Raw genomic sequence first — 56,205 nt, 5'->3', positions numbered from 1 at the left:
CATCAAAATAGGAAATGACAGTGCATAAACACACATTATTAAATACCGCGCTCAGTGCCATTTTTGCCATTAGCAGTTTTTCTGCTATTGCACACGGCTCACACAGTCACGCACACCCACAATCAGAAAAAGCCCTTCAAGCTTCAAAAGGCATTTTTGAAGATTCTGATGTCAAAGACCGTTCGTTAAGTGATTGGCAAGGTGTATGGGAGTCAGTTAATCCTTTATTATTAAATGGAAAGTTGGATGCTGTTTTAGAAAGTAAAGCGCAGAAAAATAAAGATAAAACAGTTGAAGAATACCGCGCTTACTATAAAAAAGGTTACGCCACAGATGTTGACAGTATTGGCATCGAAAATAACGTGATTGAATTTACTCAAAACGGTGTCGTCAATAGCTGCCAATATGCGTATTCAGGCTATAAAATTTTACATTACACTTCGGGTAAAAAAGGCGTTCGCTACCTGTTTGAATGCCAAGATGCTAAGTCCAAAGCGCCAAAATACATTCAATTTAGCGACCATATTATTGAGCCGCAAACGTCAGGGCATTTCCACTTATATATGGGCAATGAGTCACAAGAGAAACTATTGGGGCAATTAGACAACTGGCCAACCTATTACCCGTATTCATTAACTGACGAGCAAATTGTCCACGAAATGCTGTACCATTAATCAACTGTAATTAATAAAAAATATGCCCCAGCTATCACTTATGGGGCATATGTTCGTTACTCTCGAGGCAAATCAATTAGTCGTTATAGGCCAATAACGCTTTATGGCACAATTGCGATCTCACACAATCATCAATGGTAAAGTTCACCATCGAGACCATTTCATCACTACTGAAACGTTGTAACGCATCTGCAAGACCCGATTGAACCCCATTAGGTAAGTCGCACTGGGTCACATCCCCATTCACAATCACCGTGACGTTTTCCCCCAAACGCGTTAAAAACATCTTCATTTGGGTGACCGTAACATTTTGCGCCTCATCTAAAATGACAATGGCATTTTCAAACGTTCGGCCTCGCATATAGGCAAATGGCGCGATCTCTACCTTCGCAATTTCAGGGCGCAAGCAATATTGCAGGAACGAACTCCCTAACCGTTTTGCTAGAACGTCATACACAGGTCGAAAGTACGGCGCAAACTTTTCCGACATATCCCCCGGTAAAAACCCGAGGTCTTCTTCTGCCTGAAGAACTGGCCTTGTCACAATGATCTTGCTGATATCTTTATTAAACAATGCATCGGCGGCTAATGCAGTGCTGATAAAGGTTTTACCACAGCCCGCTTCACCATTGGCAAAAATTAACTGCTTGTGTTTAATCGAATTAATATAGAGCTTTTGAGCTTCATTTCGTGGCAGGATTGGTGAGCCATCACGACGCTCTTTTGCCATACCGATAGGCTCAATGCCTGTCAGTTCAGCGAAGGACGCAACGTTATTCATGTCAAACCGACCAGAACGTTCTTTACGTGATGAGCGTTTCATTTCACGACGTGCTTTTGTTGCAGCTTTCTGTCTACTCATAGTATTAACCCTTCCAGGTATCAGTGATGTCAATTTCAGATGACTAACTATTCAGAACAGAGAGGAGCTCCCTTCAAGCTCTTGGTTAACGATAAAACAGTGTAATGTGGTTCAATCCTCTTGCTTTTTAACAGGCCATAAAAAAAACCGGTTAGTCATCTCACCATGACAATTTCATGATGGAGGCTAACCGGTCTTGTTCTCGTGTTAACAAATACTTACTTCCCATTAGTTTCTCCTGTGACAGCGATACCGTTAAACTAATGAATCTGTATGACACTAATATGACAAACTGCAATATTTTTTGTGACTCAGTGAGGCGCTGTTTTCATTGCAATTTTTACTTACCTTAAATATAGCGCTAATTTTTTTCAGAAAGCAACATTTTTTTAACACATTTTTGTGTTTTATATGTCATATCAAATTTCCCCCTAAAAAAGCGTCAACAATCAATCGATTGTTGACGCTTACGTTGTTATTAACGCGGTTTACAGTTCCCCGCTAGGTGATAACCCGCTTCTTGGGCAGCATTTTCATTAGTAAACATAACTGCATTTTTATCTGATAATGTCTTAAAACCCGAACAATGGGAGAAATGATACTTTTTAGAATTTTTATTACCTTTAACTTCAGCTGAATCGACTAAGTTAGTTTGTTTTTCAGGCTGCTTAGGTGATGATACCGTTGAAACTGGGGAAAATCTCACTCCCTCGCCACCATTCTTGTGGTTTAAGCTCCACTGTTTTTGCCCTGTCACAAAGGGATTATGGTGCCCCATAACGTTGGCAATACGTTCATCACGAGTACGTTCCCACTGGTTTGGCGGGAATTTTTTATCCCATGCCATAAAGAGTTGCTGCTGCTGACGTGACATAGACAAATTATAACGGTCATGCATATAGAAATAGACACGAGCAACCTGCCCTTTTACCTCATCGCGGGGCTCAAATACCTTTTGTTTAAAATCAACACGACTACGACACATTCCATAAGGATAAGGTGTATTTGTCGATAATTGGCCAAAGCTAAAATTGCTTCGATCACCATTCACTTCACCAATGGAAGGTGCCAGATTATGCAAGTCCGCCTCCATGCGACCAAAAACGGGATCTGTCGAAACGCAGTTTTTACGCCCGCCATTTTGCCAACATTGGCGCTGATGACCAAATACCCACGCAGGCACAATATGTTCCCACTCAATACGTTCCGCACGGCTTTGCTGTTTACGTACTTGATAACCACAAGAGGCTAAATCAACTTGCCCACCACTTTTGCCTGCCCATTCCCACTGGCAGCCGCAGTAAATCGTTCCTTCCCCTTGCTTGCTTTGATCGGAATAGACTTGCGTTTTGCTGAGCACTTTCGCTTGCGTAAATGAGCTAGGCACCGCAAAAGAGAAAGAAAGTGGTAAAAAGAGAAAGAAAGGCAGAATAAAACGGAAGAAATACAAAAAACTGGACTGTTTCAAAATAACACCACTAATCAGAATATAAGCGAAAAATTAATATAGATACGTTAGTGTTATTTCTAACACCCTAATGTATATAGAAAATATCGCATATTCTAATCAAATTAAAACATTAATGGTATCAGCGATTGCCTATTTTTATTAAATAATTACGCCATCAGAATTTCTGCAAATTTAATAGTTTATGTTAGTTTTTATCGTTAATAACACCAAGTGGCAATCTGCTTAATAAAGCAAAAATACCACTTAAGTTTTATTGAATATCAAACACTTGGGCGTTTTCGGTACAGCCACAATCCGGGTAATGAAATACCGATAGACAATGCGCCTACAATGAAAGAGGCTTTTAAGAAATTTGTCACTAAAACTTCAATTAACTCAGGGCTATAACCAAACTGGGATAGTTTCACCACTGAAATCATCGCCACATAAGCACTAATCCCGGGGAACATGGGGATCACCGCCGCGACCGTAAACACTTTTGGGTGAGCTAACCACCAGCGCGACCATTGGATGCCAATGATGCCAATAAGAATTGCGGCGAGGAAACTGGCCCATTCAATTTGCAGCCCTAACGCCATCAAAATCATTCTAGAGCCATAGCCAATCGCACCGAGCAAAGCACAATATTTAAGTGCCCGCACAGGGACATTAAACACCATGGCAAAGCCAATCGCAGGAATAGCGGCTAACACCATTTTTTCAATCAACGTTAACAGAAATTCTATGCCCATTCTTTTAAGTTCCAGATAGTCATCGCCAGCACCACACCGATACAGGTTGCTAGCGTGAGTAAACTCGCCATCGTCCAGCGTGCAAGGCCTGTGTTCACGTGCCCTTTAAACATGTCCGCAACAGCATTAATCAACGGAAATCCCGGCACAAGTAACAAAACACTCGCCGCCATCGAAATCGTTTCTGTTACTGCCAGATAAGGAATTTTGAGTAATAACCCCGAGACAGAGGTTGCCACAAATGCAGTAATACAAAAGTTAATCAATGGGTTCATTTGATGAGAGGTTAAAACTTGTCTGATATACATCGCACAACCACTGGCTAAGAACGTGATTAAAGCACTTTCCCAACCACCACCATTGAGTTTACTAAAGCACGCGCAGGATAATGCAACCATTAGCACCATCAACCAACGTGGGTAACGCAAGGGTTTTATGGAAGACAATTTCTTTTGTAACTGTTTTCTGTCTAATAAATGATGTTCAACTAGTATCACGGCATGTTGCACTTCTGTCACCACATGCATATTAATGCCACGGTCGATAATGCGTCGTGTTGAAGTTAAGCAGCGGCCATCGATAATGGTTGTTAAAACTAAAGAGTTTGATGAAATCGCACTGTCGACTTGGCTTGCACCGAGTGCGATACCTAACCGGGTCGTTAATTGTTCCACTAACATGCTCTCTGCACCATGCTGTAGCAATAACAAGCCACATTCAATGCATAACCGAGTGATCTCCCGTTGCATCTCAACAGAATCTCCCTCTATAAAACGTTGTTTATCTAACGTACATCCCGCCATTGCGCCCCCAAAATGATGACAAGCATTCAGAAATTCACTTAAACATGTTAGTCTTTACAATTATCATAGAGCCAATCATTAGCTTAAATCATGATCTCTTTCAGGTAAATCTGCGATTCAGACCACCTGATTTAAACTTTTTTGGTAAAATTACCACTTTATTTCATAATTCAAACGAAATGATAGGATCAATCATTTATGAATAGCTCACTCGCCGCCAAAACACCAAAAGGCCGACGCCGCCATCAAGCCATTATTGCTGCGGCAGCGGATGTATTTCTTCAGTATGGTTTCGAGGGAGCAACATTGGACATGGTGATTGAGCGTGCGGGCGGGTCTCGTTCTACGCTCTATAAAAACTTTGGAGATAAAGAAGGGTTATTTGCCGCCGTTATTGCCGATATGATTGAGGATATTTTTTCAGAGTCAGATGAAAAAGATCCTCCTTTCAATTCGATTGAGTCAGTACTGGCCTATTATGGTTCGCGCTTCTTACTTAGTGTGCTTAAACCACAATCCATCAGTTTATACCGATTGATCCTCGGGGAGTACAACCGCTTCCCTGAAATCAGCCAAGCCTTTTTCGAACAAGGCCCTGTAAAAAGCTACCGCTTATTAACCCAAAAACTCCTTGCATTACCGGATGTTAACGTCGATGAAAAAACATTGTTAAGTATTTCATCACGATTTTTGGAAATGCTCAAAGCGGATGTGTTCATCACTACGTTTTGTGTCGAAAACTTCCAGCCCAGCGATGAATTTATCAACCAGCAAATTGCACTTTCTGTTGATATCATCGCCAGTTATATTCGAAAAATAAGCGCTTAACCTGCCCTTTAAGCTAGCATGGCTTGAGCTTGTGCTTTCGCGGTATGGATATCTTTAGCCAATAACACCTCTGGGCCATATAACGCAGATAACATCGGCGCTAAACGCTCTTTTTCTTCCTTATCACTTCCATCTGGCAATAATGTCACAATCATCGCACGGCAATGTTGTTCCATCGGTTCTTTGGCATGCTTTAACCAACGACGCACATATTTCATGCCTTCAATATCCTCTGCGGATGGTTTTTCTTTCGGGGCAATCGGTGGATATACCAAGCTAAATTGTTCCCTTCTCGCAAGGAGTAAATCCATTTCCTCTAACCATAAACGTGTTTCATCCATTGAAGATGGGAATGCGTTCATAACACAAACAGGCCAACTGTTAGTATCCACCATAATTTTATTTTGCATAACAATCTCACTGTGCTTCATTAAAGTGTACCAGAGTGTACACTTTTAATTTAAACTCAGCCAAGAATGATTATCATTTGTCTTTTGCAATACATGCTATTCTATCGTTTGGTGTACAGGAATAATCTCAATATGGCTAAAATTATTCTCGCTTAAAACATTAATAAAGGTTGAGTGGTGCGTTTTTTAATATGGAATGTTATCCTGATTATATTGTGACTTTTGAAAGCGAAAATACGATGAAAAAAACTCTTCCGATTGCATGTGGGTTATTTATGGCTGTTGTTGCCTTTAATGCAAATGCAGGTGCAACCTGTGACACCTACTTTAAAGAAATGAACGAACTTGTTAAACAAGCTGAAGAACAATATAAAGATGAAGCCAATGCGGGAGAGCAGATTGCGCTGATGAAGTCTCAGTTAGAAGAGGCGAAAAAAGCCTTAGCTAGCTACCCGGATGATGCCCAAGAGCAAGCGTGCAGCCAAGCGCTAAAAGCGATTGAACAAGCCAAAGAAGCGGTTAAAACCAAATAAACCTATCCTCCATGTCTTCAAAAAAACAGCCTGAAAATCAGGCTGTTTTTTATTTTAACGGACGACAAGTACTGATATTTTCGCATAAGAAACAATACCAGATGCATTCGAACCTAATAAATGCGTTGATATACTCGGATTTCGAGAACCAATAACAATTAAGTCAGCGTTAATAGTTTCCGCTTCGGCTAAAACCTTGTCTCTTGGAGAACCAAATTCCACCTTATAAGTGATTTTATCTGAAGGATAATCAATTTTTTCAATAATTTCTTTGAGTTGTTCTTCAGAACGCTCGACGGCTTTTTTCGCAAATGAAGACAGTAAATCATAGTGATAACTGTAACTCATCGAAAATCTTGAAACATCGGGAACAGAGTGAAATAAGTGAATTGTTGCATTCGAAATTTTTGCCAAATAGACCGCATGTTTTAATGCATTATCTGTTAAAACATCTTCAGATATGTCCACGGGAACCAAAATTGTTTTATACATACGATGCCCCTTATTAATTGTGTTTATCCATCTTCCAAACCGTATTATTGTTCATTTTCACGATTTGCGTATTAGGTATTGCGGGTGAATAATTATCATTAAGCGGTTAAAAGTATAGTATTGCTACACTTAAAAAGCTGTGAAGCTCCCTGCTTTTACTGCAAAAAAGTTTATTCCTCTAAATGCCATTTATGCAAAATACGATGAATAAATGGGGTTACAAGCAACCCAATACTGATAATAAATACGCTTTGCAAAAATAATCCATAAATCGCAATAAAAAAACGACCGCCCTGCGTTATCGGTGCAGGTTCAATAGCTTGCCCACTCAACATTGAAAGTGCATTTAGCATTGATTCCACAATGGAGTGCCCTTCAATAAAATAAAAACCGATAATACCAGGCAATAATCCAAGGAAAAAAACCAAAAGAGCGAGTAAATAAAAACGTATCACTCTGAGAATAAAATGCTCAATACGCAGTAATTCTTTCGAAAATTTTTCCATATAAACCTAGCGAGATCTTATTATTGGCTAAATTGAGTCAATATAAAATTAAACACCGTTAATCCTATAACTTAATCAACGTAAATAAAAAAGAGCCTACAGCATCTGTAGGCTCCTTTTCTATTTATTAACGAACAACAAGTACTGATGTTTCTGCGTAACGGACAATACCTGCCGCAGTTGAACCTAAGAGATGAGTGGTGATATTAGGACGGCGAGAACCAACTACAATGATATCGGCATTAATATCTTTAGCCGTATTTATAACTTCATCGCGTGGTGAACCAAATGTAATGGTATAACTGACATCCTCATGCGGTAAGTCAATCGTATCCATCAACATTTTCATGTCTTCTTCCGCTTTTACCGTCGCACGATCTTTTATTTCCATATAGCCTAATGCGTATGCATTAATAATTGCTGATGAAATAGGCAACACATGGATTAAGTGAATTTTTGCGCCAGATTGTTTTGCAAGATTAACGGCATGACGAACTGCTTTACTGGTTAATTCGTCTTCAGTTAAATCAATAGGGACCAGAATCGTTTTATACATAACCCCTCCTAAATAAATGTTAAAATTAAGTTCTACAACAAAATTATAAACAATTACGCATAAATGTCTCTTATTCTAAAAGATAAATGAGATCTCTAGCGACAATTTCAAACACTATTCCCTTAACCATGGTGTGACCGTTAAACCCACTAGCATTCCTTCTGGGCTTAATAAACGTGTCACGGTTTGCCCCCATGGCTCCATCTGGTTATTTACTAGCAATTCATAACCCTGTTCTTGACAAGTTTGGGTCACTTTTTCAATATCTGAGACTTCAAACTCCATCCAACTTTGTGGAATAGGAATATCTGCAGGCCATTGCTCTTTGTTAAAACACGATTGCGCGGCTTGAGTTAAAGGCCAAAGTGCAAAATGTTTAACTCCATCAAGATGTTCAGGCTCGCAAATTAAATATTGGCTACCGTTTTCTATCGGTTTAAGTGGCAGCCCTAAAACATCTAAATAAAAATGCTGACTTTTTTCGAAGTCAGCCACTATTGGGCCAAATCCGGCAATAAACAATATATCCGCACTATCTTGTAAATCTAACATGATGTGACCTCAATATATATTTTCTGAGTCTATTAAATATAGCGAGTAGAATAGCCGCCTTTGCACTCACCACTTTGCTTGATTCAGCCATTTTGTAACTGTAAAAGCATAGATTCAACCATTCGTTGAGCAATTATGCCCTGCTCTGCACTAATCACAGGTGGCGTCTGGTTTGCTACTGAGTCGATGAAATGGCGTACTGCGCCATCAAAACCACGTTGTACTAAAATAGAATCCCAATTGCCAGGCTGTTTCTCACTGACTCCTGCGGCGGTTTCACGACGCCAATGATTCATATTGGTGATTTGGTGCAGCTCATCCTCCGCGACAGCAATAATTTGCTCTTGTTGACTCCCCCCTTTACGGTGCATCGAGGTTGTTAGCCAGCAATTACCTGCCTGTAAATGATGTTCCGCATAAAATAACTCACCAAGACTGGTTTGTTGTATATTTCCACTTTTCAAAACTGCCTCAAAGCCCCCAAGCCAAAGTACGGTATCAACCACATGCAAATAATCATCATACAATGTGTACGCGGTATCTTTAGGCCCAACACTGTGGGTGCGGTGTTTATCCATACGAATAGAAGCAAAGCGTTGTGTATTTTGTTTTAACGCTACATAGAAAGGGGAAAATCGTCGATTAAAGCCAACCATTAAGGTTCTTTGCTGTTGATGCGCTAATTCAATCAATTGTTCAGATTGCGCAATCTGTTCAGTCAGCGGTTTATCCACATATACATGAACATTGGCCTGTAATAAGCGTTTTATCACCTCAAAATGGCTTGCAGTCGCACTGTGAACAAAGACAGCATCACATTGAGCGGCAAGTGCATCAATGTTGCTAAATAAGGGAAGCCGGTAACTATCGCAAATAATTTTAGCTTTTGTTTGATTTGGCGAGAATGCGCCAACTAATTGCCAATTTTCTTCTTTTGCCAAAATAGGCAAATAGGCTTTCTGGGCGATCCCCCCTAAACCTACTACCCCAACCTTTAATTTATCCATCTTAGTTTGACTCTTTCGTGACTAACCTAGACGGGAATAATCTCATTATTATGATTTTTTTTAAAAAATTTTTTGTCGAAAAACTCAATAATGTGGCAGATAAAAACACAATACATTGTTTTATTTGAAATAAAAGGCAATTCAGTCGCTAAAAAACCATCAGTAGCAATACAAAAAAAGGGGTTGATTTATTAAATGAGAATGGTTATCTTTTACCTCGTGAATACTTGAGTAAATCACTCAGGTTTGTCACAAACGACATTGCTCACATTGCTTCCAGTTTAGCAGGCCAACTTAGTTGTTGGCCTTTTTTTTATTTATTTTTCAATATGTTGTTATTGCTTACGTATTGCACTACTGAAACTCCATGACTTTAAGTGACCAACATAAACTAAGCGCTGGGTTGGCATAAATGTTGGCACATCACCTGTACGCATATGCAATATATCCGCAGGAGTGATCCATGATGAGTTCCCTTCAAATAAAGGTATACCTGCATATTTATAAGCATCTAAGACAAACTGAGAACAAAAGAAACCATTCGCTTGGTCTACATCATCACCTAATTGGACTGTTGCAAGGGTTCTAAGACAGAAATTACGTATTGTTTCACCGATTAATGGCAGTTCACACACCCTTTTAGTGATCATCCAAGGCGCTATCATAACAATGCCTTTATAATTATATTTATTGCCATTGTTACGCACAGAAAATTCACGCAGTTTATCCGCATGTAATGAAGTTAACCCTGATTGCCTTAAGACCACCATATTATTTGAGTCTTTAACCGCTTGTTGCAATGTAATAATTCGAACACCGCTACCAACAGATTCAGCCACCTCTCCTAGTCCTAAATAAATAGAAGCATGACTCACGCCACTAACGCTAAACAAGCGGATTCCCCAAGAATTTAGTCCTGTTGCAGAAGATAATAGAATATCCCCTGGTAACATATCAGTCACAGCTAATGGCTCTACAGTATCTTTTATAGGGATCGTATTCGCATGTTGAATACTGAAATTTAAGCGGTTACTTTCTTCATCAGACTTAAATTGAGTAGAACACCCTGCAAGAAAAAAACAAAACAAAAAACAAAGTAAAAAATGAGATTTCATCCTAAAACGCCCAGTATTCTGTTTTACATTATAAATTAATGTACACATATTATACTTTAATGATATTTATGACTATTACTAATTATTTTAGGGTGCTTCAGTTTTTTATCGCGTTTAGATAATTTAGGTGAGATATTTTCAAACAGAATAGAAAATAAAATATCGTAGATCCGCATTTTTTAACCCTCTAGGAGTCTAGAGGGTTCCATATACTCTGTTAGTTAATCACATATTCTGGATAAAAAACTGTGACTGAGTGATATGTTTTCTTTTCTGTCGCTTTATTTTTTTGAACCGCGACAGTTTTATTATCTTGTGAACCTATTGATACACGAATATTTTTTTTAGAGCGGCTTTGCTTGTAAGGCATTCCTAATAAGCGACGTGCGCTATTATTACTAACCATTATCGACTCCTTATACTAGTCAATTTAAATTCATTAGCATCATGAATATCAAAAATATAGTCTTCGTTGACCACAAGGGTATTTTTTTGTTTTACTTCAAATATAAAACAAAATGTAACCTAACCAGTATAGCACCAAATCGACGTTATTTAATGTAATTAAACTTATTAGTTTCACACAGAAACAAAAATTTGTTAGTACCTTTTTGGTACCCCATTCACCTTAGCAATTATTATTCTTAGTTTATCTTATTGACGTTGGTTATTAACTCCCCTTAAATACCTCCTGCTCGCTTTTTATGAGGCTATTGTCATAGGGGCCGTTAATCTCTTCACTACCCTGCCAAAATATTGTAAAAAGAGTGCGTGTTAATCAACATTAACACGCCGTTAATTACTCTAGCGGAGATGCCGGGCTAGAGCACTTTTCATTCCATATCTGGTTAACTTGTTCAGGCAATAAAATCTCATGCCCTCCTTCAACGAAAGGAATTGAGATATCCATTCGCGTTTCATCATCGTGCGTGTAAGCTTTAACAATAAAACGTTTATACCCATCTGGCTTATCATTTTTATAACGAAACACCTCACCACAAACATAACCGACCTTGCCATTATCTGCGGTATAACGGGAAAAATGGTATTCAATGTTTTTGAATTTTGCTGCCTGCGGATAAGCAAGAACATCATTTACATTTTTTTTGACTTGCTCGACTAAACTCAATTGAGTTGGTTTCATGTATAAGGCACCGAGTAGAAACGCAGCACCAAAAATAAGTATCGCAATGATTATTTTAAAAAAATTCATTTCATTGTCGCCATCAATTATCAATATTGAGAGAGTTATTCCTGATAATAACTTTATATTATTTAAAATCCACTATAAAAATGTAAAATCCCTTAACTTATTGAGAAAAACATTCTCTTTTTTCTTACATTCAAAATAACCACACATTAAGTACTGTCTATATCGCAGATTAAATCAACCTAAGTCATATTTAAATGTAATTAACTTAAGAATTACATTTTATTCATCTTAATTACACCTTATTTTTTAATCATATATAGACTGTGTTTATAAAAAAATATCAGTATAGTGAATAGCTCAACAAAATAATGAATTCGGAGTCTTTAAATGAAAACAATCGGCCTAATCGGTGGTATGAGTTGGGAGTCAACATTACTTTATTACCAACACATTAATGAGTCTGTCAAACAAAAGCTAGGAGGCTTGCACTCTGCAAAAATTGCATTATACAGTGTGGACTTTGCTGAAATAGAGCATTATCAAGCAAATGGTCAATGGGATCTTGCGGCTCAATGCTTAGCTGATGCTGGCAATCGATTAAAACTTGCGGGTGCAGATTTTATTGTTCTATGCACAAATACAATGCACAAAGTTGCTGACAAAATTGAACAAAGTACGCAAATCCCCTTATTACATATCGCCGATGCCACTGGTGAGCGCATTGCTAAATCTGGAATCAAAAAGATTGGTTTATTAGGAACCGCATTTACAATGGAGCAATCTTTCTATAAGGATAGATTAATTAATAAATTTGGATTAGACGTACTAACACCAAATAGTGAAGATAGAAAAATTATTCACAATATTATCTATAATGAGCTCTGCCTAGGTAACATTAATATCTCCTCAAAAAAAGAATACCAACGAATTATGGCGTCGCTCGTCGAACAAGGTGCTGAAGGGATCATTTTAGGATGTACTGAGATTACACTATTAGTGGGTATGGATGATACCACAGTAGACATTTTTGATACGACAGCAATCCACGCAGAAAAATCAGTCGAAATTGCACTATCAATTTAGTATTAGCGAATAATGATACTACCGTTTAAATAAAGATACTTAGGTAGTATCTATACTAACATTCATTTATTTGCAAAGATGGCATCACATCATAACAGTTTAGAATAAAAATCTATATTTCCAATTTATATCTTCATTAAATGATAAAAATCAACTTCATTATCTTACTAAAACATCTATTTTTATATAGCAGAAAAATTTCCACTCTTATTATCGATTTTCAACAGCAAATTTAATTTACGGAATTTTCCCCATTGAATATTCATTTTTATCAATGATAATCGAATAAATTTTAATTTAAGAAAAAGTATTATTATGAATAAAAAATCAGGCAATGCTGCATTGGGTAATTTCATTAAGAAAAAGCGATTAGAAAGCCAAGTGACAACACAGGAAATGTCAGCAAAACTCTCTATAACAGAAATAACTTACCTGAAGTATGAAGATGGTTCATTATCAATCTTCATTGACCATCTTGTTGTATTATCTAAGATATTAAATGTTGAACTGAATTCATTATTTAATATCTACCTTAACCCTGAAGTACAATATTAAATAACATGAGATTACGCTTCAGATTAGCGTCAATCGTGCTCTTTTTTTGATAAGCTAAATATTACACTCGACAAAATTTTATCATAACCGTAACATATCAGTTCAAATAATGACTATCGAGAAACTAAAATGTTATTTTCCAAATCAGAGAAATTCCCCTTCTAATAAAATTAATTTATCTTATTAGAAGGGGAAAAAATGAATTACACTCGATTTAACGTTGAAATATGGCAACGTAAAGAACATTATCATGTATACAGTGAGGTTGTTAACTGTGGATTCAGTCTAACAACTAAGATAGACATTACTTTATTAACTCGTTTTGTAAAATCTAGAGGGTACCGTTTTTATCCTACTATCATTTATCTGCTATCGTCGTTGGTAAATGCACGAAATGAATTTAGGTTTTCTAAAAAACATAATGACCTTATTTTATGGGATAAAGTGCATCCTAATTTCACTATATTCCATAACGAAACAGAAACATTCTCATCTTTATGGTGCGAATATTCTGATAACATTCAGATTTTTATGGAAAATTATAATCATCAGCTAGCGCTATATAAAAATGATTATAATTTAACACCACAGCCAGTTCAGAAAGAAAATGTTTTTTATGTATCTTCATTACCATGGGTTTCATTTGATAGTTTTAACTTGAATATTGCCAATATCACCAACAGTTTCATGCCAATATTTACCATGGGAAAATTCTATGAGGAAGACAATAAAATATTGTTACCGCTAGCTATTCAAGTGCATCACGCAGTTTGCGATGGCTTCCATGTAGGCCGATTTGTGAATGAATTACAGATATTATGCAATGAATTAACCTGTTAATCCTCTAGTTTGGATGAGGTTGCTTAATGATAAAGGGAAGCTAAAAGCCTCCCTTTCAAAAAGTTATGATGGCTGACTATTTTCAATTAGTTCATAAGTAGCCAACCCATGTAAAATAAGTCCCCCAAAGTCCCACTTTGGAATGCATAATCGACAGGGGTAACGACCATTTTTATGGTATTTGCAAGAGTTAAAGCAATGAGTTCAATAGGATCACTAGCAGGCATAATTCCTCCCTTTTCTCCTAGACTAAATGGTAAGGCCTGATTATTCAATCAGATAAAGGCTAGATGTTACGTTTCAAAATCACCATTGCATGTAATGAAAGATGCTCTTTTTACTAACGTGTATCACACTCCCCCTTGCTTCTGCTATTATGTGCGTCTTTCACAAATTTTGCTGATAGCGATTTATAGATAAAATAATAAGAACATTAATAAATTTTCATAAAGCCTTTATCTATCAGTAATGTAAATAATAACCAGCAACAGAACCGTATAGAATGACAACCAATAAAGAACAGTACAACTTAAATAAATTGCAAAAACGAATTCGCCGTGATGTTGGGCAAGCAATTGCTGACTTCAACATGATTGAAGACGGTGACCGCATTATGGTGTGTTTGTCCGGTGGGAAAGACAGCTATACTTTACTTTCCATCTTACAGAGCTTACAAAAAAGCGCACCAATCCAATTTTCATTAGTTGCGGTCAATCTTGACCAAAAACAACCTGGTTTTCCTGAGCATATTCTGCCTGCTTATCTCGATAATTTAGGTGTTGAGTATAAAATTGTCGAAGAAAATACTTATGGTATTGTGAAAGAAAAAATACCTGAAGGAAAGACAACCTGTTCTTTATGCTCACGTTTACGTCGAGGCATTCTCTATCGCACGGCAACGGAATTAGGGGCAACAAAAATTGCGTTAGGGCATCACCGTGATGATATTTTGCAAACCATGTTCTTAAACATGTTCTATGGCGGTAAATTAAAAGGTATGCCACCAAAACTGATGAGTGATGATGGAAAGCACATTGTGATTCGCCCACTCGCTTATTGCCGCGAAAAAGATATTGAGCGTTTTGCGCAAGCGAAAGAATTTCCAATTATTCCTTGTAACCTGTGCGGTTCACAGCCAAATCTACAGCGCCAAGTGATTAAAGAAATGCTACGTGATTGGGATAAACGTTATCCAGGCAGGATTGAAACCATGTTCCGTGCAACACAAAATGTTGTCCCTTCACACTTGTGCGATACAGAACTGTTTGATTTTAAAAACATTTCTCATGGTGATGAGGTCATTGATGGTGGGGATTTGGCCTTTGATAGAGAAGATATGCCAACGCAATCCTTCATTGATGAAGATGATGCTCCAGACTTTACTGCCCAGCGCTTAGATATTATTGAAGTAAAATAAACCATTAATAACCTCCAAACTGGGGGTTATTTTTTGCTATCAGATTTTGAGCAAAAAAAAGCCGATGTAAATTACATCGGCATTACAGTGGTCAATTATTCTGTATAAGAACTCAATATGAGAAAAACTACAATTATGGAGCACAACGTTCATCGCTCAACGTTGCATTCACCTGCGGGATTAATAGTGCCCTAAAACTCCATTAGTTTTATTGATTTATCTCAAACTAGCTCGGGTTATACAAAATAAGTCATCGAATTTAGAGCCAGCGGCTTTTTCTTAGCCACCACAGTACCGTTCCAATTAATGCGGCAAGTAATACGCAAAATACGCTAAAGGCAAAACGAAATTCATTTCCAGGGATCCCCCCTAGATTAACGCCAAACAGCCCTGTCAAAAAAGTCGTTGGCAGAAAAATCATCGCCATCAGTGACATCGTATAGATACGGCGATTCATCATTTCTGTCATCATATTGGTGATCTCATCAGAAATAATTGCAGTGCGCGCAATAAAACCATCCAAATCTTCAATACAACGGCCTAATCTGTCTGAAATTTCTTGAATTCTACGACGGTCAGTATCATCCAACCAAAGTAGTTTTTCTGTTGTTAAGCGGGATAACATATCTCTTTGTGGCGCCATGTAACGACGAACAACAATAATCTGTTTACGCAATAAAGCTAATTCACCGCGCTCAGGAATTTCACCATTTAATATCACATCTTCAAGTTCAATTAATCGCTCATGCAAAGAGTCTGTAAAATCACTTATTTCATCAGTGATAGAATCAGCCACTTCAACAAGCCAGTCGCCTGTACTTTGCGCTCCGACACCTTCTTTCAGATCATCAATAACCGTGTCTAATGAATTCACTTTCCGATGACGACTTGAAATAATAAGGCGGTTGTTAATAAATACCCGAAACGCGACTAACTGTTCAGGTCGCTGTCCTGCATTGGTATTTAATGTTTGGAGTGTTAATAAAACCCCGTCACCCACACGAATTAAACGCCAGCGCCCTGATTGCCCTGATAGAGCTGATTTAACTTGGTCATTAAATAACTCAGACTGTTGGATCCAATTAAAACTTTGCGGGTTTTTATAATCAAAATGAAGCCAAAACGGAGATTGTTGTGTTGCGCTCGCATTAACATCAATAGGGAGTAGTCCCCCATCTCCATTTAATTGAAATGCATGTACCGGATTTGAGTTTTCAAATAACGAACCGTAAACCAACGCCATGCAATATCTCCCTTTTATAAACAATATGTTATTTTTAATAGAATAGATGAAATATTGCAATAATTTCAATGAAATGTTTAATAATTCTATTTACGTAGACATTTATAAGTAACGTATAAGATCAAGAAGATACAAATATCTGTAAATAAACAGTAATAATGAGCGCCGCCATTTTTGTTAAAGGTATATCACGAATTTGACACAATCGAGCAATACAATGACTTATAAATTTTTTATGATTAAGAGGTAGTGTTTATTCCTTTTTGGTCCTCCTTCCCATTCTCCAGAGGAAGGAGTTTTTTTAAACTCCCACAAATAAAAAACGGCCTGAACATAATACAGACCGTAAGTCATATCGGATATTTTCGCTTAATGTTTAATAATGTAGAAACTGTGGCTATATGCTACATCTTCAGGATTTTCAATAGGATACCCTTTAAGCCAAGGCTTGATTAACCGCGCATTGGTGTATTGGTAAATAGGTGCAATTGGCGCTTCTTTAGCCAAAAGGGCCTCTGCACTATTGTAGTAACGGTTACGCAATTGTGCGTTGGTTTCAATACTTGCAGATGCCATAACTTGGTCATATTGCTGACTATTGAACTTTGGAATATTACCGCTATGTTGTGATGTCAGAAGTGATAAAAATGTTGAAGGTTCATTGAAATCACCAATCCAAGAGGCTCGAATGACATCAAAGTCCCCTGTATTACGGCTATCAATATACGTTTTCCACTCTTGATTAACTAACTTAACATCCGCCCCTAATTTTTTCTTCCACATCGAAGCGATGGCAATCGCTATTTTTTGGTGATTTTCCGAACTGTTATACAATAATGTAAGCTCAAGCGGGTGATTTGGTCCAAAACCTGCTTCTTGCAGCAATGCTTTTGCTTGTTGATCTAATTCTTTTTGTGAATAGCTATTATAAAGCCCTTTCTCAGGTTTAAAGCCATCTGTCACATCTGGGGTGAAATAATACGCAGGCTTTTCTCCTGTACCTAATACTTTGCTGGCAATTAATTGACGATCGATTGCCATTGATAATGCTTTTCTCACCCTCACGTCATTTGTTGGAGCACGCTGTGTGTTAAAGGCATAATAGTAGGTTCCTAACTGATCAGGCGTAAAAACTTCATTAGGAATATCTTGTAGTAATTTTTGATAACGTTGCTTAGGGAACGATTCAGTAATATCTAAATCACCCGCTAAATAACGATTAGTCGCATGAGATTCTTGGTTTATAGGAACAAATGTAACTTGTGTAATTACTGTATTTTTATGATCCCAATAATACGGATTCGGGGTTAAAACAATTTTTTCATTTACAACACGGTCAGCGAGTGTAAAAGCACCATTACCGACTAAATTACCTACTTTGATCCAATCCGCCCCGAGTTTTTCTATCGTTTCGCGATGAACCGGATACAAGCTAAAGTTTGCAGCTAAAGATGGAAAATACGGAACGGGTTTATTAAGAGTAACTTTAAGCTTATGTTTATCGACCGCTTCGACACCGAGTTGCTCAACAGGTAGCTTACCATCAATAATATCTTGCGCATTGTTAATCCCAGCTAAAGCAGCAAACCACGCAAAAGGCGATGTATTTGCAGGAGCAACCAAGCGCTGCCAACTATAAACAAAATCATCCGCAGTCACGGGGTCACCATTTGACCAACGCGCATCAGGCCGAAGTGTAAAAGTCCAAATTCGGTTATCCGTTGTTTCCCAATTTAATGCTACACCAGAAGTGGGTTTACCCTGACTATCTTGATTAACCAAGCCTTCGAATAAATCACGCATCACTTGCGCTTCAGTTAGCCCAACTGATTTAATCGGATCTAATGATGCAGGCTCATCTTTCAAATGACGAGTCACTGTTTGGTTATCCGCTAATATTGTCCCCGCGGGGACAACAGCACTGATAGCCGGTGTAGCTAGAAAAAAAGAAGCAAATAATACAGCTAAAGGTGAGAATGAAGGTTTATGCATGTTATTTTCTATCTTGTTTATATAAATAAAATCAGCTAAACATTTAGCGACACTGTATTGAAAAGAGACTAACACATTAACAGCACTACCGTATTTACCGCGGGTACACCTGTACAAGGTGAAATTTTTCCCTTTTTGCATCATATGCTTTCATGTTTTAAAAATCCATACATCCTGTTTAGTTTATGATGTATCCGCTTAAATATAGCGTTATCCTTCGTGAAATTTTCAATAAACAACTTTCATTATTTGTTATCGCGCTATAACGTTTTTTATACCCATAACATTTTTGCTGATAACTAAATGATAGATAAAGAAATCGATACATATTGTCTTGCTTTTGTTACACTCAATAAGATATTTTAAAAGACTCTATAATAAAAAACGTAAACTCCAATCTCGCTTACCAGTTATATAATCGCTGACTGTGAGAAACTAATTAACCTTAACATTAACCGCCTTGCTCCACTTATGCGTTAGGGTATACAGTGTTGTTTTAGGTATGCAGTAGGTTTTGGTCATTAATAGAATGTAAAACTCAAAACGTGTAGCTTAGCGCAATTGAAAACCTTTAATCGCAAAGATTTTCTCTAAAAAATGGGCTAAGTTGGCACTGATTTAATTTATAAACGGGAGAAAAATTCATGTCGCAAACAGTTAAGCTAAAAGGCAATGACATCGCAGTTAATGGCGTTTTCTTGCAGGCAGGTACAAAAGCAAAACCTTTCACCTTAGTCGCAAAAGATCTCAGTGAAGCTACACTGGAAACCTATGTCGGTAAACGTAAAGTATTAAATATTTTCCCAAGTGTTGATACTGGCGTTTGTGCAGCCTCTGTTCGTAAATTTAACCAACTCGCGAACGACCTTGATAACACCGTTGTTCTATGCGTATCTGCTGACTTACCTTTTGCTCAGGCTCGTTTTTGTGGTGCAGAAGGTTTGGACAATGTCGTCACATTATCGACTTTCCGTAGTGCCTCTTTTGCTGATGATTATGGCGTGGCAATCGCAAGCGGCCCACTCAAAGGCCTTACAGCGCGTTCAGTCGTTGTATTAGATGAAAACGACAAAGTTATTTACAGCCAGTTAGTTCCTGAAATCACAGAAGAACCTGACTACGATAGCGCATTAAATAGCTTGAAATAAGCTTATTGTGTTATCGGAACCCTAATAAAAAAGCGGGATGCTCTCCCGCTTTTTGCTCTTTTATCTCTCAAGATTATCTTTCAATCATTATCATATTAATCAACATACGCCCAATAAAGAGGGTGATGGTTTTTAGCATTAACAACATTAATAAACAATTGATTACCCTTCATATAGCTAATCAATGTATGAGATAAGGTACTTAAAATTTTTAGCGCTTGATCCTGCGTAACAGGGCAACAAGACGTTAAAATATCAATGATTAAATCACGGGGCTTGTGCCCATTTTTGACTAACACTTCCCACGTAAAACGATTTTTCTTCGTGAGGTATTTAACCGCCGCTTTATTCATTAAATAAAGCTCCGCAGCTGACGCCGCTGACTCAAACATATCATTCTTATAATGGCATTGGTCCATATATTCGCGTAGCTTGAGATTGACAACAAAATTAATCGTGAATTGATCCATGGCAACTCCTTGTAGGCATAACCCCATTAAAAAAGATGAGTACCCAATACAGCAGCTGTCTATGTTATATAGCAGGAAAAATAGCCAACAAGCAAGCAAATTGCTCAACATTCGCTCAGATTGAATGGTATCAGTACGGATAAAATGTAAAAATAAACCTAAAGGGCTGAAATAGAGACCTAGCCCTTTTCTGCTTGCCTATCTTTATATCATTGAAGAATATAATTAATCCATATGTTGAGTTATTTCTAACGCAGTACCTTTATTCTCTTGCGTGAATTGTAAGTGTGTTTCACCACCCTCAAATTCCTGAATAATGTTTAATTTTTTATCCCCATCCCAACGGTAGTTAATTGCAATGCACCCTTCGACTGGACATGGCATGCTCATATTTTTTTTAATGGCTAATTTTTCAGCCAAGAAAAGTGGAGCATCTTCAATTAATCCACTACGGTATTGCTTATACGCCTCAGATAAAGTGCTGCCCATAAAATAACATTTAGTCAGAGCACCATTTTCATAGATTTCATCCATGGTTTGATTTTCATCTTGGCAATATTTATTCAATCCATCGTTTGGGATGGCTGTCTCTGCCTGACTAAAAGCACTCGCACCAAACAGAACAGTCACTAATGTAAAAACTAAACGTTTATTCATTTTATTTAATCTTGCTCTTTTTTTGCATTAAGGCCATATTCTCGGAGTTTATTCGCTATTGCCGTATGCGAAATATCCAAACGTTTGGCTAATTTACGCGTACTCGGATAATCACGATACAAGCGTGATAACACCGAAGCTTCGTAGCGTTTGGTAATTTCATCCAGAGAACCATTTAATGAGTCTAGTGCAAGCGTAGGTGTATTTACCAGATCTGGCAATTGGATATTATCTGCATCTAATGTATTTCCCTCAAGCTGTGTTAGCCCTTGGTATAATGCATTTCTTAATTGACGAACATTACCTGGCCAATAATAACTGCTTAAATATTCAATTAATGACGGTGCTAATTTGGGTTCAGCAATATTGAGTTCCCGTGAGAAACTTGCAACAAACGTTTTAGTCAGTGGTAAGAGATCTTCTTTACGTTCACGCAGTGGTGGGATAGTCAGCGTTAATACGTTTAAACGATAATAAAGATCTTCCCTAAATTTTTTCTCTGCGACTAATGCAGGTAAGTTTTTCTGCGTTGCACAAATTACCCGTACATTAACTTTCACTTCACGTTCTTCGCCAACTCGCCTAAAAGTTCCATCATTTAAAAAACGTAGCAATTTAATTTGCATTTGAGGGGACATTTCGGCAATTTCATCGAGTAAAACCGTCCCACCATTAGCTTGCTCAAAGAAGCCTTTTTTTCCTTCAACGGCATTTGGGTAGGCCCCAGCCGCATAGCCAAAGAGTTCACTTTCTACAACATCATCGGGCATCGAAGCGCAGTTTAAACCTAAGAACGGCTCTTTGCCTCTCGCGCTGTGTAGGTGACAGGCTTTGGCTAAAATATCTTTCCCTGTGCCTGTTTCCCCCACCAGCAACAAGGGTTCATCTAGCATTGCGATACGTTTTGCGCGTTCAACAACATTCGACATGACAGGGCTAACAGCGATTATTTGCTCAAAGCCACTACTGTCAACCTCAGTAACTTGTTTGCGTTGTTTATCTAACACCGCAACAGACTTAAGGAGTAAAACAGCCCCCGTGCAATGGGACTTACCGTTTTCATCAGCCAAAATAATCGGGGTTACCTGCATCAAATAGTCTTGGCCCTTTATCATGACTTTTTCGCTATAAGGCTCTGGAGATTCACGCTCAAACCAGCGTATTAACCCATGACTTCCGACTAATTGAGAAAAGGTTTTTTCACGAATGCGTGTTTCATCATAACCAAATAGGTGTAATGTCATTGGATTAACCAACTCAATATTTAGTTTATTATCAATCGACAAAACCGCTTCTGGAAATGAATTTAGCAATGCCCATACCGCTTTATGTTCCCGCTCAGATGGCATGAAAAAAATACGGCGGACATCAATCACGCCATTAATTCGACGTATTTCGGCCATCAAAGAGCTAAATACTTGGAAATCAACCGGGGTAAAGTTAAGGTATATGCGACGCTGCGGTGAAATTTCAATTCCTTTTAGATCAATATTTTGCAGAACTAATAGATCGAGTAATTCACGCGTTAAACCAATCCTATCTTGGCAAGTCACTTCGAGGCGCATGGAGGGAAACCTTATTAAAGAAGTCGATTTGATGGGCACATTTTAACGTTAATCTTAATGAGAAGACAGTGTTTGTGTCACATATTGTTGACACACTGTAATCCAATCAAGTTTAGCCGAATAAAATGACAATTTTTGACTATTTTCCGCTCATTTAGGGAGGTATTAATAATAATATTAAGAAATAATACTGCAAGGTGAGCAAAAACTGTCAACTCACCCTGCCATTAAAAATGCTTTAACTGTTTGCCTTTTTACTGGGAATAACGTTCTTTAACTGACCAATTAATTGATGACGAAAATCTGCTAGCCGTGGCTTATTGTCAATCCAAGGTAATGGGCGACACAGTTCCATAGCCTTAATACCTAAACGTGCCGTTAATAACCCAGCCCCGATCCCTTGCGCCGCACGAGTCGATAACCTCGCGGTAATATCCTGCGATAGCCAATCCATACCAACTTCCCGAATAAGCTCAGAAGCTCCAGCAAAAGCAATATTAATCAATACCATACGAAAAAGTCGAATACGGCTATAATAACCTAACTCAATCCCATAAATCGCTGCAATTCGATTAATCAAACGAATATTGCGCCAAGCAATAAATGCCATATCAACAATTGCTAAAGGACTCACCGCAATCATTATGGCCGACTCAGCACTACAGCGGCTAATTTCTTTTCGCGCTTGCTCATCAAGGATTGGCTGAACCATTTGGCTATATAATTCAACAACCTCACGGTCATTATGAGAGTCATGTAACATGCTTTGCCAACGTTGAACCGCAGGGTGTTGCGCTGGTAATGCCGATTGCTTAGTCAATTTTTCACAGAAATCTTTCCCTTTCCCCATTCCATGACTATGCAGTAATTCACGAGCGAAATCCCGTTCTTCAGCACGTTCACGTAGTCTATATAAACGACGCCATTCACCCACAATAGACCCGACGCCTGCAATGACAATCAAGCCACCCGCTGATGCCGTACCTAGTGCAGTCCAATCTTGGGTTACCCACGATTGGTGGATCCAAATCCCTAACTGAGCAACAACACTGACCGAAAAAATGCCCACAGCCGTACCAATAAGCTTGCGCCAAAAAGTGCGTTTTGGTCTTAAAGCGTCATTTATGAGGCTTTCGACCTCCCCATCTTGGGCTTCTAACTCAGCTTCAACGGCTACAGGGGTAAAATTTTCAAATTCATGCTCGTCAAATACACGGGCTTGCCTCAGTTTTTCCGCTTTTTCATCGGAAATATCATCTACGAAATCAAGTCGTTGTTTTATTGGTTCCTTCATTTTAATTTATCTCCCAATAAAAATTCTAACGCGCTATCCATCCGAATATGCGGCAGTGGTTGGTCAATAGGGGTCGGCTGAGGCCTAAAATTTTCAAACTGAAAGCCTTGCTGCTGCCAAAATTGTTCAGTAGGCAAACGTTTTGGCACTTCCCCAGGGTAAAATGTCAATGGCTGCCCATCACTTAAGCGCTCACCTTTCAATGCGGGTAACTTTTCCCCTTTATAATCCACCATGCCGCTCTTTGTTGCTTGAATAGAAGCGAGCCCCATACAGTCCATACTAATACCTTCAAACGCCGCATGCTGCCACGCTTCTTGCACCAATTGTTGCAGTAAAGAAACTAAGTTAGCGTGTTGATCAGGGGTAACATGGTCAGATTTACTGGCAGCAAATAATAGCTTATCAATACATGGAGAAAATAAGCGCCTCAGTAACGTACGTTTTCCATAATGAAAGCTACGCATCAATTGTGTTAGCGCCATGCGCATATCATTAAACGCTTCAGGCCCACTGTTTAGCGGTTGCAAGCAATCAACCAGCACAATTTGCCTATCAAACCGCTGAAAATAATCGCGATAAAACCCTTTCACCACATGTTCGCAGTAATATTGATAACGCTGTTGCAATGCGCCAAAGTTAGTGTTCTTCCCTGCTTGTGCTAAAGCTTTTGCCCCATATTTTGCAACATTTGGCCAAGGGAAAAACTGTAAAGCAGGGGCTCCATCCAGCTCCGCGGGTAAAACAAAACGCCCCGGCTGAATAAAATGTTGCCCTTGTGCTTTGCATTCAATTAAATACTGCGTATAGGCTTTCGAAATTTCAGCCAATAAATTTTCATCAACGGGTGCTAATGGGTCGCACTTTTCACATAAAGCTAACCAAGACTGAGCTAAATGAGCCCGCTCCCCCTTAATTAGCGTATTCATTTGCTCTGACCAATCGATAAAACTGAGATCGAGCATCGGTAAATCCAGTAGCCATTCCCCAGGATAATCAACAATTTCTAAATATAAGGATGAGTTATCAACAAAATGGCGCAAGAAAGAGTCATCAGAGCGATAATGTAGCTTTAAGCGAATTTCACTTACACCACGGGTCGGTGTTGGCCATTCAGGTGGCTGCCCATATAATGATGCGATCCCCTCATCGTAAGCAAAACGTGGAACAGATAAATCACGATGTGGAATGCGTTTTACACCCAGTAACCGCTTGTCTCTCGCGGCGGAAAATAAAGGTAAACGGGCACCTGTATTCACATTTAATAATTGATTGACCAATGAAGTAATGAATGCCGTTTTACCACTGCGGCTTAGCCCCGTTACTGCTAATCTGACATGACGATCAACACTTCGATTCATCAAATCTGTCAATTCATTTTGCAGGCGTTTCATGCTCCTCCCCAGACTTTCCATTGAAATTCATCATTCATCTTACTCAATATTTTGCGCAATAATTTGGCATAATACAAACTGTATTAGCTTAAACGTTTGATGAGCAAATTAATTATCCATTTGCTGCTCAATAATTTAATGATCTTCCCTAGGATACCCGCAGGGCCATAAGTAAGTAAGAATACAAAAACAATCTTAAAAGCTTTTGCTAGGATACGTTGTTTTGCGTATTTTTTGATTCGCTGTTGAGAAATTTTTGTCATATCGCGTATCTCCACTCCCTATACACAAAAACAATAAGCAAAAGGGATTCGGTAAAAACCTAACCCCTTTTCTGTGATGGCTATGAAATTAGTTTATAAATCGCGGAATTTACTGTTAACGGTATAAGTATCTGAAGTGACGTAACGCTCAATTTGGCGTAGCTTCATTTCACCTGATTTTAGCTGCATATCAATTTGATTGATCAAGCTGCTAACTTCAGGGCCAATATCTTGTTCACTTCGATACCCACTTGGGGCGGTTTCCACCACAAAACACATAACAATATACAAAATGAGTGTGATACCAAAGCTCATAAATAAAGCCAAAACGGCTAATGCCCTGACCAAAGCGACGGGTAATTCTAAATATTCCGCAATACCAGAACATACACCACCAAACACACGTCTGTCTGACAAACGGTAAAGTTTACGGTTGCGAAATTGAGTCATTATTTTTGCCTCCAATTCGGGTGTTCTGCATCCAAAATATCTTCAAGCGTCTTAATACGTTGCTGCATGCGTGAAGCTTGCTCCGCTAATTGCATTAAGCGCTGCACTTCATTTTCAGTTAGCTGGCTCCCCTGTCCGTTATTTTTTTTGCTGTAGTGCAACCACAACCAAACAGGCAGAACAAAAATAACAAAAATGATTAATACGAGAGACAGTAAAACGTAGCCCATCACATTTCCTTATCAATATGGTTATATCTATTTGCCACTCTGACACAAACCATCAGAGTGGCAAAATACAATTACTGGTCTTTATTAATTTTAGCTTTAAGTGCCGCTAACTGCGCGCTAATTTCATCATCAGCTTTAAGTTCAGCAAATTGCTGATCTAACGATTTTTGCTTACCGATACCGTAGCTTTGAGCCTCACCTTCCATGTGGTCAATACGGCGTTCAAATTGCTCAAAACGCGCCATCGCTTCATCCATCTTACCGCTATCTAATTGACGACGAACATTGCGGCTAGATTGTGCGGCTTCCATACGAACCACCATCGACTGCTGTTTCGCACGTGTTTCTTGCAATTTGTTTTCTAATTCTGAAATTTCACTTTTTAAGCGAGCCAATGTTTCATCAACAATGATCAGCTCATGTTTTAAAGTATCAACCATCGCGCTGACTTTTTGTTTTTCAATTAAAGCCGCACGCGCTAAATCTTCTTTATCTTTAACTAGCGCTAACTCCGCTTTTTCTTGCCAGTCAGCAACTTGTTTTTCACCCATTTCAATACGACGCTCTAAACCTTTTTTCTCGGCTAAAGTACGCGCAGATGTTGAGCGAATTTCAACTAACATGTCTTCCATTTCCTGAATCATCAGGCGGATCATTTTTTGCGGGTCTTCAGCTTTATCTAAAAGCGAAGCGATATTTGCATTAATGATGTCGGCAAAACGTGAAAAAATACCCATTATTTATTTCCTCTTGATGGATTTATCATTTCTGTAGCGCCTGACCTGATTTGGCTTCCAGCCAATCTGACGCTCCGTAAGTTAAACAATTTATTTTATTGCATTCAATCTTTGGTACATCTTTCTTAGAAAAAACATTGCAACCTGCGTGCCAACTTTTTTAATTTTTAATAATTGGTTGATTTTATTGAAATTAGTAAATCACCTTTACATCATTCACATTTCGTTTATAGTTAATGAATAGGTAATTAAAACCAACTTTTGGTAAATTTGACCATGAAAAATACTAACGATACGATCCTTGGCGTCTCCAGTAATTTTTTAGATGTGCTCGAACAAGCATCCGAACTTGCCCAACTAAATAAACCCGTATTAGTCATTGGAGAACGCGGTACGGGTAAAGAACTAATTGCAGACCGTTTACATTACCTTTCTCCTCGTTGGCAAGAAGCCTTTATCTCTCTCAATTGCAGTGGACTCAATGAGAATTTGCTGGATTCTGAACTATTTGGCCATGAAGCGGGGTCATTTACAGGTGCACAAAAACGCCACCAAGGCCGCTTTGAGCGTGCAGATAAAGGTTCTTTGTTTCTTGATGAGCTCGCAACGGCACCAATGTCTGTACAAGAAAAGCTATTAAGAGTCATCGAATATGGTGAATTAGAACGTGTAGGCGGTAGCCAATCTCTACGTGTGGATGTGCGTTTAATTTGTGCAACGAATGCAAATTTACCTGAACTTGCCAAGCAAGGTCGGTTTCGTGCAGATTTACTGGATAGACTCGCATTTGACGTGATCCGTATCCCGCCTTTACGTGAACGCCAACCTGATATCCTATTACTTGCTGAGCATTTCGCTATTTTAATGTGTGGGGAGCTAAAGCGTTCGCACTTTACGGGGTTTACTACTGAAGCTGAGCAAGCTTTATTGCAATACCCTTGGCCGGGAAATGTGAGAGAGCTAAAAAATGTCATTGAGCGTTCTGTCTACCGCCATGGCGATCAAGCGAATCCTGTTAATACCATTGTGTTTGACCCATTTGGTGAAAGACTTGCTGAGTTACATGAGGTTACGACAAAAAAAACGGAAGTTCCTTATTCATCAAGTGTTTTACCCACGCTACCTTGTAATTTGCGATTATGGCAACAAGATATTGAAAAACAGCTACTTGAACAAGCGCTTGCGCAGAACCATTACAATCAGCGAAAGGCAGCCCAGTCCCTATCTCTAAGTTACGATCAATTGCGCGGGTTAATGAAAAAGTATCAAATCAAAATAGAAAATTGATAAACCTAATCTAATTTAAGCAATGTTAATCGATATTACTTAGGCTATTAATTCATTGCTTGTCCACTGTTTGTTTTTTAAAGGTCTTTTTTCTTACTAAATATTTCAATGTCATTATTGTATAAATTAAAATAATTAAGTATTTCCTCATAATAACAATTTATTAGCCAAACACTCCCCCTAATAATGACTATTTCCAATAACATAAAGCTTAAATAAAAATATTATATTCATATCAATTAACAGAAAAAATAATTTGACCAAAGTTAAATTCCCGATGAATATCAATAAAAAGAAAAAATACCACATCGACTATGCTGGTAATGGAAAATCATTTCATTCAAATTATTTATCATTTTTTCTTTTTCAGTTTAATTAAAATTGAAATTAAAATTTCAATACAGTTAAGAACGTAATTTGCATCTTTTAGTTTTATCTACTTTTTTTACAGATTGTCATAATTCACCACAATGATAAATATATTTATATGATATTTATATTCATATCATTTCTATAGCACAAGGAGCTTATTATGAAAAAAATAAATAAATTTGCTATCCCTTTGTTGCTTTTAGGGATATCGAATGTGAGCTATGCCGAATCATTAATGCGAACTTTTAGTTACTGTGATGCCTCCTTTTTCAAAAAAATGAATGAATACCCTGTTCTACAGGATGTTTCAGAAACGTTAAAGCAAGCTAACCTTAACAATAGTATACCTTTTTCAGTCGATCTTAACTTTTCCCCAACAGGTGTTGTCACTTTTAACCGTTTTTTTGTCAGCCATTCAAACTTTGATAAGTATGATAATTTTACCTACATGGGTATGCGGGGGCAGTATTATTTTTGGGGCTTTGAAACAACGCAAAGTCTTGATGAAGTTATCCGGCACACATCGACAAAAATTAGCATTCTTAAGATTGGTAAGAGCTATATTTACGCCCCGATGATCCGGCATAATTTAAAAGATAAATGGATATTTAATGAATACGCGGCTCAAAATTATGGCTTAGAGCCCTATGCTGCTGAAAAAATGATGATTATTGAAAAGGATGAACAACGTGGTGTCGTCCGTTTTTTATGTACACTGCAAGGTAATGTTACTGAAGAAGACCTAAAATTTGTTGGTTTAGAATAACAAGTACACTTTGTGTATTAAAAAATAGATAAAAAAAAGCCAGCACCCAAGCTGGCTATCAAATAAAACACTGGAAGCAATGTGAGCAATGTCATGCCTGTCGACATAAGTATATACTTAAGTGACAAAGCGAATGATAATAGTTATCAGTGTCATTTGTAAAGCTTTTTAATGAGATTTTTTCTCATTAAGACATACTTCAATGATAAACTTAATAATTTAACTTTCATAAATTATATTCTTACTTTTCTTGCCTGTTTTTTGAGCAATTACTAACTCGAATTTTGCTTATACCCAGAACGCCCTTTTTTGCGCTACAATAGGTCAATTCAGGTTAACGATATCAGTGTTATGCGCCGACTAACTCTTTGGTTTTTATTTCTTATATTTGCCTCTGCCAATGCGCTCAGTAGCCAAGAGCGTTATACTGACATTGTAGCGAATGAGGTCCCTGCGGATATCCGCCAAAAGGGATTCATTTACTGCGTGAATGGTATTGTAACAACATTTAACCCACAACTAGTGAGTAGTGGCCTTATCGTTGATCCCCTTGGCGCACAAATATATGACCGCTTACTGGATGTCGACCCATTTACCTACCGCCTTATTCCAGAGTTAGCCGAGCGTTGGGAAATCCTCGATAACGGGGCAACTTATCGGTTATACCTAAGAAAAGATGTTAAATTTCAAGAGACGCCTTGGTTCACTCCATCACGCAATATGAATGCGGACGATGTGGTTTTTAGTTTTGCGCGAATGTTTGAAGTGAACCACCCCTATCATTATATTAATGGTGGTCGTTATCCCTACTTCGATAGTCTGCAATTTGCAAGTAGCGTGCAGAGCATTCGCAAAATTAATAATTACACAGTGGAATTTCGTTTGAACTCCCCTGATGCCTCGTTTCTATGGCATTTAGCGACCCACTACGCTCCAATTCTTTCTGCCCAATATGCAGACTCACTTTCAAGTGTTAACCGCCAAGAATTGATTGACTGGCGCCCTGTCGGTACTGGACCATTTAAGTTAGATGATTATCAAGCTGGTCAATTTGTACGCCTGCTAAGAAATGACCACTATTGGAAAGGCCAACCTCGTATGGAAGAAGTCGTGGTTGATATGGGGGCAGGCGGCACGGGGCGTATTTCTAAACTCCTCACTGGGGAATGTGACGTGTTGGCGTATCCTGCCGCTAGCCAGCTAAAAGTCCTACGTGATGACCCTCGTTTACGCATTTCCATGCGTTCTGGGATGAATATTGCCTATTTAGCGTTTAATACCAGTAAGCCACCACTGGATCAGCTCAAGGTGCGCCAAGCAATTGCTTACGCTATAAATAATGAACGATTAATGCAATCGATATATTATGGCACTGCGGAAACAGCAGCATCTATTTTACCACGAGCTTCATGGGCTTATGATAATCAAGCAAAAATTACCGATTACAACCCTGAGCTTTCCAAACAAATGTTACAGGATATGGGGTTAGAAAATTTAAAATTAGATTTGTGGGTACCTATTGCATCACAATCTTATAACCCGAGTCCATTAAAAATGGCGGAGCTTATTCAGGCGGACTTAGCCCAAGTCGGGATCACCATGAATATCCGTTCTGTTGAAGGTCGTTTCCAAGAAAATCAGCTAATGGATAGAACCCACGATATGACGTTAGCGGGCTGGACGACAGACAGCAACGACCCAGATAGCTTTTTCCGACCTTTACTCAGCTGTGCGGCAATTGGTTCACAAACCAACTTAAGCCACTGGTGTAACCCCTCATTTGATGACGTTTTACATAAGGCATTACTGACACAGCAATTAGCCTCACGGATTGACTACTACCATCAAGCTCAGCAAATTTTAGGTGAAGAACTCCCTATTCTCCCTCTAGCTTATTCTTTGCGCTTACAAGCTTATCGTTTTGATATGAAAGGGTTAGTGATCAGTGCCTTTGGAAACACATCTTTTGCAGGGGTGTACCGTGAAATGGAGCAAAAACCACAAGCTGCACCGAAAAAACAAGAGGCGCAACCATGATCATTTACTCATTACGCCGCTTTTTGCTGTTATTGGTCACCGTCTTCTTTTTGTCGCTGGTGAGTTTTAGTCTAAGCTATTTCACCCCTAATGCCCCGCTCAGTGGTGCCTCTCTCATTGATGCGTATATTTTTTACTTTGACGGTTTATTGCATTTTGATTTTGGCGTATCCAGCATTAATGGCGAGCCAATCACTGAGCAGCTCAAAGACACCTTCCCCGCCACCATGGAACTGTGTATTTTGGCGTTTATTTTTGCCTTAACAACGGGTATCCCCCTTGGCATTATTGCCGCGTTTTGGCGTAATAAACCCGCAGATATTGCTATTAGTGTGTTTGCCTTACTGGGCTTTTCCGTTCCCGTATTTGTTCTCGCTTTAGTGCTGACTCTGTTTTTCTCATTACACCTTGGCTGGCTCCCTGTTTCAGGCCGTATTGACCTCCTCTATAACCTGAAACCCGTTACAGGATTTGCGCTAGTTGATGCATGGCTTTCCGACTCACCTTATCGTAAAGATATGATAATCAACGTATTAGAGCATATGATTTTGCCTGTCCTCACCCTTGCGTTAGCACCAACGACTGAAGTCATTCGCTTAGTGAGAAACAGTACTGAAGAAATCGCGAGTGAAAACTACATCAAAGCGGCTGCAATTCGTGGCCTTTCACGCCTTAAAATTATTCGTCGCCATATTTTTCATAATGCTATTCCCCCAATTATTCCCAAGCTTGGCCTACAATTTTCGACAATGCTAACACTCACTATGGTGACTGAATTGGTGTTTAACTGGCCGGGACTTGGGCGTTGGCTGGTAACTGCAATCCGCCAAGAAGACTATTCCGCGATTTCTGCTGGTGTTATGCTAATTGGTGCATTAGTGATTACTGTCAACGTGCTTTCTGATATTTTAGGCGCGATGATGGACCCGTTAAAACATAAGGATTGGTATGTCCTCAGATAATTTTTATCGTGAACAGAAAATGCCATCCCCAACACGGGTGGTATGGAATTTATTCTCATCGGACATCGTTTCAATGGTTGGCTTTTTTGGCGTGTTATTTTTGCTTATTTTGTGTTTTATTGGTCCTTATCTCGCACCGTATGCCTTAGATCAGCAGTTTTTGGGATACCAATTAACCCCACCTTCTTGGTCTCATTATGGTGATGTTGCTTTCTTCTTCGGTACTGATGATCTTGGGCGTGACATTTTAAGCCGTTTATTAATTGGGACTAAATCCACGTTTGGCTCTGCAATCTTTGTCACCTTTATTGCTACCGTTATTGGCTTAGTTCTAGGTTGCCTTGCTGGGATGACAAAAGGGTTAAAATCTGCCGTCTTTAACCATATTCTCGACACACTGTTATCCATCCCCTCATTACTTTTAGCGATTATTGTTGTCGCATTTATGGGGGCGAGCCTTGAAAATGCCATGTTGGCCATTTGTCTTGCATTGATACCGCGAATGGTCAGAACAATTTACGTTGCCGTACATGATGAGTTAGATAAAGAATACATTGTTGCCGCCCGCCTTGATGGCGCCTCAAACATCTTTATTTTGTGGTATACCGTCTTACCCAATATTACCCCTATTTTAGTCACAGAACTGACTCGTGCTCTGTCTATTGCTATTCTTGATATTGCCGCTTTAGGCTTTTTAGATTTAGGGGCGCAGCTTCCTTCTTCTGAATGGGGCGCTATGTTAGGTGATACCTTAGAACTGATTTATGTGGCACCTTGGACGGTGATCTTACCCGGCGTTGCAATTATGGTCAGCGTCTTATTTGTCAACCTACTAGGTGATGGGTTACACCGCGCCATCAATGCGGGGGTTGAATAATGCCACTCTTAGACATCCGTAATTTAACCATTGAATTTATGACTGCCAATGGCCCTGTCAAAGCCGTTGACCGTGTCTCGATGACGCTTTCTGAGGGTGAAATTCGTGGCTTAGTCGGCGAATCTGGTTCAGGGAAAAGTTTGATAGCCAAGGCCATTTGTGGCGTAACCAAAGATAATATCCGTGTTACTGCTGACCGCTTTCGTTTTCAAGACATCGACTTACTAAAACTTAGCCCACGCAAACGCCGCAAGTTAATCGGTCATAATATCTCAATGATTTTCCAAGAACCACAATCGTGCCTCGACCCAGCGGCTGATATTGGTAAGCAGTTGATCCAATCCATTCCAGGTTGGACATACAAAGGCCGTTGGTGGCAACGCTTCAACTGGCGAAAACGTCGTGCGATTGAACTTTTACATCGAGTTGGTATTAAAGATCATAAAGATATCATGCGCAGCTATCCTTATGAGCTCACCGATGGCGAATGCCAAAAAGTGATGATAGCCATCGCTATCGCTAATCAACCTCGCTTATTAATTGCGGATGAACCCACAAATGCCATGGAATCCACTACGCAAGCGCAAATTTTCCGTTTACTCGATAAATTAAATCAAAACAATAATATGGGGATTTTGTTAATCAGCCACGATATGGAGATGATGTCAAAATTAGTCGACCGAATTAATGTTTTGTATTGCGGGCAAACAGTGGAAAGTGCGACGCCTGAGGATATCTTACAGCGCCCGCGTCATCCTTATACACAAGCCTTAATCCGCTCCATCCCTGACTTTGAAAGCCCTATTCCCCATAAAGGTCGATTAAACACGTTGCCCGGTGCAATCCCTTCTTTAGAGCACTTACCGATTGGCTGCCGGCTTGGGCCGCGTTGCCCTTATGCGCAACGCACCTGCATTGAAGCCCCACAACTGCGTAATATCAAAAACCATTTAGTGGCTTGCCATTACCCACTCAATACTGAGGAGCAACCCTAATGGAAACGTTATTAGAAGTCCGTAACCTAACGAAAACGTTCCGCTTTCGTGAAGGCTTGTTCCATCGCCACGAACTGCAAGCTGTGAAGCCCGTTAGCTTTAATTTGCAAGCAGGCCAGACCCTTGCAATCATTGGGGCGAATGGTTCGGGAAAATCAACGTTAGCACGCATGCTTTCTGGGGTTGTAGAGCCCACCGGCGGGGACATTATGATAGGTGGAGAGCGTCTCAACTTTGGCGATTATAGTTACCGTAGTCAACGCATCCGGATGATTTTCCAAGACCCTAGCACCTCTCTAAACCCTCGGCAGCGTATCGGACAAACCCTTGAATTGCCGTTAAAACTTAATACTGATTTAACGGGTATTGAACGAGAAAGGCGGATCATTCAAACCTTGCGCCAAGTTGGCTTGCTGGCTGATCACGCCGAATATTACCCTCATATGTTAGCGTCAGGGCAAAAACAGCGCATTGCCCTTGCCCGTGCCCTTATATTACAACCAGAGATTATCGTTGCAGATGAGGCATTAGCATCTTTAGATATGTCCATGCGTTCGCAAATTATTAACTTAATGTTAGATTTACAAGCCAAACATGACATCGCTTATATCTATGTCACTCAACACCTTGGGATGATGAAGCATATTAGCGATAAAATGTTAGTGATGGATAAAGGCGAAGTTGTGGAGCGTGGCAATACAGCTGAAGTACTTGCCGCACCACTCCATGATGTAACCCGCCGTTTAATAGAAAGTCATTTCGGCGAGCCACTGTCTATTGATGCATGGCGGCAAGACTTGTAATCATAGATTAACGAGCAACGGTAACGTTCGCCTTAATATGTTTAAGGTGAACGACAATCGTAAATGTCACTATCACCAACAGAGACCACGCTCCCCATTTCCCAGCATGAACCATTGACCAAGCCCCGATTTGGTTGGGATACTGCCAAACCCCGAAAAAAGTTCCAAAATTTTCGGCTAGCCAGATAAAAAAACCGATTAACATGAAGGCGAGCAACAGTGGCATTTTGCGCTCTTTATCAAGTGGCGTATAAAACACCACACTTCGTGCATACAAACCAAAAATAAATGCGGTTAAGTACCAGCGATAATCATCAATGTAATGGTGGCTAAAGAAATTAATATAAATCGCCAGCGCAACACAGGTTGCCAGCCAATATGGTGGGTAATGTTCGATTCTAACCTTAAAAAAGCGCCATGACTGAATGATATAACTCCCTACCGCTGCGTACATAAACCCCGTAAAAAGTGGTACACCCCAAAGCTTGGTAAAAGCCTCGTCTGGGTATTGCCATGAACCAATAGTGGCTGACGTTTTAAATAACTCCATCATAAAACCAACCAAATGAAACACACAAATCGCTTTTAACTCATCCCATGTTTCTAATTTTGACCACACTAATAAGGCTTGAAATGTAACGGCAAAAATCAGCAAAGCATCATAACGGGGTAATCCTAAAATACCTTTAGCCGGCACTAAAAATAGCGCTAAAAAGAAAAAACCAGCAAATAAACAAGAACGTGCATTGATAAGCCCAAAAAACCAAAATTCTAAAATAAAACGCTTAATGCCGTGACTCTTATTTGGCGTATGTGCCATGAGTTTTTGATCTAATTGACCTAAAAAATTGAGCTTATGACTCATACTCCCCATTTATTCACTCACTTATTATTTAAATTTATTATTCATTTTTATGCATCAGTCAGTGGGGGATTTTATCAAATACGTTTTTAATATGGTAAGGTAACTATCTTAAAACGCTTTAGTTTCTTCATCTTTAGCTGAAATATCTAAGTTTACACCACAAGGCATTATTCACTCGCACTTTCATTTAAATTCACGTTTTATAGTGACGCTCGCACCCGATGGCAATTTGCTAACAGAAAGTAGTGATATACTTAACAAGAGAGATGTTTATTTGCGAGTTATCACCTATTTTATAACTTAGGAGTTCTATGATGAAATTGTATTACGCTCCCGGTGCTTGTTCCCTTTCCCCCCATATTATTTTGCGTGAAACTGGATTAGATTTCACGATTGAACGTGTAAATATCAAAGAGAAAAAGACAGAGAAAGGCGCAGATTTCTTAGCAATAAACCCAAAAGGCCAAGTACCTACTTTAGTGTTAGATAATGGTGAGCAACTCACTGAAGGTGCAGTTATTGTTCAGTATCTCGCTGACCAAAAACCGGATAGAAACCTAATAGCACTTGCTGGTTCAATGAAACGCTATCACCAAATGGAAGCTTTAAATTTTATTTCTACTGAGCTTCATAAAAATTTCTCACCTTTATTTACGCCAGGAACGCCGGAAGACTATAAAGAAACAGTTCGTAAGACATTATTAAATAAATTCAAATATGTCGATTCCGTGTTAGCAAAACAGCCGTTCTTTGCAGGTGACAGTTTTAGTGTTGCGGATGCCTATTTATTTACGGTAAGTGGATGGGCAAAACACGTTGGCCTAGATTTATCAAGCTTAACGCACCTGCAAGATTACATGGCTAAAATTGCAAAACGCCCGAATGTCCAAGAGGCTTTAAAAGCGGAAGGTTTAATCTAAGATTTCAATCATAGCGCCCTAAATCTAAAGGGCGCTATCTCTATTCAATAAGCAATAAACCAGAAATCAGTCTACTTGAGTTGCACAAAACTTATGCTCTGGGTTAACCATTTGGTCTTGAGCCGCGACAAGTTGTAACTCATATTCGCCCATCTCTTTTGTTTTAATCATCACTTCATAGACTGCGGCAGCAACATGCTCAAGGCCTTTATCTAAAGGTTCACCTTTTAATAAATTCACTAGCATCAAACCACTCGTTAAATCACCAACACCCACAGGTTGTTTTTCGCCGAAATCAACTAATGGACGACTAATGTGCCAGCTATGCTCTGCGGTAACTAAAATCATTTCGAAGCGATCAGCTCGATAAGCTGCACGGCTCAAATGTTTCACAAGAACAATCTTTGGCCCTTTGTCACAAAGCGCTCTGGCAGCACCAATGGCCTCCTCCACCGTTTTGATTGTTCTTCCAGCCAAAGTTTCTAATTCAAGCAGATTTGGCGCAATCACATCACTCGCAGCTAAAGCTCTTTCACACAAAAACTCAGAGACACCAGGCGCAACAATACACCCTTTTTCAGGGTGCCCCATCACAGGATCGCAAAAATATAAGGCTTGTGGATTGGCGGCTTTCACTTTTTTCACAATCGCAAGAATATCGTCACCTTGCTCTGCAGAACCAATATAACCACTTAACACAGCATCACATATCTCAAGTTTATGTATCTTAGCTAAGCCTTCAACAATATCGGTTAAATGCTGCGCAGGAAATACACTTCCCGTCCATTGAGGATACTGCGTGTGATTAGAAAATTGTACGGTATTGAGTGGCCACACATCTACGCCCATACGGCACATAGGGAATGCAGCAGCACTGTTTCCTGCATGGCCGAAAACAACATGGGATTGAATTGATAATACGCTTTTCATTGAGGACCCAGAGAATTGTTATATCGAATGAAGAGAAATCAGTGATTAGCCATTGCTGATATAAATATACTCAACTAATTCAAATTACATGTTAGTGACAAGAGAAACTAGCCCAATCAACACCCATCCAACTTGAATTATCGCGAGTATAGCCCGGAAAATTCCGGGCTGATATTACAAAGGTTAGTCAGAGCTATTTCCAATTGATTAAGCAATCGTTTTTCTTACCGCGACGGATAAGGGTATAACGACCAAATAAGCGGTCTGCATCAGTAAAGACATACATTGGTTCTGTTTGTTTTTGACCATTGATGGAGACTGCGTTCGAGCTAATTGCAGTTCTTGCCTGTCCACGAGATGGCGTTAACTCTGAATCAACAAGTGCTTGTTGCAAGTCTGCGCCCTCTTCTAAAGTGATGCATGGCATGCCATCTTGCGCTAATTGTTCAAGATCTGCTTCAGTTAAATCAGAAACTGCACCTGAGAATAAGCTCTCAGTAATACGTTTCGCGGCAGCTAAGCCCGCTTCACCGTGTACTAATTTAGTCACTTGCTCTGCTAAAACATATTGTGCACGTGGTGCTTTACCGCTATTTTTATCTTCTTCTTCTAGCGCGTTAATTTCGTCTAGTTCCATGAAGGTAAAGAACTTCAAGAAGCGATAAACGTCAGCATCCGCAGTGTTAATCCAGAATTGGTAGAATTTGTATTGGCTAGTTTTCTTCGGATCTAACCAGACTGCGCCACCTTCTGTTTTACCAAACTTAGTACCATCCGCTTTCGTGATCAACGGAACTGTCATACCAAATACTTGGTTTTGGTGAAGACGACGTGTTAAATCGATACCTGAGGTAATGTTACCCCATTGGTCAGAACCACCAATTTGTAGCTCTACACCCATTTCATGATTCATATTTGCAAAGTCATAACCTTGTAACAGGTTATAGGCAAACTCAGTGAAAGAGATACCAACATCATCACGGTTAAGGCGTTGCTTAACAGACTCGCGGTTGATCATTTGATTAACAGAGAAATGTTTACCAATATCACGTAAGAAAGTCAGTACATCCATTTTGCCAAACCAATCATAGTTGTTAGCAAGACGCGCACTGTTATCACCACAATCGAAGCTTAAAAACGGTGAAACTTGATTACGGATTTTTTCTACCCACTCTTGAACGGTTTCTGCGGTATTTAATTTACGTTCAGTAGCTTTAAAACTCGGATCGCCGATAAGGCCCGTTGCGCCACCTACCAACGCCACAGGCTTGTGCCCGGCTAGTTGGAATCGTTTTAAACACAGCAAGGGAACCAGATGTCCCAAGTGCAAGCTATCAGCGGTAGGATCGAAGCCACAATAGAGAGAGATAGGGCCCTGCGCCAGTCTCTCTGCTAACGCATCCTCATCCGTTACCTGGGCAACGAGGCCCCGCTCTTGCAATTGTTTAATCAGGTTATTGCTAGACATCAATGACTCCATCAGTTGTATTTGTCTATCTATTTTAGTTTGAATGACCAACGCGTTTTTGATTAATATCGCAAACTCGCCAGTATAATTTGTCAATTTTCTTAAACGAGTCTATAGCATAAAGCGCATATCAATTAAGTGCCAGCTAAAAAACATGATCCTAAGGGGCTAATCTATCAATTTTCCAGCCATCCCCTTCTCGTTGGTATAAAAAACGGTCATGTAAACGGTGAGCACCACCTTGCCAAAATTCAACACTATTAAATACGACTCGATAGCCTCCCCAAAAACTTGGTAGAGGAACTTCCCCATTTTTAAATTTTTGTTTTAGCTCTAAAAATTTACCCTCTAAAATTCCTCTAGCCGAAATTTTAGAGGATTGAGCTGAAGCCCATGCAGCAATTTGGCTATCTTTAGGCCGGTTGTGAAAATATTTCACCACTTCAATCGGGTTTAAACGCTCAGCAACGCCCGTAAAGTTCACTTGGCGTTCAAGTGGATACCAAGGGAAATGTAAGCTTATTTTATTATTTTTTTCAAGATGTTGTGCTTTTCGACTACCCATATTGGTATAAAACACCAACCCTTTATCATCAAAGTGCTTTAACAACACGATGCGCTGGTATGGTTGTCCTGTTTCGTCTACTGTCGCAACTGACATGGCGGTCGGGTCACTTAACTTCGCTTCGCACGCCTGCTTCATCCATAACTCAAAAAGGGTTAATGGATTAGGTGTTAAGTCATTGCGTCGTAACCCACCTTTCGTGTACTCACGTCGGACAGATGCAAGGTCAACTTCACTTATCTCATTCATTTTATATCCTTTAATGCCGTTATTTTTTATCGATATTTTTAGGGTACACCGCACCCAAAACAGTTTCCCTTGTTGCACCAGTCACTGAAGCAAGGTTCCCTGATAGCCCTGCAACAGTACGTGCAGCTAACCACGCAAATGCCAAAGCCTCCATATCATCGCCACTTAGACCAAACTTATCGCTTGGAGCCACCTCAATACCCGGTAATAAAGCGGCTAAACGTTGCATTAAAAATGTATTTTTAGCACCGCCACCACAAACAATTAATCGCTCACTCCCCCCACAAAGTAGAACTTGTTCAGCTATAGATGCTGCAGTAAGTTCACACAAAGTCGCCTGCACATTCTGGGCAGATACGGACGGGAAAGCAGCTAAGTGCGACTCTAACCACTGCATATTAAAATATTCACGCCCAGTACTTTTAGGGGACGCTCGCTTAAAGTAAGGGTCATTTATCATCGATTTTAGTAATGCATTATCAACATGACCGGAACTCGCCCATTCACCATCGTTATCAAATGCTTTTTGCTGATTGCGCCAAGTCCAAGTATCCATCAGCATATTTCCAGGGCCTGTGTCATATCCTTTCACATAAGCGCCCGGTAATAATGCTGTGATATTCGCTATCCCACCGATATTTAATACAATTCGTTTTTCTGTAGGATGCCCTAAAACAGCCAAGTGAAAAGCAGGTACTAATGGTGCACCTTGTCCACCATAGGCCATATCTCGTCGCCTAAAATCCCCAACAGTTGTAATACCCGTTAATGCGGCAATACGGTTATTGTCACCGAGTTGCATGGTAAATGGCTGCTCGCCTTCGGGTTCATGCCAAACTGTCTGCCCATGGCATCCTATTGCAATGATATCCTCAGCAGTTAACCCTGTTTGCTCTAATAATTGACTAATAGCGCTCGCATAAAGTGAACCTAATTCACGGTCTATTTTACCAATTTCGGACAAGGTCGTTTTTTGCCCTTGGCAAATATCTAAAATTCTTTTTTTTAGCTCGATTGGAAATGTGACACTTAAGCTAGATTGCTCAGCAACAAATTTATCACTAATTGCGGCGAGAACAACGTCAACGCCATCTAAACTCGTTCCGGACATAACCCCTATGTAACGACCTGACTTAATCATCATTCTTGTTCCTTCAGAGTGCACATTTATTTTATGATTTCTGCTATGAAGATTGTGCTTTGATGGATAGTTTTGTCAACAATTCGATGTAATTTCTCGTACCGCTTCGCAGGAATAATAAATATTTCTTTTTAAGGCAAAAAAACCTTTACAAGCTAAATAAAAATGGCGTTTTTTAATATATGGATTTAAAATTCTAAATATAATGTTAGCAATCAAACCATTTGCTATACATGAATATTGCTTTGTTATTAAACAGTCTTTTTGAGTCCCCCTTAGCTATTGATGCTAAAAGATAATCATAAGATGACTATTATAGGTAGATATTTAACAAAGCGTGCCTTACCCGATGAAATGTTGTTGAATTTGAGATATTTTACCTAGTGTTTACACTCTATTTAAATCAGAATCGGTAATCTAACCATCGCTTTTAAATACCATTATTTTGATACTTGTTGTGTTTATGGTGAGAACAAATATACGATGCTATGTTAGTGCCACAGACAGCAAATCTCATAGGAGTTATTATGCTTAAGAAAGTTTTTGTAGGTGTTGTTGCAGTTGCTGCGTTATCTGGCTGTGTCAATACCAGTACGCTTTCTGGTGATACTATTTCAGCCAATGATGCGAAACAGGTACAGACTGTGACCTATGGTACTGTACTGAATGCTCGTCCTGTGACCATCCAAGCAGGTGAAGATGGCAATGTCATCGGCGCAATTGGTGGTGCCGTACTAGGTGGTTTATTAGGTAACACCATCGGTGGTGGTACTGGAAATACTCTGGCAACCGCGGCAGGTGCTATTGCTGGTGGCCTCGCAGGTCAACAAGCTCAAGGTGCTTTAAACAGAAGCCAAGGTGTTCAATTAGAGATCCGTTTAGACAGCGGGAAAAACATTGTTGTCGTACAAAAACAAGATCCTAGCGCATTTCGTAATGGCCAACGTGTCATGATTGCAAATAGCGGTAATACAGTTACTGTATCTCCTCGTTAATTTTTGTATCAACGATTAAAGCATGTTCACCGACAACCCCGTCGGTGAACATCTCTTCTAGTTTGCTATTCAATAGCGTTTACTTTTAATGACAACTTATTTCTATATTATTACTTATATTAACTAGCTAATAATGTTTATAACAATTGTTAGATTCTAGTATAACCATTTTAAGCCACCCACTATACGTACATCATCGTCATAGAACCTATATTGTGTCACTCAAAACAGAGTTCTCTTTGATAGATAATGAATCACCCAACGAATACTAGGCTAGATCAATACAGATTCTAATTCACCACGGTAATGACAAATAAAAATAAATTCATTTGCCAATTATATCACATCATTTTTTAATTATTAGTGAACAAAAAAGTCATATTGATATCATATAATTAATGAACAATCCCTCTTGGAATTAATTTTTAATTTACTTATCACTCCTAATAATTACCACCTAAAACAACCATAACTCAATTCAATATAAAAACTAACCATATTGAATTTATGAATCATTTTGTAATCTAATAATATTTCGTTCTAGCTTTAATAATAACTGTGATAACTGGTCAAGTTCCTCCTGAGTAATATTACTTAAAATTTCTATGCGAGTGTTATTAATCACTTGATCAACTGTTTTAATAAATGGCTCTGATTCCTCTGTTAGTTTAATTCTTTTTGCTCGCCTATCATTCGCACAAGTGTGCCTAGAGATAAGTTTTTTTTCCTCCAATTGATCGAGTGTTCTGACTAGCGAAGGTTGCTCAATCCCTATTGCTTTTGCAAGTTGAATTTGCGACTGTTCAGGCGGTAGCTGACTAATATTATGCAATGTAACCCAATGAGTTTGTGTAAGTTTTAATGGTTTTAGTCGATGATCAATTAATGATCTCCACATACGAACTACACGAGATAATTCTGTCCCAATTTGTGATTCCAATTTACCCTCCTTTTATATAATTATAATGTCTAAAAAATATACCAGACTCATATTATTTTTTAAATTATATATTAATTTCCTTTTATGTTTACAACTTTTTATTGATGTAAAAACTTACAAATACCTATTTAGAGTGATATTATCATTTGTATTTCGAGATATGTGTCGTGTTAAAAACAACCATATAAGAATAAAAGAAGCCATTCACAAAGATAAAAAAATGCAATTATCTTATTAATCAGAATAGCTCCACTCTCCTTTCTGATCTATCTATTTTAATTCTCATAGTAATTAACTCTAACAATAAAAAAATAATTTAAAAAAATCCCCTTTAAAAACAAAACAATATAGTTAATCCTAAAAATATTTTAATTTTAATTCATTTCAATACAAGTATAATAAACATAAATAAATACAATATTATTTAAATATAAACAATAAAATTAATGCACTTAAAATAATTAGTCTGAAATTAATTGCGATGAGTTACAAAACAAATGATTAAAAACAAAAATGGCTATACTCATTCTTCATTAAAAAAGTTGTTGTTGAGTGCTAATAACGTCTTCTTGGCTTATCTTTTTACTCATCGTTCTTAAGTAACGCTGACGACATAAGCGAATAATATTGCGCTTTTCTGTACTCGAAAATTTTAACCAATTAAACCGCTCATCTCGAGTACGAAAACACCCACGACAATAACCTTGCTCATTGGTTTGGCAAATTCCTCGACAAGGGCTCGGTATCTCAAAAAATTCAAGCTGCTCTGCCATCGCGTCATTCCTTCAAATGCAAAATTATCATAAATGTATGATATACTCTTGAAAAATGAGTATTACCACTATTTGGCCAAAAAATAAACTGTGATCATTGTATTTAACAATATAGGCACGTTATATTAATAGGTAAAATAATTCAGTATTATTTAGTAAATTCAAGAGGTTTTTTATGCGCTTACTTCATACCATGTTACGTGTTACTGATATGCAACGCTCAATTGATTTTTATACCAAAGTATTAGGTATGCGCTTGCTAAGAACCAGTGAGAATACCGAGTATAAATATTCTTTAGCTTTTGTTGGGTATAGTGATGAAAGTGAAGGTGCAGTCATCGAGCTAACCTACAACTGGGGTGTTGATAATTACGATATGGGAAATGCCTATGGTCATATCGCATTAGGGGTTGATGATGTTGCAAAAACCTGTGACGATATTCGCCAAGCTGGTGGTAATGTCACCCGGGAAGCTGGCCCTGTAAAAGGTGGCTCAACAATCATTGCCTTCGTTGAAGACCCGGATGGCTATAAAATTGAACTCATCGAAAATAAAAGCGCAAGTAAAGGTTTAGGCCATTAATTGGGTAGATTGTTAAATTTAAGCGGGCAATGCACCGCTTAAGTTTTCTTCTCATTTTCACTGCTAATTTCTACTGATATAGGCATAATATATGCCTATCAGAAACTTTATAATCGAAAGTCCTAATGTCTGAAAAAAACAATCCGAACGCCCTTGTAAACCGTTTTAGGGGTTACTACCCTGTTGTTATTGATGTTGAAACGGGTGGGTTTAACGCGAAAACTGATGGGCTGCTTGAAATTGCAGCAATCACACTAAAAATGGACAAAGATGGCTGGCTTGCCATAGATGAAACATTGCATTTTCATGTAGAACCATTTGAAGGGGCTAATTTAGAGCCATCTGCGCTTGCTTTTACAGGAATTGACCCAACAAACCCTTTGCGTGGTGCCGTCAGTGAGTATGAAGCGTTACATGCTATTTTCAAAGTCGTTCGTAAAGGTATGAAAAATACCGATTGCAATCGCGCAATTATTGTCGCTCATAATGCAAACTTTGATCATAGCTTTGTGATGAATGCAGCTGAACGCGCAGGTTTAAAACGCAACCCATTCCATCCTTTTGCTACTTTCGATACCGCAGCGTTAAGTGGTTTAGTGTTTGGTCAAACAATTCTTGCTAAAGCATGTGCCAGTGCAGGTATCCCATTTGATGGTAAACAAGCCCATGGTGCATTGTATGATACTAATCGTACCGCACTATTGTTTTGTGAAATCGTGAATAAATTCAAGAAGCTTGGTGGCTGGCCAATTATTGATGACGAAAAATAAATAAAAAAACCGCAGTAGATAAACAACACGTTGCCTTTACCTACTGCGATTTTTTATGATTTATTATCAGAGATTATGCGTTAGCTTCATCTTCTGGGCGATATTTATCAGCTGTTTCTTTGATAAGTGATTGCAACTCACCGCGTTGAAACATTTCCATAATGATGTCACAACCGCCAACTAGCTCACCATCTACCCATAACTGTGGGAAAGTCGGCCAGTTTGCATATTTTGGCAGTTCTGCACGAATATCTGGGTTTTGTAAAATATCGACATAAGCGAAACGCTCACCACATGAAGATAAGGCTTGTACCGCTTGAGCAGAAAAACCACAGCTCGGAAGTTTTGGTGAGCCCTTCATGTATAATAAAATTGGGTTTTCTTTAATTTGGCGCTCAATTCTTTCAATTGTTGTCATTTTTACTTCCTTAACATTAACATGATTAGTATATTTTTATTTATCAACTAGATAGTTGATTTTTAGCCCTAAAATATACTACGCAATACGATATCTTGTTTTAAATATGTCGATGGCTATTTGTATGAAAAAAGAGGGGGATTGCCCCTCTTTTGATTTGCTACTATTGTGACTTATTTATGATTCAAGTCAAATAAATCTATGTCTTGTTTTACAGCAACACGTCATTTTCACTTAGATACTATTTACTTGTACTTTAGGCGTAGTTGTCGAGCCTTTTTACGTATTCGCCAATATATTTCGCTTCTTCTTTTATTATCGTTTACGTCAATCTTCTCAAATGGCAATAAATCAGCCTAGTTTTCCTTACATCGAGCTTGCGCTACTTACCAATAAGGATAAACTTATACTTTTCTAAAATACGAAATTTATGCACAGCAACCCCATTACAACCCTGATAATAATCATTCCATTCTTTGTTTTCATTGCATTTTTTATTATTAAAAATCGGCAACAACCGGACATTACGCCACTATTTTTCAAAGCTTTTATCTACTTACTTAGCACTATAGCTTTCATAAATGTTCTTTTTTTAATACGAACCTTCATTGGCTGGAACTAGTGTCGTTGTCCGTGGCTAAATCCCATACTTACTTACTATTGTTCCTGCATAATCTCTTGATATAAAACCTTTACAACCCACTTTATCTAATTTTAATTTAATCTTAATCAATGAGTGCCTTAGTTAACTTATTCTGTAGGGCTTTTTTAAATTTAGGAGCCTTCCAGACATGCTGCCCTCTTCTCACTACTCGTTTATCAATCACTTAATATCGATTATCCGTCATGATTTTAGAGTCGATGCACTGCTTGGCGGTGGCTCACTTGTGCATGGCGGATTTGATGAGTACTCAGATTTAGATTTTATCCTCGTCATTAAAGATGAATACTACGATGAGATTCAATCTGATAAACAAAAATTTGCAAGTAATATCGGCTCACTACTTAATGCCTTCACTGGGCACCATGTAGGAGAACCTCGGTTACTAATTTGCTTATATGGCCCACCGCTTTTACATGTGGATTTGAAATTTATCACTTTGAATATGCTTGAACATCGTGTTGAAAACCCTGCCATCTTATTTGCACGAGAAGAAAATACCATCAACGCGAAATTAGCATTATCACAACCCCACTGGCCTGAAAAATCATCAAATTGGTTTGAAGAAAGAGCATGGATTTGGCTTCATTATGCAACCGTTAAATTAGCACGTGGTGAGCTCTATGAAGCAATTGGCATGATTTCTTTTTTTCGCGAGCAAATCCTTGGCCCAATGTTGTATCGCCGTACAGGGATGCCCCAACGAGAAGTTAGGCGCATAGAACAACTTGGCCTAGACCCAGAGAAAATACTGGCGAGTACTCTTGCTAGCCACAACCGAAACTCAGTTAAGTCCTCTATAAAAAATGCACTCACAGGTTATGTTGCACTGAGAACGGATTTCCCACCAGATGCAAGTTCTATGCTTTCAGAGAAACTTCTTCGAGAAATGCTCGATATAATTGAATAGCTTTCAAGGGTCGCTTTTTATGTGTAAAAACGCCTAACGGCGTTATCTTTCAATAACACATTATTCAAATATTTGGTTGTTAACATACTATCAACACGATTACCTTTACCCTTTATAGGGTTAATCGTGTTACTATTAACATATTAAGAATCATACAGGCCATCTGGCAAAAAAACTGTAGATAAACAACGAAGCACAATATTTCGCTCACTTTACGAGCAAACACCCATATGTTTTGATACAAAAGCAATCAAGGAGTACGTCATGTCATTTGAACTTCCCGCTCTACCGTATGCTAAAGATGCTTTAGAACCTTATATTTCAGCTGAGACCTTAGAATACCACTATGGTAAACACCACAATACCTACGTTGTTAACTTAAACAACTTAATCAAAGGCACTAACTTTGAAGGTAAATCTTTAGAAGAAATCATCAAAACATCTGAAGCTGGCGTATTTAACAATGCTGCCCAAGTTTGGAACCATACTTTTTATTGGAATTGCTTAGCGCCAAATGCAGGTGGCGAGCCAACAGGTAAAGTTGCAGATGCTATCAATAAGGCATTTGGTTCTTTCGCTGAGTTTAAAGCGCAATTTACGGATGCAGCGACCAAAAACTTCGGTGCAGGTTGGACTTGGTTAGTTAAGAAAGCCGATGGCAGCTTAGCAATCGTCAATACTTCCAATGCAGCAACACCTATTTCAGGTGACGACAAACCAGTTTTAACAGTTGATATTTGGGAACACGCTTACTACATCGATTACCGTAATGCGCGCCCTAAATACTTAGAAAACTTCTGGGCGCTAGTAAACTGGAAGTTCGTAGAAGAGAACTTAGCTTAATTTAATATGTTTTCCCAATAGAATAAGGGCGAGTTATTACTCGCCCTTATTTATTCACCCAATGAAGATGAAACACAACTAAAATAAATGTACAGCAATGAAAATAATCATCGCTAATGAACCCACTGCTGCTAGTATTCCATATTTAACATCTGTATCCATGAGTTCCTCTCATCCTAACAAAATTGAATTAATGATAACCACATAAACATTAAGGTTACTGAGTATACACATCCAAAAAAGCAAAACCAGTGTCTATATCACATGTTATAACATCAATTATTTCTTTCGTTTTTGCGCTAGATCAGACAAAATCGACAACAAATCGCTAAATTATTGCCAGCAAAGGATCTATGCATCAATATGCAGGTAATTTTTTAACTAGAATTCTTAGAGAGACCTATAGTTGGTCAGGAGTTTTGTTCCCCCATGGCAACGATTAAAGATGTGGCGAAACGCGCTGGCGTCTCTACCACTACCGTATCCCATGTTATTAATAAAACGCGCTTTGTGGCTGATGATACCAAAGCGGCAGTTTGGGCTGCTATCAAATCGCTCAATTATTCGCCTAGTGCGGTTGCCCGTAGCTTAAAAGTGAACCACACCAAATCGATTGGTTTGTTAGCAACATCAAGTGAGGCCCCTTACTTTGCAGAAGTTATTGAGTCCGTTGAAAATAGCTGCTACGAAAAAGGCTATACACTGATCCTCTGTAACTCTCACAATAATCTTGGTAAACAAAAAGCCTACTTACAGATGTTGGCGCAAAAACGTGTCGATGGCTTGCTGGTTATGTGTTCCGAATACCCCGATACACTTATCGGGATGCTTGAAGATTATCGTAATATTCCAATGGTTGTGATGGATTGGGGAACTTCCCGCGGGGATTTCACCGATAGCATTATCGACAATTCATTCCATGGGGGCTATCTCGCAGGGCGTTACCTGATTGATAGAGGTCACCGTGACATTGGTGTGATCCCAGGCTCCCTTGAGCGTAATACAGGGATTGGTCGTCTGACTGGTTTCCAAAAAGCCATGGAAGAAGCCAAAGTAACCTTAAAAGAAGAGTGGATTGTTCAAGGGGACTTTGAACCAGAGTCTGGCTATAAAGCGATGATGCAGATTTTAAGCCATAAACAGCGCCCTACTGCTGTTTTCTGTGGTGGTGATATCATGGCTATGGGTGCTATTTGCGCCGCGGATGAAATGGGCTTGCGTGTTCCACAAGACATTTCCATCATCGGTTACGACAATGTGCGAAACGCACGCTATTTCACCCCTGCATTGACAACAATCCACCAACCTAAAGAGCGTTTGGGTCAAATGGCGTTCGCAATGTTACTAGACCGTATTGTGAATAAGCGCGAAGACGCTCAAACTATTGAAGTTCACCCTCGTCTCGTTGAGCGTCGTTCTGTTGCTGACGGCCCATTTATTGACTATCGCCGATAACTCAACTTATGTTGATAACCACTCCGCGTTGAGCGTTTCATTATCACCAAGATAATCTAATAACCAACTCAGCGCAGGAGAGGTATTTTTCTCTACCCATGTTAAACAGCATGGGCTTGATGGAAATGGTTGTGCCAGTGTCAATTCTACCAATTTACCTTCAGCACACAATGGTGCTGCACGATGTTCAGGGACCATCCCCACACACAGCCCATTAGCTAAACAGGCTAAGCCGTTTTCCCAATAGGGGACAACTAAACGCCGTTGGTTATCCAACGCCCAAGTATCGCGTTTAGGTAAGCTACGAGATGTATCTTCTAAGCACAAACTTGGATACTCACGCATTTCATCGTCTGTTAGGCTATGCCCTATTTTCGCTAAAGGATGGTCAGGGCTTGCAACACACATCCACGACATAAACCCCATATCTCGAAAACTATAACGTTCACCAATTGGTGAAGCCCGTGTTGCGCCAATGGCGACATCTACTCGACCATCAGCTAATGCATCCCAAACACCATTAAAAACCTCGGGGTGTATATACAATTCAATATCAGGAAAATGACGATAAAAATCGAGGATAAGCTGCTCGGTGCGTTGAGGCTTAACGATGCAGTCTACCGCTATACTGAACTGACCTCTCCAGCCATTCGCAGCTTGTTGGCATTGATGACGGGTCTCTGTCATTTTTTTGATAACAGATCGGCTTTCTTTAATAAAAATCAGCCCTGCCTCGGTTAAAACAACGTCTCGGTGTCGCCGTTCAAACAAAGGGACTGCCAACCATTCTTCAACTTGTTTAACTGTATAGCTAATTGCCGACGGCACGCGGTGTAACTCATCTGCGGCACCACTGAAACTCCCCGTCCGAGCAACCGCATCAATCACTTCAAGAGCATGAGCAGACCACATAGCATCTCCTTTCAAATATTTTGATGGCAAGATCCAAATATTACCGTTTCACAAGACAAAAAAATAGCCTATACAATGGCACTACCGTTAACATTTTTTTAAATATCAGATAAGTAAATAATTATGACGACTGCGAAAAAAAATTCCCCTGGATTTATGCTATATCTTGCTGGATTAAGCATGTTGGGGTTTTTAGCCATTGATATGTACCTGCCTGCTTTTGGTGCAATGCAGACCACGTTGCACACAACCGAAGGGGCTATCAGTGCTTCTCTCAGTATCTTTTTAGCGGGCTTCGCGTTTGCTCAGCTACTTTGGGGCCCACTTTCAGACAAACTTGGCCGCAAACCAGTGTTAATTGTTGGGCTGACTATCTTTATTGTGAGCAGTTTGGCAATTTTTTGGGTCACTACAGCAACACAGTTATTAACTTTACGCTTTTTACAAGCCGTTGGTGTTTGCTCCGCCGCCGTTTTATGGCAAGCCCTTGTTATTGACCGCTATGATGAGGCAAGCACCCAAAAAGTGTTTGCATCAATCATGCCATTAGTCGCGCTCTCCCCTGCACTTGCGCCGTTATTAGGAGCATGGGTGCTCGAACACCAAACTTGGGAAGCTATCTTTTTAATCTTGATGGCTGTCGGTGTGTTATTACTGTTACCAACGTTTTTCCTCAAAAATGTGTCTGTCAAAAAACACGAGGATGAAAACCAGCCTCAAGCCAAAGTTTCATTTGGTAAATTACTGAGCTCACCAATCTTCAGTGGCAACGTTTTAGTTTATGCCTCTTGCAGTGCGGGCTTTTTTGCTTGGCTAACCGGTTCGCCGTTTATTCTGCGCAATATGGGCTTTAACCCTGCGGATATTGGATTAAGCTACATCCCCCAAACTCTTGCTTTCATTGTTGGTGGTTATGGTTGCCGTTTAGTTTTAGCCAAAGTACGTGCCGAAACCTTATTCCCGCTACTATTAATTGGTTATGCGGTTAGCATGTCTATCTTATTCATCATGGCTATCTATACCACACCATCATTAACCATGATTTTAATTCCATTTTGCTTTATGGCTGCCATGAACGGGGCGTCGTACCCAATAGCCGTTTCAAAAGCGTTAAATACCTTCCCTAGCGCAAGTGGTAAAGCAGCCGCCTTACAAAACGCCTTACAACTTGGCTTATGTTTCTTGGCAAGTTTGTTAGTTTCTGCTTTAGCCTTTGACCCGCTTCTTGCAACAACGGGTGTGATGGCCTTTACTATTATCCCAATGGCGATTGGTTACTTTATGCAACGTTGTGCTGTTAAATGTGAAAAAACATTGAAGCAAGCAGATTGCCAAGCAAATTAATTGCTTTAGATTCGTTATACACTGTGCCGCAGCTATGCGGCGCAGTTTTTAATTACAAACTGACCGTTCACCAAATATATTATTCTTAAGCTAACTGTAGGCACTGGCGGCACTTTTGTCATATTCAGTAACAGGAAGTATTTGCTTAAAAATGCGCTTTAACGCATCATTCACTAACCACTTTCACCTAATTAAAGCGTATTCCACTAATAAAAAGTCATTTTATTTTTTTATCTTCTAAAACTCATGTTTTCAATGGTTATTTTTCTTGTCAAAAAACGCTATCATTGCCATATCAAATAATGAGTGCTCAAGTATGATGTTGAAACAATATTATCCGCCAGATGAATTGAAAGGCTTTGTTAGTTCTATTTTGATTATCAAAGAATTCACCAGTGCGATTAAAATATTTCCAGGGACAGGGGCTGAGATTTGGGTTTCATCAGATCCCATCTGTATGTCTGCCGATGGCTACTCCACGACTAACCCATTTCAACTCATCATACCGAGAATCAACACATTTACAGCAAACCCTAACCATGCAAAAACCATGGTACTGCGTATCCGCCATGATGCCTTACGTTTTTTATTACCCCAACGTATATTCAATTATACGGATAGGCCCATTGCCCTCGGTGAAATCTGGCAAGATAACTGGTTTGAAGCGCTCGCGAATTCCTCTTTTAAGGAATTGTTAGATTGCTTTACCCAAACTAAAGCCAGCAAAAAGCCACATTTTACTGATGACATCATTGAGTTGCTCTATCGTAATCCTACAAAAAAAATCACCGACATTGCTGATGAGACAGGTTTACATCTGCGCATCATTCAAAAGGAATTTTTAAAAGAGTATGGCATTACGCCTAAACGCTACCAGATCAATTGCCGTTTAGAGCATGTTCTAAAAAGCATGGTGATAGATCAAGACACTTATCGTTGGTTTGAAACTGGCTATTATGATCAGTCTCATTTTTACCGTGATTTCAAAAGATACTTCACTATGACCCCGTCGGCCTTTTTAAAATCAGATTATTCGCTTTTTTACAATACAAAAACCAAGTACCCATTAAGATAGTTCTTAATACATAAGGAGAACGGAATGAGTATTGTTGTGTATGCCCAAATTACAACTGAAAGAACGGATGGGTATTTAACTAGGGAAATCGTTCGTGACTTAGCAAAACTAAGCCGCCGTGAGAAAGGTTGTATACAGTATGATCTTATGGCTAAAGAAAATGGCTATATTGTTTTTGAAGAATGGGAAAGCACCCATGCACTTGAAATGCACAAAAATAGCGCACATTTTAGGCGTTTAGTTGAAGCGATTGAACGTGATAATGCCAGTTTTTCTGTTAATTTTAGTGAAAAATAACTAACTAATAGGGCAAGGTTTTAATCAAATTAGCTGTTTTGGCAGTCTGTGGTGTTATTGACTCGATATTTCTGACAACTTTACACTTGATTAAGCACCTTTATCCTACCAAATCTAAAATTTCATTATTTTTATTCAGGCTATAGTAAAAAGAGTATTGCTATAGCCTGAATAATGTCAAAATATTGATAACTTATTAATCTACTTTAGTTTCTTCTGTTAAATCATTGCCCTGCTGCAACAATTTTTCTTGCTCTTTTTGATTAAGCACGCGCTCTACAGTATCAACAATCGCCTGAGTTTGTGGGTCTATCTCAATATTAATTTTATCCCCTAAACGCTTTTGCCCCAACGTCGTTCTTTCTAACGTTTCTGGGATTAGGTGTACACAAAAACGGTTATTGATAACATCCCCAACCGTTAGGCTAATACCATCAATCGCGACAAACCCTTTGTGTAAAATGTATTTCATCAATGCTTTATCATGAATTGATAGCCAGATTTGATGATTATCTTCTGAAGTGAAAATTTTACTGATTTCGGCGGTTGTCATAATGTGCCCAGACACCACATGACCACCTATTTCATCACCATATTTCGCGGCACGTTCAATATTGACAACATCGCCTTCTTGTAGCGCACCCAAATTAGTCAGACGGAGTGTTTCTTTAATTAAATCAAAGCTAACTCTTTCACCATCAATTTTAGTGACCGTCAAACAGCAACCATTATGGGCAACAGAGGCGCCCGTTTCTAAACCAACCAGTAATTCAGGGGTAAACTTCATGACATGAGTACGAAAATTCGCTCTTTCCGTAATTTCAACAATTGGAGCGGTCGCTTGAACAATACCTGTAAACATAATGACTCTCTGTGTCGTGAATTAATGAGTCCAGTTTACCTAAGAATTTTTTGAGATCTATCTTATTTGAGTGGTGAGATACAGACTGAATAACTGCCTGTAATCAAATACACAAAGAGACAAATGTGCTCTTTCATTAATAAGCAGTATATCTTTATTGGAATACATTGATAAAATGGATAGAATAAAGGGTTTTTAATAACACTTTGATTTATTGCTAAATCATTTATTTTTCTCGTTTTTTCTTCTTCATTATTTTTATTATAAAGGTGTATGCGTGCAGAAATATTTTACAGAAGCGCGTAGCTTGTTGGCTCTCGGTATTCCTATCGTTCTCGCTCAGTTTTCACAAACCGCCATGGGGTTTGTCGATACGGTTATGGCAGGTAGCGTCAGTGAAATCGAGATGTCCGCAGTTGCAGTTGGGTTCTCCATCTGGCTGCCAGCTATTCTTTTTGGTCAGGGACTGCTAATGGCGTTGACCCCTATCGTTGCTCAAATGAACGGGTCCGGCCGCCGTAATTTAATTGGCGATCAAATTCAACAAGGTCTATGGCTCGCACTCTTTTTAGCCTTAGGTATTATGTGCTTGCTTTATAATAGCCAACTTATTATTAGCAACATGCCACACATTGATCCAGAACTTGCCGATAAATCCGTTCGTTTCTTACATGCCATCATGTGGGGGGCGCCGGGGTATTTATTCTATCAAGTCTACCGTAGCCAATGTGAAGGTCTTTCGAAAACTAAGCCGGGGATGGTGATTGGTTTTCTGGGCTTAATGGTCAATATTCCAATTAACTATATCTTTATCTACGGTCACTTCGGTGCCCCTGCTCTTGGCGGTGTAGGCTGTGGTGTGGCAACGGCATCAGTGTATTGGGCTATGTGCATGATGATGAGATGGTATGTGAAACGAGCTTCGGCTCAGCGCGATATTCGCCCTACTGTTCCTTTCACATCACCAAATCCATTAATTTTAAAGCGAATTATTGTGTTAGGTACGCCAATTGGCTTAGCGTTGTTCTTCGAAGTCACATTATTTGCTGTTGTCGCACTGTTGGTTGCACCATTAGGCGTTGTTGCCGTTGCTGGACACCAAGTTGCGCTTAACTTCAGTTCAGTGATGTTTATGTTCCCATTATCACTGGGGATCGCTGCAACCATTCGCGTAGGTTATAACTTAGGTCAGCAATCCACCGAAGCGGCTAAAGTGTCTTCTTATACAGGCCTTGCCGTTGGCTTAATGGTCGCAACGATTACGGCAATTTTTACCGCTGTTTTCCGTGAACCAATTGCAATGATGTATAACAAAAACCCTGAAGTGGTTGTTTTAGCATCAAGTTTAATGCTTTATGCCGCTATCTATCAGTTATCAGATTCCGTGCAAGTCATTGGCGCAGGGATTTTACGTGGTTATAAAGATACCCGTTCAATCTTCTTTATTACGTTCACGGCGTACTGGCTGTTAGGTTTACCTACTGGCTATATTTTAGCCCTAACAGACTATGTTGGGCCAGCGATGGGACCAAAAGGTTTCTGGATAGGCTTTATTATTGGACTAAGTGCCGCTGCGGTGGGTATGGCCACACGAATTATGTGGATCCATAAGCAACCTGAGCAAGTTGTCCTGCTACGTTCGACACGCTAGTCGTCGGTTTTTTAAGCAATTTATTGTGTGGGAAGATGTATTTCGCACCAGATAGTTTTAAATACGAGCAAACTGTCGCGAAATTACATTTTCCCCTTGCCAGATTCACGGCATAACGTTAATATTCGTCCCCGTTGTCACCTAGAAGTTTTCAGCGCGTCCGTAGCTCAGTTGGTTAGAGCACCACCTTGACATGGTGGGGGTCGGTAGTTCGAGTCTACTCGGACGCACCATTCTAGTTAGCACAACACGTTAATTTCAGTGCGTCCGTAGCTCAGTTGGTTAGAGCACCACCTTGACATGGTGGGGGTCGGTAGTTCGAGTCTACTCGGACGCACCATTTCAAGTTAACTCAACGCGTTAATCTCAGTGCGTCCGTAGCTCAGTTGGTTAGAGCACCACCTTGACATGGTGGGGGTCGGTAGTTCGAGTCTACTCGGACGCACCA

Annotated in this window: 61 protein-coding genes and 3 tRNA genes; 29 read left to right on the top strand and 35 right to left on the bottom strand. The window is 39.2% G+C overall.

Translation table 11 applies throughout. From position 1 onward, the window contains the following. Positions 1-20: 20 nt before the first annotated feature. Positions 21-674: a metal-binding protein ZinT gene (gene zinT, locus AC4IFT_RS17225; RefSeq protein WP_490734829.1), complete on the top strand. Its 654-nt coding sequence runs from the start codon at positions 21-23 to the stop codon at positions 672-674. Between the two features lie 76 nt (positions 675-750). Here zinT and phoH read toward each other — a convergent pair whose 3' ends face one another. The 4 genes from phoH to AC4IFT_RS17205 all read right to left on the bottom strand — a co-directional run bounded on the left by phoH (position 751) and on the right by AC4IFT_RS17205 (position 4,541). After that, positions 751-1,536 carry a phosphate starvation-inducible protein PhoH gene (gene phoH / locus AC4IFT_RS17220; RefSeq protein WP_490734827.1) on the bottom strand — a complete coding sequence of 262 codons (786 nt, stop codon included), beginning with the start codon at positions 1,534-1,536 and terminating at the stop codon, positions 751-753. Positions 1,537-2,014: 478 nt separating this feature from the next. After that, positions 2,015-2,968, bottom strand: a complete 954-nt coding sequence (locus AC4IFT_RS17215) for an endonuclease (protein ID WP_490752061.1) — start codon at positions 2,966-2,968, stop codon at positions 2,015-2,017. 299 nt (positions 2,969-3,267) lie between these two features. Further along, a complete protein-coding gene (locus AC4IFT_RS17210; RefSeq protein WP_353244129.1) occupies positions 3,268-3,738 on the bottom strand; it encodes a threonine/serine exporter in 471 nt (156 codons plus the stop codon). Next, complete coding sequence (locus AC4IFT_RS17205; RefSeq protein ID WP_219248590.1) at positions 3,729-4,541, bottom strand: threonine/serine exporter family protein; 813 nt, start codon at positions 4,539-4,541, stop codon at positions 3,729-3,731. Before AC4IFT_RS17205 ends, AC4IFT_RS17210 begins: the two co-directional genes overlap by 10 nt. A gap of 198 nt (positions 4,542-4,739) precedes the next feature. Here AC4IFT_RS17205 and AC4IFT_RS17200 point away from each other — a divergent pair, with 198 nt between their 5' ends. After that, positions 4,740-5,369: a TetR/AcrR family transcriptional regulator gene (locus AC4IFT_RS17200; protein WP_490734824.1), complete on the top strand. Its 630-nt coding sequence runs from the start codon at positions 4,740-4,742 to the stop codon at positions 5,367-5,369. An 8-nt stretch (positions 5,370-5,377) separates the two neighbouring features. Here the strand turns inward: AC4IFT_RS17200 and AC4IFT_RS17195 are convergent, their stop codons facing one another. After that, on the bottom strand, positions 5,378-5,779 hold the full coding sequence (locus AC4IFT_RS17195) for a hypothetical protein (RefSeq protein ID WP_490734822.1): 402 nt from the start codon (positions 5,777-5,779) through the stop codon (positions 5,378-5,380). Between the two features lie 239 nt (positions 5,780-6,018). Here AC4IFT_RS17195 and AC4IFT_RS17190 point away from each other — a divergent pair, with 239 nt between their 5' ends. Further along, positions 6,019-6,312, top strand: coding sequence for a DUF5339 family protein (locus tag AC4IFT_RS17190; RefSeq protein ID WP_225818277.1), 294 nt, complete (start codon positions 6,019-6,021; stop codon positions 6,310-6,312). A 54-nt stretch (positions 6,313-6,366) separates the two neighbouring features. Here the strand turns inward: AC4IFT_RS17190 and AC4IFT_RS17185 are convergent, their stop codons facing one another. From AC4IFT_RS17185 to AC4IFT_RS17150, 8 genes are all read right to left on the bottom strand, one after another. Next, positions 6,367-6,804 (bottom strand): universal stress protein, encoded by a 438-nt coding sequence (locus tag AC4IFT_RS17185; RefSeq protein ID WP_353244133.1) that lies wholly within the window; start codon positions 6,802-6,804, stop codon positions 6,367-6,369. A gap of 170 nt (positions 6,805-6,974) precedes the next feature. Then, entirely contained in the window at positions 6,975-7,310 is a 336-nt protein-coding gene (locus tag AC4IFT_RS17180) for a hypothetical protein (protein WP_490734819.1), read from the bottom strand. A gap of 127 nt (positions 7,311-7,437) precedes the next feature. Further along, positions 7,438-7,866, bottom strand: coding sequence for a universal stress protein (locus tag AC4IFT_RS17175; RefSeq protein WP_273804234.1), 429 nt, complete (start codon positions 7,864-7,866; stop codon positions 7,438-7,440). Positions 7,867-7,980: 114 nt separating this feature from the next. Beyond that, the gene (locus AC4IFT_RS17170) at positions 7,981-8,418 is read right to left on the bottom strand and encodes a VOC family protein (protein ID WP_490752037.1); all 438 of its coding nucleotides are present in this window, start codon (positions 8,416-8,418) and stop codon (positions 7,981-7,983) included. Between the two features lie 83 nt (positions 8,419-8,501). Continuing rightward, positions 8,502-9,425: a Gfo/Idh/MocA family protein gene (locus AC4IFT_RS17165; RefSeq protein ID WP_490752035.1), complete on the bottom strand. Its 924-nt coding sequence runs from the start codon at positions 9,423-9,425 to the stop codon at positions 8,502-8,504. Positions 9,426-9,760: 335 nt separating this feature from the next. Beyond that, the gene (locus AC4IFT_RS17160; RefSeq protein ID WP_490734813.1) at positions 9,761-10,540 is read right to left on the bottom strand and encodes a YaeF family permuted papain-like enzyme; all 780 of its coding nucleotides are present in this window, start codon (positions 10,538-10,540) and stop codon (positions 9,761-9,763) included. A gap of 217 nt (positions 10,541-10,757) precedes the next feature. After that, positions 10,758-10,946: a stationary-phase-induced ribosome-associated protein gene (gene sra / locus AC4IFT_RS17155; protein WP_490734811.1), complete on the bottom strand. Its 189-nt coding sequence runs from the start codon at positions 10,944-10,946 to the stop codon at positions 10,758-10,760. Between the two features lie 393 nt (positions 10,947-11,339). Beyond that, positions 11,340-11,753, bottom strand: coding sequence for a hypothetical protein (locus tag AC4IFT_RS17150; protein WP_490734809.1), 414 nt, complete (start codon positions 11,751-11,753; stop codon positions 11,340-11,342). 327 nt (positions 11,754-12,080) lie between these two features. Here AC4IFT_RS17150 and AC4IFT_RS17145 point away from each other — a divergent pair, with 327 nt between their 5' ends. The 3 genes from AC4IFT_RS17145 to catA all read left to right on the top strand — a co-directional run bounded on the left by AC4IFT_RS17145 (position 12,081) and on the right by catA (position 14,171). Next, positions 12,081-12,776, top strand: coding sequence for an aspartate/glutamate racemase family protein (locus tag AC4IFT_RS17145; protein WP_490752034.1), 696 nt, complete (start codon positions 12,081-12,083; stop codon positions 12,774-12,776). A 315-nt stretch (positions 12,777-13,091) separates the two neighbouring features. Continuing rightward, complete coding sequence (locus AC4IFT_RS17140) at positions 13,092-13,331, top strand: helix-turn-helix domain-containing protein (RefSeq protein WP_490734805.1); 240 nt, start codon at positions 13,092-13,094, stop codon at positions 13,329-13,331. A 198-nt stretch (positions 13,332-13,529) separates the two neighbouring features. After that, a complete protein-coding gene (catA, locus tag AC4IFT_RS17135) occupies positions 13,530-14,171 on the top strand; it encodes a type A chloramphenicol O-acetyltransferase (RefSeq protein WP_490752032.1) in 642 nt (213 codons plus the stop codon). Between the two features lie 86 nt (positions 14,172-14,257). Here catA and AC4IFT_RS17130 read toward each other — a convergent pair whose 3' ends face one another. Continuing rightward, positions 14,258-14,398 (bottom strand): hypothetical protein, encoded by a 141-nt coding sequence (locus AC4IFT_RS17130; RefSeq protein ID WP_490752031.1) that lies wholly within the window; start codon positions 14,396-14,398, stop codon positions 14,258-14,260. 275 nt (positions 14,399-14,673) lie between these two features. On the opposite strand from AC4IFT_RS17130, the gene ttcA reads away from it, so the two are divergent. Beyond that, positions 14,674-15,588, top strand: a complete 915-nt coding sequence (gene ttcA, locus AC4IFT_RS17125) for a tRNA 2-thiocytidine(32) synthetase TtcA (protein WP_490734799.1) — start codon at positions 14,674-14,676, stop codon at positions 15,586-15,588. A gap of 259 nt (positions 15,589-15,847) precedes the next feature. Here the strand turns inward: ttcA and zntB are convergent, their stop codons facing one another. Together zntB and AC4IFT_RS17115 are read right to left on the bottom strand one after the other, a co-directional pair. Further along, positions 15,848-16,831 carry a zinc transporter ZntB gene (gene zntB, locus AC4IFT_RS17120; protein ID WP_490734797.1) on the bottom strand — a complete coding sequence of 328 codons (984 nt, stop codon included), beginning with the start codon at positions 16,829-16,831 and terminating at the stop codon, positions 15,848-15,850. A gap of 369 nt (positions 16,832-17,200) precedes the next feature. After that, the gene (locus tag AC4IFT_RS17115; RefSeq protein WP_490734795.1) at positions 17,201-18,823 is read right to left on the bottom strand and encodes a peptide ABC transporter substrate-binding protein; all 1,623 of its coding nucleotides are present in this window, start codon (positions 18,821-18,823) and stop codon (positions 17,201-17,203) included. A gap of 644 nt (positions 18,824-19,467) precedes the next feature. On the opposite strand from AC4IFT_RS17115, the gene tpx reads away from it, so the two are divergent. Next, positions 19,468-19,971 (top strand): thiol peroxidase, encoded by a 504-nt coding sequence (gene tpx, locus AC4IFT_RS17110; RefSeq protein WP_490734793.1) that lies wholly within the window; start codon positions 19,468-19,470, stop codon positions 19,969-19,971. Positions 19,972-20,066: 95 nt separating this feature from the next. Here the strand turns inward: tpx and AC4IFT_RS17105 are convergent, their stop codons facing one another. The 9 genes from AC4IFT_RS17105 to pspA form a co-directional block, all read right to left on the bottom strand. Then, positions 20,067-20,441 (bottom strand): ATP-binding protein, encoded by a 375-nt coding sequence (locus tag AC4IFT_RS17105; protein ID WP_353244146.1) that lies wholly within the window; start codon positions 20,439-20,441, stop codon positions 20,067-20,069. A 225-nt stretch (positions 20,442-20,666) separates the two neighbouring features. Continuing rightward, positions 20,667-21,098 carry a hypothetical protein gene (locus tag AC4IFT_RS17100; protein ID WP_490734791.1) on the bottom strand — a complete coding sequence of 144 codons (432 nt, stop codon included), beginning with the start codon at positions 21,096-21,098 and terminating at the stop codon, positions 20,667-20,669. 5 nt (positions 21,099-21,103) lie between these two features. Beyond that, the gene (gene tyrR / locus AC4IFT_RS17095; protein ID WP_490734789.1) at positions 21,104-22,663 is read right to left on the bottom strand and encodes a transcriptional regulator TyrR; all 1,560 of its coding nucleotides are present in this window, start codon (positions 22,661-22,663) and stop codon (positions 21,104-21,106) included. A gap of 238 nt (positions 22,664-22,901) precedes the next feature. Next, positions 22,902-23,957: a YcjF family protein gene (locus AC4IFT_RS17090; protein WP_490752029.1), complete on the bottom strand. Its 1,056-nt coding sequence runs from the start codon at positions 23,955-23,957 to the stop codon at positions 22,902-22,904. Continuing rightward, complete coding sequence (locus AC4IFT_RS17085; RefSeq protein ID WP_490752028.1) at positions 23,954-25,351, bottom strand: YcjX family GTP-binding protein; 1,398 nt, start codon at positions 25,349-25,351, stop codon at positions 23,954-23,956. Before AC4IFT_RS17085 ends, AC4IFT_RS17090 begins: the two co-directional genes overlap by 4 nt. Positions 25,352-25,434: 83 nt before the next feature. Then, positions 25,435-25,614: a phage shock protein PspD gene (locus AC4IFT_RS17080; protein WP_490752026.1), complete on the bottom strand. Its 180-nt coding sequence runs from the start codon at positions 25,612-25,614 to the stop codon at positions 25,435-25,437. A gap of 93 nt (positions 25,615-25,707) precedes the next feature. After that, the gene (pspC, locus tag AC4IFT_RS17075) at positions 25,708-26,064 is read right to left on the bottom strand and encodes an envelope stress response membrane protein PspC (protein WP_219248637.1); all 357 of its coding nucleotides are present in this window, start codon (positions 26,062-26,064) and stop codon (positions 25,708-25,710) included. After that, positions 26,064-26,294 (bottom strand): envelope stress response membrane protein PspB, encoded by a 231-nt coding sequence (pspB, locus tag AC4IFT_RS17070; RefSeq protein ID WP_206084065.1) that lies wholly within the window; start codon positions 26,292-26,294, stop codon positions 26,064-26,066. The genes pspC and pspB overlap by 1 nt, the downstream gene beginning before the upstream one ends. A 71-nt stretch (positions 26,295-26,365) precedes the next feature. Continuing rightward, the gene (gene pspA / locus AC4IFT_RS17065) at positions 26,366-27,031 is read right to left on the bottom strand and encodes a phage shock protein PspA (protein WP_490734780.1); all 666 of its coding nucleotides are present in this window, start codon (positions 27,029-27,031) and stop codon (positions 26,366-26,368) included. Between the two features lie 276 nt (positions 27,032-27,307). Between pspA and pspF the strand changes: the two genes are divergently transcribed. From pspF to sapF, 7 genes are all read left to right on the top strand, one after another. Next, positions 27,308-28,318 (top strand): phage shock protein operon transcriptional activator, encoded by a 1,011-nt coding sequence (pspF, locus tag AC4IFT_RS17060; protein ID WP_490734778.1) that lies wholly within the window; start codon positions 27,308-27,310, stop codon positions 28,316-28,318. Positions 28,319-28,850: 532 nt separating this feature from the next. Further along, positions 28,851-29,456, top strand: coding sequence for a hypothetical protein (locus AC4IFT_RS17055; RefSeq protein WP_490752024.1), 606 nt, complete (start codon positions 28,851-28,853; stop codon positions 29,454-29,456). A 351-nt stretch (positions 29,457-29,807) separates the two neighbouring features. Next, positions 29,808-31,493: an ABC transporter substrate-binding protein SapA gene (gene sapA, locus AC4IFT_RS17050; protein ID WP_490734774.1), complete on the top strand. Its 1,686-nt coding sequence runs from the start codon at positions 29,808-29,810 to the stop codon at positions 31,491-31,493. After that, positions 31,490-32,455, top strand: coding sequence for a putrescine export ABC transporter permease SapB (sapB, locus tag AC4IFT_RS17045; protein WP_490734772.1), 966 nt, complete (start codon positions 31,490-31,492; stop codon positions 32,453-32,455). The genes sapA and sapB overlap by 4 nt, the downstream gene beginning before the upstream one ends. Then, on the top strand, positions 32,442-33,332 hold the full coding sequence (gene sapC / locus AC4IFT_RS17040) for a putrescine export ABC transporter permease SapC (protein WP_490734771.1): 891 nt from the start codon (positions 32,442-32,444) through the stop codon (positions 33,330-33,332). Before sapB ends, sapC begins: the two co-directional genes overlap by 14 nt. Further along, positions 33,332-34,327: a putrescine export ABC transporter ATP-binding protein SapD gene (gene sapD, locus AC4IFT_RS17035; RefSeq protein ID WP_490734769.1), complete on the top strand. Its 996-nt coding sequence runs from the start codon at positions 33,332-33,334 to the stop codon at positions 34,325-34,327. The genes sapC and sapD overlap by 1 nt, the downstream gene beginning before the upstream one ends. Beyond that, positions 34,327-35,130, top strand: a complete 804-nt coding sequence (gene sapF, locus AC4IFT_RS17030; protein ID WP_490734767.1) for a putrescine export ABC transporter ATP-binding protein SapF — start codon at positions 34,327-34,329, stop codon at positions 35,128-35,130. The genes sapD and sapF overlap by 1 nt, the downstream gene beginning before the upstream one ends. A gap of 7 nt (positions 35,131-35,137) precedes the next feature. Here the strand turns inward: sapF and AC4IFT_RS17025 are convergent, their stop codons facing one another. Next, a complete protein-coding gene (locus AC4IFT_RS17025) occupies positions 35,138-36,004 on the bottom strand; it encodes a DUF817 domain-containing protein (protein ID WP_490752022.1) in 867 nt (288 codons plus the stop codon). Between the two features lie 305 nt (positions 36,005-36,309). Here AC4IFT_RS17025 and gstA point away from each other — a divergent pair, with 305 nt between their 5' ends. Then, on the top strand, positions 36,310-36,915 hold the full coding sequence (gene gstA / locus AC4IFT_RS17020) for a glutathione transferase GstA (protein ID WP_490734892.1): 606 nt from the start codon (positions 36,310-36,312) through the stop codon (positions 36,913-36,915). Between the two features lie 66 nt (positions 36,916-36,981). On the opposite strand, the gene pdxY is transcribed toward gstA, so the two are convergent. The 4 genes from pdxY to anmK form a co-directional block, all read right to left on the bottom strand. After that, on the bottom strand, positions 36,982-37,845 hold the full coding sequence (pdxY, locus tag AC4IFT_RS17015; RefSeq protein ID WP_490734763.1) for a pyridoxal kinase PdxY: 864 nt from the start codon (positions 37,843-37,845) through the stop codon (positions 36,982-36,984). A gap of 193 nt (positions 37,846-38,038) precedes the next feature. Further along, positions 38,039-39,313 carry a tyrosine--tRNA ligase gene (tyrS, locus tag AC4IFT_RS17010; protein ID WP_206084053.1) on the bottom strand — a complete coding sequence of 425 codons (1,275 nt, stop codon included), beginning with the start codon at positions 39,311-39,313 and terminating at the stop codon, positions 38,039-38,041. Positions 39,314-39,473: 160 nt separating this feature from the next. After that, a complete protein-coding gene (pdxH, locus tag AC4IFT_RS17005; protein WP_490752020.1) occupies positions 39,474-40,127 on the bottom strand; it encodes a pyridoxamine 5'-phosphate oxidase in 654 nt (217 codons plus the stop codon). Between the two features lie 19 nt (positions 40,128-40,146). Beyond that, positions 40,147-41,268: an anhydro-N-acetylmuramic acid kinase gene (gene anmK, locus AC4IFT_RS17000; RefSeq protein WP_490734890.1), complete on the bottom strand. Its 1,122-nt coding sequence runs from the start codon at positions 41,266-41,268 to the stop codon at positions 40,147-40,149. Between the two features lie 527 nt (positions 41,269-41,795). Between anmK and AC4IFT_RS16995 the strand changes: the two genes are divergently transcribed. After that, a complete protein-coding gene (locus AC4IFT_RS16995; protein WP_219248657.1) occupies positions 41,796-42,263 on the top strand; it encodes an outer membrane lipoprotein in 468 nt (155 codons plus the stop codon). A 505-nt stretch (positions 42,264-42,768) separates the two neighbouring features. Here AC4IFT_RS16995 and slyA read toward each other — a convergent pair. Continuing rightward, positions 42,769-43,203, bottom strand: coding sequence for a transcriptional regulator SlyA (slyA, locus tag AC4IFT_RS16990; RefSeq protein ID WP_490734759.1), 435 nt, complete (start codon positions 43,201-43,203; stop codon positions 42,769-42,771). 533 nt (positions 43,204-43,736) lie between these two features. Beyond that, positions 43,737-43,976 carry a DUF1289 domain-containing protein gene (locus tag AC4IFT_RS16985; RefSeq protein WP_490734757.1) on the bottom strand — a complete coding sequence of 80 codons (240 nt, stop codon included), beginning with the start codon at positions 43,974-43,976 and terminating at the stop codon, positions 43,737-43,739. A gap of 175 nt (positions 43,977-44,151) precedes the next feature. Here AC4IFT_RS16985 and gloA point away from each other — a divergent pair, with 175 nt between their 5' ends. After that, on the top strand, positions 44,152-44,559 hold the full coding sequence (gene gloA / locus AC4IFT_RS16980; RefSeq protein ID WP_490752018.1) for a lactoylglutathione lyase: 408 nt from the start codon (positions 44,152-44,154) through the stop codon (positions 44,557-44,559). A 125-nt stretch (positions 44,560-44,684) separates the two neighbouring features. Further along, a complete protein-coding gene (gene rnt, locus AC4IFT_RS16975; protein WP_490752016.1) occupies positions 44,685-45,329 on the top strand; it encodes a ribonuclease T in 645 nt (214 codons plus the stop codon). Between the two features lie 73 nt (positions 45,330-45,402). On the opposite strand, the gene AC4IFT_RS16970 is transcribed toward rnt, so the two are convergent. Then, a complete protein-coding gene (locus tag AC4IFT_RS16970) occupies positions 45,403-45,747 on the bottom strand; it encodes a Grx4 family monothiol glutaredoxin (RefSeq protein ID WP_369311414.1) in 345 nt (114 codons plus the stop codon). A 791-nt stretch (positions 45,748-46,538) separates the two neighbouring features. Between AC4IFT_RS16970 and AC4IFT_RS16965 the strand changes: the two genes are divergently transcribed. The 3 genes from AC4IFT_RS16965 (at position 46,539) to purR (ending at position 49,616) form a co-directional block, all read left to right on the top strand. Then, the gene (locus AC4IFT_RS16965; RefSeq protein ID WP_490752014.1) at positions 46,539-47,318 is read left to right on the top strand and encodes a nucleotidyltransferase domain-containing protein; all 780 of its coding nucleotides are present in this window, start codon (positions 46,539-46,541) and stop codon (positions 47,316-47,318) included. A 264-nt stretch (positions 47,319-47,582) separates the two neighbouring features. Further along, entirely contained in the window at positions 47,583-48,161 is a 579-nt protein-coding gene (sodB, locus tag AC4IFT_RS16960; RefSeq protein WP_273804142.1) for a superoxide dismutase [Fe], read from the top strand. A 429-nt stretch (positions 48,162-48,590) separates the two neighbouring features. Beyond that, positions 48,591-49,616: an HTH-type transcriptional repressor PurR gene (gene purR, locus AC4IFT_RS16955; protein WP_490734648.1), complete on the top strand. Its 1,026-nt coding sequence runs from the start codon at positions 48,591-48,593 to the stop codon at positions 49,614-49,616. 6 nt (positions 49,617-49,622) lie between these two features. Here purR and punR read toward each other — a convergent pair whose 3' ends face one another. Beyond that, entirely contained in the window at positions 49,623-50,528 is a 906-nt protein-coding gene (gene punR, locus AC4IFT_RS16950) for a DNA-binding transcriptional activator PunR (RefSeq protein WP_490734646.1), read from the bottom strand. Positions 50,529-50,648: 120 nt separating this feature from the next. Here punR and punC point away from each other — a divergent pair, with 120 nt between their 5' ends. The 3 genes from punC (at position 50,649) to AC4IFT_RS16935 (ending at position 53,244) form a co-directional block, all read left to right on the top strand. After that, positions 50,649-51,872, top strand: coding sequence for a purine nucleoside transporter PunC (gene punC / locus AC4IFT_RS16945; protein WP_490734886.1), 1,224 nt, complete (start codon positions 50,649-50,651; stop codon positions 51,870-51,872). A gap of 316 nt (positions 51,873-52,188) precedes the next feature. Continuing rightward, positions 52,189-52,947, top strand: coding sequence for a helix-turn-helix transcriptional regulator (locus tag AC4IFT_RS16940; protein WP_490752012.1), 759 nt, complete (start codon positions 52,189-52,191; stop codon positions 52,945-52,947). A 24-nt stretch (positions 52,948-52,971) separates the two neighbouring features. After that, complete coding sequence (locus AC4IFT_RS16935) at positions 52,972-53,244, top strand: putative quinol monooxygenase (protein ID WP_490734642.1); 273 nt, start codon at positions 52,972-52,974, stop codon at positions 53,242-53,244. Between the two features lie 196 nt (positions 53,245-53,440). On the opposite strand, the gene AC4IFT_RS16930 is transcribed toward AC4IFT_RS16935, so the two are convergent. Continuing rightward, a complete protein-coding gene (locus AC4IFT_RS16930) occupies positions 53,441-54,106 on the bottom strand; it encodes a riboflavin synthase subunit alpha (protein WP_490734640.1) in 666 nt (221 codons plus the stop codon). Positions 54,107-54,383: 277 nt separating this feature from the next. Here AC4IFT_RS16930 and AC4IFT_RS16925 point away from each other — a divergent pair, with 277 nt between their 5' ends. From AC4IFT_RS16925 to AC4IFT_RS16910, 4 genes are all read left to right on the top strand, one after another. After that, positions 54,384-55,757 (top strand): MATE family efflux transporter, encoded by a 1,374-nt coding sequence (locus AC4IFT_RS16925; protein ID WP_490734638.1) that lies wholly within the window; start codon positions 54,384-54,386, stop codon positions 55,755-55,757. A 156-nt stretch (positions 55,758-55,913) separates the two neighbouring features. Further along, a tRNA-Val gene (locus AC4IFT_RS16920) sits at positions 55,914-55,990 on the top strand. Positions 55,991-56,020: 30 nt separating this feature from the next. Further along, positions 56,021-56,097, top strand: a tRNA-Val gene (locus AC4IFT_RS16915). A gap of 31 nt (positions 56,098-56,128) precedes the next feature. Beyond that, a tRNA-Val gene (locus AC4IFT_RS16910) sits at positions 56,129-56,205 on the top strand.

Source organism: Providencia sp. UF-183, assembly GCF_058246155.1.
The sequence above is the reverse complement of the archived record's forward strand: the minus strand, read 5'-3'. Positions and strand labels throughout refer to the sequence as shown.

What these genes read in the sequence shown, in the direction of transcription:
- AC4IFT_RS17115 (WP_490734795.1), bottom strand. Translation starts at nt 18,823, where the DNA reads ATGCATAAACCTTCATTCTCACCTTTAGCTGTATTATTTGCTTCTTTT.
- sapC (WP_490734771.1), top strand. Translation starts at nt 32,442, where the DNA reads ATGTCCTCAGATAATTTTTATCGTGAACAGAAAATGCCATCCCCAACA.
- pspA (WP_490734780.1), bottom strand. Translation starts at nt 27,031, where the DNA reads ATGGGTATTTTTTCACGTTTTGCCGACATCATTAATGCAAATATCGCT.
- AC4IFT_RS17190 (WP_225818277.1), top strand. Translation starts at nt 6,019, where the DNA reads ATGAAAAAAACTCTTCCGATTGCATGTGGGTTATTTATGGCTGTTGTT.
- AC4IFT_RS17205 (WP_219248590.1), bottom strand. Translation starts at nt 4,541, where the DNA reads ATGGCGGGATGTACGTTAGATAAACAACGTTTTATAGAGGGAGATTCT.
- pspB (WP_206084065.1), bottom strand. Translation starts at nt 26,294, where the DNA reads ATGGGCTACGTTTTACTGTCTCTCGTATTAATCATTTTTGTTATTTTT.
- ttcA (WP_490734799.1), top strand. Translation starts at nt 14,674, where the DNA reads ATGACAACCAATAAAGAACAGTACAACTTAAATAAATTGCAAAAACGA.
- AC4IFT_RS16985 (WP_490734757.1), bottom strand. Translation starts at nt 43,976, where the DNA reads ATGGCAGAGCAGCTTGAATTTTTTGAGATACCGAGCCCTTGTCGAGGA.
- AC4IFT_RS17210 (WP_353244129.1), bottom strand. Translation starts at nt 3,738, where the DNA reads ATGGGCATAGAATTTCTGTTAACGTTGATTGAAAAAATGGTGTTAGCC.
- AC4IFT_RS16930 (WP_490734640.1), bottom strand. Translation starts at nt 54,106, where the DNA reads ATGTTTACAGGTATTGTTCAAGCGACCGCTCCAATTGTTGAAATTACG.
- pdxH (WP_490752020.1), bottom strand. Translation starts at nt 40,127, where the DNA reads ATGAATGAGATAAGTGAAGTTGACCTTGCATCTGTCCGACGTGAGTAC.
- AC4IFT_RS16940 (WP_490752012.1), top strand. Translation starts at nt 52,189, where the DNA reads ATGATGTTGAAACAATATTATCCGCCAGATGAATTGAAAGGCTTTGTT.
- punR (WP_490734646.1), bottom strand. Translation starts at nt 50,528, where the DNA reads ATGTGGTCTGCTCATGCTCTTGAAGTGATTGATGCGGTTGCTCGGACG.
- AC4IFT_RS17105 (WP_353244146.1), bottom strand. Translation starts at nt 20,441, where the DNA reads ATGGATCAATTCACGATTAATTTTGTTGTCAATCTCAAGCTACGCGAA.
- tyrR (WP_490734789.1), bottom strand. Translation starts at nt 22,663, where the DNA reads ATGCGCCTCGAAGTGACTTGCCAAGATAGGATTGGTTTAACGCGTGAA.
- AC4IFT_RS17180 (WP_490734819.1), bottom strand. Translation starts at nt 7,310, where the DNA reads ATGGAAAAATTTTCGAAAGAATTACTGCGTATTGAGCATTTTATTCTC.
- AC4IFT_RS17195 (WP_490734822.1), bottom strand. Translation starts at nt 5,779, where the DNA reads ATGCAAAATAAAATTATGGTGGATACTAACAGTTGGCCTGTTTGTGTT.
- sapD (WP_490734769.1), top strand. Translation starts at nt 33,332, where the DNA reads ATGCCACTCTTAGACATCCGTAATTTAACCATTGAATTTATGACTGCC.
- AC4IFT_RS17025 (WP_490752022.1), bottom strand. Translation starts at nt 36,004, where the DNA reads ATGGGGAGTATGAGTCATAAGCTCAATTTTTTAGGTCAATTAGATCAA.
- rnt (WP_490752016.1), top strand. Translation starts at nt 44,685, where the DNA reads ATGTCTGAAAAAAACAATCCGAACGCCCTTGTAAACCGTTTTAGGGGT.
- AC4IFT_RS16995 (WP_219248657.1), top strand. Translation starts at nt 41,796, where the DNA reads ATGCTTAAGAAAGTTTTTGTAGGTGTTGTTGCAGTTGCTGCGTTATCT.
- AC4IFT_RS16970 (WP_369311414.1), bottom strand. Translation starts at nt 45,747, where the DNA reads ATGACAACAATTGAAAGAATTGAGCGCCAAATTAAAGAAAACCCAATT.
- sapA (WP_490734774.1), top strand. Translation starts at nt 29,808, where the DNA reads ATGCGCCGACTAACTCTTTGGTTTTTATTTCTTATATTTGCCTCTGCC.
- phoH (WP_490734827.1), bottom strand. Translation starts at nt 1,536, where the DNA reads ATGAGTAGACAGAAAGCTGCAACAAAAGCACGTCGTGAAATGAAACGC.
- AC4IFT_RS17130 (WP_490752031.1), bottom strand. Translation starts at nt 14,398, where the DNA reads ATGCCTGCTAGTGATCCTATTGAACTCATTGCTTTAACTCTTGCAAAT.
- AC4IFT_RS17140 (WP_490734805.1), top strand. Translation starts at nt 13,092, where the DNA reads ATGAATAAAAAATCAGGCAATGCTGCATTGGGTAATTTCATTAAGAAA.
- tpx (WP_490734793.1), top strand. Translation starts at nt 19,468, where the DNA reads ATGTCGCAAACAGTTAAGCTAAAAGGCAATGACATCGCAGTTAATGGC.
- AC4IFT_RS17165 (WP_490752035.1), bottom strand. Translation starts at nt 9,425, where the DNA reads ATGGATAAATTAAAGGTTGGGGTAGTAGGTTTAGGGGGGATCGCCCAG.
- AC4IFT_RS17175 (WP_273804234.1), bottom strand. Translation starts at nt 7,866, where the DNA reads ATGTATAAAACGATTCTGGTCCCTATTGATTTAACTGAAGACGAATTA.
- AC4IFT_RS17200 (WP_490734824.1), top strand. Translation starts at nt 4,740, where the DNA reads ATGAATAGCTCACTCGCCGCCAAAACACCAAAAGGCCGACGCCGCCAT.
- AC4IFT_RS16965 (WP_490752014.1), top strand. Translation starts at nt 46,539, where the DNA reads ATGCTGCCCTCTTCTCACTACTCGTTTATCAATCACTTAATATCGATT.
- AC4IFT_RS16935 (WP_490734642.1), top strand. Translation starts at nt 52,972, where the DNA reads ATGAGTATTGTTGTGTATGCCCAAATTACAACTGAAAGAACGGATGGG.
- zntB (WP_490734797.1), bottom strand. Translation starts at nt 16,831, where the DNA reads ATGGCGTTGGTTTACGGTTCGTTATTTGAAAACTCAAATCCGGTACAT.
- AC4IFT_RS17145 (WP_490752034.1), top strand. Translation starts at nt 12,081, where the DNA reads ATGAAAACAATCGGCCTAATCGGTGGTATGAGTTGGGAGTCAACATTA.
- pspC (WP_219248637.1), bottom strand. Translation starts at nt 26,064, where the DNA reads ATGACTCAATTTCGCAACCGTAAACTTTACCGTTTGTCAGACAGACGT.
- AC4IFT_RS17185 (WP_353244133.1), bottom strand. Translation starts at nt 6,804, where the DNA reads ATGTATAAAACAATTTTGGTTCCCGTGGACATATCTGAAGATGTTTTA.
- AC4IFT_RS17055 (WP_490752024.1), top strand. Translation starts at nt 28,851, where the DNA reads ATGAAAAAAATAAATAAATTTGCTATCCCTTTGTTGCTTTTAGGGATA.
- AC4IFT_RS17100 (WP_490734791.1), bottom strand. Translation starts at nt 21,098, where the DNA reads ATGAATAAACGTTTAGTTTTTACATTAGTGACTGTTCTGTTTGGTGCG.
- AC4IFT_RS17085 (WP_490752028.1), bottom strand. Translation starts at nt 25,351, where the DNA reads ATGAAACGCCTGCAAAATGAATTGACAGATTTGATGAATCGAAGTGTT.
- pdxY (WP_490734763.1), bottom strand. Translation starts at nt 37,845, where the DNA reads ATGAAAAGCGTATTATCAATTCAATCCCATGTTGTTTTCGGCCATGCA.
- purR (WP_490734648.1), top strand. Translation starts at nt 48,591, where the DNA reads ATGGCAACGATTAAAGATGTGGCGAAACGCGCTGGCGTCTCTACCACT.
- AC4IFT_RS17080 (WP_490752026.1), bottom strand. Translation starts at nt 25,614, where the DNA reads ATGACAAAAATTTCTCAACAGCGAATCAAAAAATACGCAAAACAACGT.
- AC4IFT_RS17090 (WP_490752029.1), bottom strand. Translation starts at nt 23,957, where the DNA reads ATGAAGGAACCAATAAAACAACGACTTGATTTCGTAGATGATATTTCC.
- sapF (WP_490734767.1), top strand. Translation starts at nt 34,327, where the DNA reads ATGGAAACGTTATTAGAAGTCCGTAACCTAACGAAAACGTTCCGCTTT.
- gstA (WP_490734892.1), top strand. Translation starts at nt 36,310, where the DNA reads ATGAAATTGTATTACGCTCCCGGTGCTTGTTCCCTTTCCCCCCATATT.
- anmK (WP_490734890.1), bottom strand. Translation starts at nt 41,268, where the DNA reads ATGATTAAGTCAGGTCGTTACATAGGGGTTATGTCCGGAACGAGTTTA.
- AC4IFT_RS17150 (WP_490734809.1), bottom strand. Translation starts at nt 11,753, where the DNA reads ATGAATTTTTTTAAAATAATCATTGCGATACTTATTTTTGGTGCTGCG.
- sodB (WP_273804142.1), top strand. Translation starts at nt 47,583, where the DNA reads ATGTCATTTGAACTTCCCGCTCTACCGTATGCTAAAGATGCTTTAGAA.
- AC4IFT_RS17160 (WP_490734813.1), bottom strand. Translation starts at nt 10,540, where the DNA reads ATGAAATCTCATTTTTTACTTTGTTTTTTGTTTTGTTTTTTTCTTGCA.
- catA (WP_490752032.1), top strand. Translation starts at nt 13,530, where the DNA reads ATGAATTACACTCGATTTAACGTTGAAATATGGCAACGTAAAGAACAT.
- tyrS (WP_206084053.1), bottom strand. Translation starts at nt 39,313, where the DNA reads ATGTCTAGCAATAACCTGATTAAACAATTGCAAGAGCGGGGCCTCGTT.
- gloA (WP_490752018.1), top strand. Translation starts at nt 44,152, where the DNA reads ATGCGCTTACTTCATACCATGTTACGTGTTACTGATATGCAACGCTCA.
- pspF (WP_490734778.1), top strand. Translation starts at nt 27,308, where the DNA reads ATGAAAAATACTAACGATACGATCCTTGGCGTCTCCAGTAATTTTTTA.
- sapB (WP_490734772.1), top strand. Translation starts at nt 31,490, where the DNA reads ATGATCATTTACTCATTACGCCGCTTTTTGCTGTTATTGGTCACCGTC.
- sra (WP_490734811.1), bottom strand. Translation starts at nt 10,946, where the DNA reads ATGGTTAGTAATAATAGCGCACGTCGCTTATTAGGAATGCCTTACAAG.
- AC4IFT_RS17170 (WP_490752037.1), bottom strand. Translation starts at nt 8,418, where the DNA reads ATGTTAGATTTACAAGATAGTGCGGATATATTGTTTATTGCCGGATTT.